The organism is Streptomyces sp. NPDC059909, assembly GCF_042730885.1.
In the GTDB taxonomy this organism is placed as follows: domain Bacteria; phylum Actinomycetota; class Actinomycetes; order Streptomycetales; family Streptomycetaceae; genus Streptomyces.
In genome coordinates this window covers 1-44,044 of record NZ_JBHWKX010000055.1, presented here as the reverse complement: position 1 = coordinate 44,044, position 44,044 = coordinate 1, and the positions used below count along the sequence as shown (strand labels likewise).

General features: G+C 72.8%; 42 protein-coding genes. 20 read left to right on the top strand and 22 right to left on the bottom strand.

Annotation, left to right across the window (positions count from 1 at the left end):
* Positions 1 to 164: 164 nt before the first annotated feature.
* From ACFV9O_RS29295 to ACFV9O_RS29280, 4 genes are all read left to right on the top strand, one after another.
* Positions 165 to 857, top strand: coding sequence for a DedA family protein (locus tag ACFV9O_RS29295; protein ID WP_385423012.1), 693 nt, complete (start codon positions 165 to 167; stop codon positions 855 to 857).
* A gap of 45 nt (positions 858 to 902) precedes the next feature.
* Positions 903 to 1,439 (top strand): gamma carbonic anhydrase family protein, encoded by a 537-nt coding sequence (locus ACFV9O_RS29290; protein ID WP_385423010.1) that lies wholly within the window; start codon positions 903 to 905, stop codon positions 1,437 to 1,439.
* A gap of 97 nt (positions 1,440 to 1,536) precedes the next feature.
* Positions 1,537 to 1,704 (top strand): hypothetical protein, encoded by a 168-nt coding sequence (locus ACFV9O_RS29285; RefSeq protein ID WP_385423008.1) that lies wholly within the window; start codon positions 1,537 to 1,539, stop codon positions 1,702 to 1,704.
* A 130-nt stretch (positions 1,705 to 1,834) separates the two neighbouring features.
* On the top strand, positions 1,835 to 2,008 hold the full coding sequence (locus tag ACFV9O_RS29280) for a CsbD family protein (RefSeq protein ID WP_385423006.1): 174 nt from the start codon (positions 1,835 to 1,837) through the stop codon (positions 2,006 to 2,008).
* 119 nt (positions 2,009 to 2,127) lie between these two features.
* Here ACFV9O_RS29280 and ACFV9O_RS29275 read toward each other — a convergent pair whose 3' ends face one another.
* Positions 2,128 to 3,354: an aromatic acid exporter family protein gene (locus tag ACFV9O_RS29275; protein ID WP_385423004.1), complete on the bottom strand. Its 1,227-nt coding sequence runs from the start codon at positions 3,352 to 3,354 to the stop codon at positions 2,128 to 2,130.
* 105 nt (positions 3,355 to 3,459) lie between these two features.
* Between ACFV9O_RS29275 and ACFV9O_RS29270 the strand changes: the two genes are divergently transcribed.
* Positions 3,460 to 4,203 (top strand): acyltransferase, encoded by a 744-nt coding sequence (locus ACFV9O_RS29270; protein WP_385423002.1) that lies wholly within the window; start codon positions 3,460 to 3,462, stop codon positions 4,201 to 4,203.
* 141 nt (positions 4,204 to 4,344) lie between these two features.
* Here ACFV9O_RS29270 and ACFV9O_RS29265 read toward each other — a convergent pair whose 3' ends face one another.
* Positions 4,345 to 5,217 carry an EamA family transporter gene (locus ACFV9O_RS29265; RefSeq protein WP_385423025.1) on the bottom strand — a complete coding sequence of 291 codons (873 nt, stop codon included), beginning with the start codon at positions 5,215 to 5,217 and terminating at the stop codon, positions 4,345 to 4,347.
* A 92-nt stretch (positions 5,218 to 5,309) separates the two neighbouring features.
* On the opposite strand from ACFV9O_RS29265, the gene ACFV9O_RS29260 reads away from it, so the two are divergent.
* Both ACFV9O_RS29260 and ACFV9O_RS29255 read left to right on the top strand, forming a co-directional pair.
* Positions 5,310 to 5,882, top strand: coding sequence for a helix-turn-helix domain-containing protein (locus ACFV9O_RS29260; RefSeq protein ID WP_385423000.1), 573 nt, complete (start codon positions 5,310 to 5,312; stop codon positions 5,880 to 5,882).
* A 44-nt stretch (positions 5,883 to 5,926) separates the two neighbouring features.
* Positions 5,927 to 6,484, top strand: coding sequence for a YbaK/EbsC family protein (locus tag ACFV9O_RS29255; protein WP_385422998.1), 558 nt, complete (start codon positions 5,927 to 5,929; stop codon positions 6,482 to 6,484).
* Positions 6,485 to 6,519: 35 nt separating this feature from the next.
* Here ACFV9O_RS29255 and ACFV9O_RS29250 read toward each other — a convergent pair whose 3' ends face one another.
* A complete protein-coding gene (locus ACFV9O_RS29250; protein WP_385422996.1) occupies positions 6,520 to 6,927 on the bottom strand; it encodes a CoA-binding protein in 408 nt (135 codons plus the stop codon).
* A 59-nt stretch (positions 6,928 to 6,986) separates the two neighbouring features.
* Between ACFV9O_RS29250 and ACFV9O_RS29245 the strand changes: the two genes are divergently transcribed.
* The 3 genes from ACFV9O_RS29245 to ACFV9O_RS29235 all read left to right on the top strand — a co-directional run bounded on the left by ACFV9O_RS29245 (position 6,987) and on the right by ACFV9O_RS29235 (position 12,580).
* A complete protein-coding gene (locus ACFV9O_RS29245; RefSeq protein WP_385422994.1) occupies positions 6,987 to 7,613 on the top strand; it encodes a YigZ family protein in 627 nt (208 codons plus the stop codon).
* Between the two features lie 696 nt (positions 7,614 to 8,309).
* Positions 8,310 to 9,476 carry an exonuclease SbcCD subunit D gene (locus ACFV9O_RS29240; protein ID WP_385422992.1) on the top strand — a complete coding sequence of 389 codons (1,167 nt, stop codon included), beginning with the start codon at positions 8,310 to 8,312 and terminating at the stop codon, positions 9,474 to 9,476.
* A complete protein-coding gene (locus ACFV9O_RS29235) occupies positions 9,473 to 12,580 on the top strand; it encodes an AAA family ATPase (RefSeq protein WP_385422990.1) in 3,108 nt (1,035 codons plus the stop codon). The genes ACFV9O_RS29240 and ACFV9O_RS29235 overlap by 4 nt, the downstream gene beginning before the upstream one ends.
* Here ACFV9O_RS29235 and ACFV9O_RS29230 read toward each other — a convergent pair.
* A complete protein-coding gene (locus ACFV9O_RS29230) occupies positions 12,570 to 13,016 on the bottom strand; it encodes an Lrp/AsnC family transcriptional regulator (RefSeq protein WP_385422988.1) in 447 nt (148 codons plus the stop codon). The two genes, ACFV9O_RS29235 and ACFV9O_RS29230, sit on opposite strands and share 11 nt — an antisense overlap.
* 94 nt (positions 13,017 to 13,110) lie before the next feature.
* Between ACFV9O_RS29230 and ACFV9O_RS29225 the strand changes: the two genes are divergently transcribed.
* Positions 13,111 to 13,593, top strand: a complete 483-nt coding sequence (locus tag ACFV9O_RS29225; protein ID WP_385422986.1) for a rhodanese-like domain-containing protein — start codon at positions 13,111 to 13,113, stop codon at positions 13,591 to 13,593.
* A 286-nt stretch (positions 13,594 to 13,879) separates the two neighbouring features.
* Here the strand turns inward: ACFV9O_RS29225 and ACFV9O_RS29220 are convergent, their stop codons facing one another.
* Complete coding sequence (locus ACFV9O_RS29220; RefSeq protein WP_385422984.1) at positions 13,880 to 15,580, bottom strand: DUF885 domain-containing protein; 1,701 nt, start codon at positions 15,578 to 15,580, stop codon at positions 13,880 to 13,882.
* Between the two features lie 82 nt (positions 15,581 to 15,662).
* Entirely contained in the window at positions 15,663 to 16,139 is a 477-nt protein-coding gene (locus tag ACFV9O_RS29215; RefSeq protein ID WP_385422982.1) for an Lrp/AsnC family transcriptional regulator, read from the bottom strand.
* 59 nt (positions 16,140 to 16,198) lie between these two features.
* Between ACFV9O_RS29215 and ACFV9O_RS29210 the strand changes: the two genes are divergently transcribed.
* On the top strand, positions 16,199 to 17,413 hold the full coding sequence (locus ACFV9O_RS29210; RefSeq protein ID WP_385422980.1) for a trans-sulfuration enzyme family protein: 1,215 nt from the start codon (positions 16,199 to 16,201) through the stop codon (positions 17,411 to 17,413).
* Here the strand turns inward: ACFV9O_RS29210 and ACFV9O_RS29205 are convergent.
* From ACFV9O_RS29205 to ACFV9O_RS29185, 5 genes are all read right to left on the bottom strand, one after another.
* Complete coding sequence (locus ACFV9O_RS29205; RefSeq protein ID WP_385422978.1) at positions 17,376 to 18,866, bottom strand: GNAT family N-acetyltransferase; 1,491 nt, start codon at positions 18,864 to 18,866, stop codon at positions 17,376 to 17,378. The two genes, ACFV9O_RS29210 and ACFV9O_RS29205, sit on opposite strands and share 38 nt — an antisense overlap.
* Before the next feature lie 76 nt (positions 18,867 to 18,942).
* Positions 18,943 to 21,720, bottom strand: coding sequence for a DUF6493 family protein (locus ACFV9O_RS29200; RefSeq protein ID WP_385422976.1), 2,778 nt, complete (start codon positions 21,718 to 21,720; stop codon positions 18,943 to 18,945).
* Positions 21,717 to 23,129 (bottom strand): SWIM zinc finger family protein, encoded by a 1,413-nt coding sequence (locus ACFV9O_RS29195; protein ID WP_385422974.1) that lies wholly within the window; start codon positions 23,127 to 23,129, stop codon positions 21,717 to 21,719. Before ACFV9O_RS29195 ends, ACFV9O_RS29200 begins: the two co-directional genes overlap by 4 nt.
* A 118-nt stretch (positions 23,130 to 23,247) precedes the next feature.
* Entirely contained in the window at positions 23,248 to 24,801 is a 1,554-nt protein-coding gene (locus tag ACFV9O_RS29190) for an alkaline phosphatase D family protein (protein ID WP_385422972.1), read from the bottom strand.
* Between the two features lie 151 nt (positions 24,802 to 24,952).
* Positions 24,953 to 25,783 (bottom strand): alpha/beta fold hydrolase, encoded by an 831-nt coding sequence (locus ACFV9O_RS29185; RefSeq protein WP_385422970.1) that lies wholly within the window; start codon positions 25,781 to 25,783, stop codon positions 24,953 to 24,955.
* Positions 25,784 to 26,072: 289 nt separating this feature from the next.
* Here ACFV9O_RS29185 and ACFV9O_RS29180 point away from each other — a divergent pair, with 289 nt between their 5' ends.
* On the top strand, positions 26,073 to 26,591 hold the full coding sequence (locus ACFV9O_RS29180) for a hypothetical protein (protein ID WP_385422968.1): 519 nt from the start codon (positions 26,073 to 26,075) through the stop codon (positions 26,589 to 26,591).
* Positions 26,592 to 26,656: 65 nt separating this feature from the next.
* Here ACFV9O_RS29180 and ACFV9O_RS29175 read toward each other — a convergent pair whose 3' ends face one another.
* Positions 26,657 to 27,313, bottom strand: coding sequence for an NADPH-dependent F420 reductase (locus ACFV9O_RS29175; protein ID WP_385422966.1), 657 nt, complete (start codon positions 27,311 to 27,313; stop codon positions 26,657 to 26,659).
* A gap of 136 nt (positions 27,314 to 27,449) precedes the next feature.
* Between ACFV9O_RS29175 and sigJ the strand changes: the two genes are divergently transcribed.
* Both sigJ and ACFV9O_RS29165 read left to right on the top strand, forming a co-directional pair.
* Positions 27,450 to 28,331 carry an RNA polymerase sigma factor SigJ gene (gene sigJ / locus ACFV9O_RS29170; RefSeq protein WP_385422964.1) on the top strand — a complete coding sequence of 294 codons (882 nt, stop codon included), beginning with the start codon at positions 27,450 to 27,452 and terminating at the stop codon, positions 28,329 to 28,331.
* A 253-nt stretch (positions 28,332 to 28,584) separates the two neighbouring features.
* The gene (locus tag ACFV9O_RS29165; RefSeq protein ID WP_385422962.1) at positions 28,585 to 29,349 is read left to right on the top strand and encodes a GntR family transcriptional regulator; all 765 of its coding nucleotides are present in this window, start codon (positions 28,585 to 28,587) and stop codon (positions 29,347 to 29,349) included.
* Between the two features lie 136 nt (positions 29,350 to 29,485).
* On the opposite strand, the gene ACFV9O_RS29160 is transcribed toward ACFV9O_RS29165, so the two are convergent.
* A complete protein-coding gene (locus tag ACFV9O_RS29160; protein ID WP_385422960.1) occupies positions 29,486 to 30,643 on the bottom strand; it encodes an ROK family transcriptional regulator in 1,158 nt (385 codons plus the stop codon).
* 175 nt (positions 30,644 to 30,818) lie between these two features.
* On the opposite strand from ACFV9O_RS29160, the gene ACFV9O_RS29155 reads away from it, so the two are divergent.
* On the top strand, positions 30,819 to 31,256 hold the full coding sequence (locus tag ACFV9O_RS29155; protein WP_385422958.1) for a hypothetical protein: 438 nt from the start codon (positions 30,819 to 30,821) through the stop codon (positions 31,254 to 31,256).
* On the opposite strand, the gene mug is transcribed toward ACFV9O_RS29155, so the two are convergent.
* From mug to ACFV9O_RS29140, 3 genes are read right to left on the bottom strand one after another with little or no spacing between them, the layout of a single operon-like run.
* Positions 31,253 to 31,810, bottom strand: coding sequence for a G/U mismatch-specific DNA glycosylase (gene mug / locus ACFV9O_RS29150; protein WP_385422956.1), 558 nt, complete (start codon positions 31,808 to 31,810; stop codon positions 31,253 to 31,255). The genes ACFV9O_RS29155 and mug overlap by 4 nt on opposite strands.
* 13 nt (positions 31,811 to 31,823) lie before the next feature.
* Positions 31,824 to 33,257 (bottom strand): adenylosuccinate lyase, encoded by a 1,434-nt coding sequence (gene purB, locus ACFV9O_RS29145; RefSeq protein ID WP_385422954.1) that lies wholly within the window; start codon positions 33,255 to 33,257, stop codon positions 31,824 to 31,826.
* A 59-nt stretch (positions 33,258 to 33,316) separates the two neighbouring features.
* Positions 33,317 to 34,126, bottom strand: coding sequence for an SGNH/GDSL hydrolase family protein (locus tag ACFV9O_RS29140; RefSeq protein WP_385422952.1), 810 nt, complete (start codon positions 34,124 to 34,126; stop codon positions 33,317 to 33,319).
* 78 nt (positions 34,127 to 34,204) lie between these two features.
* Between ACFV9O_RS29140 and ACFV9O_RS29135 the strand changes: the two genes are divergently transcribed.
* Both ACFV9O_RS29135 and ACFV9O_RS29130 read left to right on the top strand, forming a co-directional pair.
* The gene (locus ACFV9O_RS29135) at positions 34,205 to 35,260 is read left to right on the top strand and encodes a maleylpyruvate isomerase family mycothiol-dependent enzyme (protein ID WP_385422950.1); all 1,056 of its coding nucleotides are present in this window, start codon (positions 34,205 to 34,207) and stop codon (positions 35,258 to 35,260) included.
* A 142-nt stretch (positions 35,261 to 35,402) separates the two neighbouring features.
* Positions 35,403 to 35,726, top strand: a complete 324-nt coding sequence (locus ACFV9O_RS29130) for a holin (protein WP_385422948.1) — start codon at positions 35,403 to 35,405, stop codon at positions 35,724 to 35,726.
* On the opposite strand, the gene ACFV9O_RS29125 is transcribed toward ACFV9O_RS29130, so the two are convergent.
* From ACFV9O_RS29125 to ACFV9O_RS29100, 6 genes are all read right to left on the bottom strand, one after another.
* Positions 35,714 to 36,736 carry a hemolysin family protein gene (locus tag ACFV9O_RS29125; protein WP_385422946.1) on the bottom strand — a complete coding sequence of 341 codons (1,023 nt, stop codon included), beginning with the start codon at positions 36,734 to 36,736 and terminating at the stop codon, positions 35,714 to 35,716. The two genes, ACFV9O_RS29130 and ACFV9O_RS29125, sit on opposite strands and share 13 nt — an antisense overlap.
* Positions 36,733 to 38,226: a hemolysin family protein gene (locus ACFV9O_RS29120; protein WP_385422944.1), complete on the bottom strand. Its 1,494-nt coding sequence runs from the start codon at positions 38,224 to 38,226 to the stop codon at positions 36,733 to 36,735. The genes ACFV9O_RS29125 and ACFV9O_RS29120 overlap by 4 nt, the downstream gene beginning before the upstream one ends.
* Before the next feature lie 154 nt (positions 38,227 to 38,380).
* Positions 38,381 to 38,803 (bottom strand): GNAT family N-acetyltransferase, encoded by a 423-nt coding sequence (locus ACFV9O_RS29115; RefSeq protein WP_385422942.1) that lies wholly within the window; start codon positions 38,801 to 38,803, stop codon positions 38,381 to 38,383.
* 91 nt (positions 38,804 to 38,894) lie between these two features.
* Positions 38,895 to 39,779, bottom strand: a complete 885-nt coding sequence (locus ACFV9O_RS29110; RefSeq protein ID WP_385422940.1) for an LLM class F420-dependent oxidoreductase — start codon at positions 39,777 to 39,779, stop codon at positions 38,895 to 38,897.
* Between the two features lie 41 nt (positions 39,780 to 39,820).
* Complete coding sequence (locus tag ACFV9O_RS29105; RefSeq protein WP_385422938.1) at positions 39,821 to 42,385, bottom strand: ABC transporter permease; 2,565 nt, start codon at positions 42,383 to 42,385, stop codon at positions 39,821 to 39,823.
* Between the two features lie 11 nt (positions 42,386 to 42,396).
* Positions 42,397 to 43,179 (bottom strand): ABC transporter ATP-binding protein, encoded by a 783-nt coding sequence (locus ACFV9O_RS29100; RefSeq protein WP_385422935.1) that lies wholly within the window; start codon positions 43,177 to 43,179, stop codon positions 42,397 to 42,399.
* A gap of 123 nt (positions 43,180 to 43,302) precedes the next feature.
* Here ACFV9O_RS29100 and ACFV9O_RS29095 point away from each other — a divergent pair, with 123 nt between their 5' ends.
* Positions 43,303 to 43,542, top strand: a complete 240-nt coding sequence (locus ACFV9O_RS29095) for a toxin-antitoxin system HicB family antitoxin (RefSeq protein ID WP_385422933.1) — start codon at positions 43,303 to 43,305, stop codon at positions 43,540 to 43,542.
* Complete coding sequence (locus ACFV9O_RS29090; protein WP_385422931.1) at positions 43,539 to 43,910, top strand: fic family toxin-antitoxin system, toxin component; 372 nt, start codon at positions 43,539 to 43,541, stop codon at positions 43,908 to 43,910. The genes ACFV9O_RS29095 and ACFV9O_RS29090 overlap by 4 nt, the downstream gene beginning before the upstream one ends.
* Positions 43,911 to 44,044: the final 134 nt, after the last annotated feature.

The window sequence follows — 44,044 nt, the reverse complement described above, 5'->3', positions numbered from 1 at the left end:
CCCCTCCTCTTTGGGGGGGGGGGGGGGTTGGTTTTGTTCTCTCGCCCTGACGTGCTTTGCAGCCGGGGTGGTTTTCTTTGTTTTTTCTTTTCCCGTCGCACCCCGGGCAGCTGGGCTCGACGACGACCACGGGCCAGAGCCGACGACAACGGGAGGAACCGGCGTTGCACGTCCAGGAGTGGCTCGAGACCGTCCCCGCGGTGAGCATCTACGTCCTGGTGGGCGTGGTCATCGGCCTCGAGAGCCTCGGCATCCCGCTGCCGGGCGAGATCGTCCTCGTCAGTTCCGCGCTGCTCGCCTCCCAGCACGGCGACATCAACCCGTGGGTGCTCGGTGCCTGCGCCACGGCCGGTGCGATCATCGGCGACTCGATCGGCTACGCCATCGGGCGCAAGGGCGGTCGCCCGCTGCTGACCTGGCTCGGCGGGAAGTTCCCCAAGCACTTCAGCGAGGCCAACATCGCGATGGCCGAGCGGTCCTTCGAGAAGTGGGGCATGTGGGCCGTCTTCTTCGGCCGTTTCGTGGCGCTGCTGCGGATCTTCGCCGGACCGCTCGCCGGTGTCCTGCGCATGCCGTACTGGAAGTTCCTCATCGCCAACGTCTTCGGCGGCATCCTCTGGGCGGGCGGCACGACCGCCGTCATCTACACCGTCGGAGTGGTCGCCGAGGCCTGGCTCAAGCGCTTCTCCTGGCTCGGTCTCGTCCTCGCCGTGCTGATCGGCCTCACCTCGATGCTCATCCTCAAGAGCCGCGCGAAGAAGGCGGCCGCCCACACCGCGAGCACGGCCTCCGGTGCCCCCGCGGACGGCGCCGACGAGGCGTCGCCTACGGTGCACGCGGGCGCGGCGCAGAATTGACGTCGTGATGACGCGATGACGTGATGACGTGGTGAGGAGACGGCGATGGCACAGCGCGAGCGGGCACTGATCTCTGGGGTGGGAGGGAAGGAACCGCAGATCGCTCCCGATGCGTTCACCGCGCCCACGTCCGTCGTCATCGGTGACGTCACGATGGCGGCCGGGGCGAGTGTCTGGTACCACACCGTGCTGCGCGCCGACTGCGGCCCGATCGTCCTCGGCGCCGACAGCAACATCCAGGACAACTGCACCGTGCACGTCGACCCGGGCTTCCCGGTGACCGTCGGCGAGCGCGTGTCCGTCGGACACAACGCCGTGCTGCACGGCTGCACCGTCGAGGACGACGTCCTCGTGGGCATGGGCGCCACCGTCCTGAACGGCGCGCACATCGGCGCCGGCTCGCTCGTCGCCGCACAGGCCCTCGTCCCCCAGGGCATGCAGGTCCCGCCGGGCTCCCTGGTCGCGGGCGTACCCGCCAAGGTCAGGCGCGAGCTGACCGAGGAGGAGCGGGAGGGCATCAAGCTCAATGCCGCGATGTACCTGGAGCTGGTCAAGGGGCACCGGGCGGCACTCGACGACTGACCGGCCGGCCGCCGCCGCCGGCCGCTGATTGGGCTGCGGGGCACGGGGTAGTCGCCGCGGGCGAGGGATGACAGGCGCGACCTTGAAAGGCTCAGCCATGACCACCCCGAACGAACCGCCCCCTGACGGACCGGTGCCCATGGCGAGCGGCCCAGATCCCGTGCCGCGCGATCCGCAGCCGCCCGCACCGGCCCCGGAGCCCGACGACGCGCCGCCTCCGGACCCGGAGCCCGGCACCCGGCCGCTGCCCGAGCCACCCGACTGAGGAGGCCTTGTCCCGCCCGACGGAGGAGGCCTTGTCCGATCATGCACCAGGCGTCACCGATTGCGGACGCTGGGTGATGGGCGCAAGGTGGATACGCCAGTCCACCCCCCACAGTGAAGGGACCACCCTCATGGGCAAGGCAAAGGCCAAGGCGAAGCAGGCCAAGGGTCAGATGAAGGAAACCGCGGGCAAGGCCATGGGCGACAAGCGCATGCAGGCCGAGGGCCGTGGCGAGCAGCTGATGGGCAAGACCCAGGAGACCGTGGAGAGCGCCGCCGAACGGGTGAAGAAGTCCGGCCGGTAAGTCTCCCGGCCCCGCCGGTATGACCGAGGCGGCCGTACCCGTGCACATTCACGGGTACGGCCGCCTCGACGCGTCCGCGTCGTCCGCGCGTACCCCTGGCGGCGCAGCGGCGGCCGCCTTCAGTCGGCCCCGCTCCCGCCCCGCCGCACGCTTCCCCGCACCCGGCGCTTGAGGTCCTCGAACCAGCGCCTGCCCGCGGGCGCCTCGCGGGTGTGCCGGTCGAGCTCCTCGATCAGCCGCTCGGAGCGCTTCTCGACGTCCAGCTCGTCCAGGATCCGGTCCGCCTCCGCGAGGAGCGCCCCGTGCAGCTGCCAGTGCTCGGGGTCCGTGCGGACGCCGTCCAGCAGCAGCCGCGCGACCCGGTTCCGGCACTCGCGGCCGGTGGCCAGCTCCGTGGCGAGCCGTGACTCGGCCTCCTCGGCATTCGCGGAGACCTGCGTCGTGATCAGTTCGGCGAAGCTCCCGATCGCGTGGGAAAGATGGCCGAACAGTTCCTGGAGCTCGGTGGTCACGGGTGGCGGAAAGAACGTTCCGGCGGTGCGGGTCTTGGCGAGGTCCGTGAGAGTACGGCAGGAGACCCGCAGGATCACCGCACAGATCTCCAGCGCGTCGAGGCCCGTGCGCAGCACGAGCCGGGAGAGCAGCGGCTCCTTGACCCGGGGGTTGAGCCGCAGACTGTCCTCCGCCTGCCGCAGGGCCGCGTCCACCTGCACGATGTCGTGGTCGAGGCGCCGGGCCTCGTGCAGCCGGGCAGCGGCCCGCTCCACGGGGGTGTGCTCACCGAGCTGGTCCGAGATGTGCGCGAGCAGCTTCTGCATCCGCCCGGCGAGATCGGTGATCGCCGCGCTTGCGTCGCTCACCCACACGGGCGGTACGAACAGGAAATTGAACAGCAGCCCCACGACCGCGCCGATCAGCGTCTCCAGGACCCGGTCCCACGCCGTCGCGGTCACCTGGGTCACGCCCAGCACGAGCATCGCGCTGATCGCCACCTCGGGCACGTACTCGCCGACCCTCACGAAGCGGCCGATCACCAGGGACGCCAGGATCACCAGCCCGAGGCTCCACCAGCTCAGGCCCACCAGCGCGCTGAAGCCGATGGCGATGAGCACGCCCGCGACGACCGAGTTCACCCGGCGGATCCCGTTGGTGAGGGTCGAGTAGAGCGTGACCTGGACGACGAGGAGAGCGGTCAGCGGCGCGGTGAGCGGTGCGGGCTCGCTGCTGAGCTGGAGCGCGACGACGTACGAGATGACGGCGGCGGCGGTGGAGCGCACGGTCTGGACGACTGCCGGCTCCCGGTGACGCCGTACGAGGTCGCGCAGTGGTTCGGTGGCTTCGGACACCTTCTTCCCCTTCCCCGTCGCGACCGAGTGCGAAGCCCCGCCGTAGGGCGAACATCACAGCTCACCGCTCTGATCAGCGACGCCCCGGACCACTACCGTGTCCGGGTGCCGAACAACAGGAACACGTTCTCCTCGCTGACCGCCTGGCGGCGCCGTGTCGTCGCCCGGGCCGTCCACCGGGGCCGGCGCTGGCTGCAGGAGGCGGGCGCGGTCACCGCGGAGACGCCGGGAGAGCTCCGCTTCCGCAGGATCGGCACCGGCACCCGGCTCGCGTTCCCGCAGGGCACCGTGTTCGGCGAGGCGTGGATCGAGCTCGGTGACCACTGCATCATCGGCGAGCAGGTGACGCTGACCGCGGGCATGATGCCGGATCTCGACCTCGGGCCCGATCCGATCCTGACCCTCGGCAACGGCGTCGTCCTCGGGCGCGGCAGTCACGTCATCGCCGACACGACGGTGACCATCGGGTCGGACACGTACTGCGGCCCGTACGTCTACATCACCTCGACCAACCACAGCTACGACGACCCGCACCAGCCGGTCGGCAAGCAGTGGCCCCGGGCCGAGCCGGTCGAGATCGGCCCCGGCTGCTGGCTGGGCACGGGCGCGGTGATCCTGCCGGGCGCGCGCATCGGCCGCAATGTGGTGGTCGCGGCGGGTGCCGTCGTACGCGGCGAGGTGCCCGACCACGCGGTGGTGGCCGGGGCGCCGGCGAAGGTCGTACGCCGCTGGGATCCCGAGCAGGGCTGGCAGCCGCCGCTGCGGACGCCCGCGCCGGTGCCGATTCCTGAGGGCGTCACTCCGGAGGATCTGCGGGCTCTCGTGGCGATGGAGCCGGACGACAGCTGATCGGCCGCCGCCAAGCCATCCGCCGCCAAGCCGTCCGCCGACGGGTCATCCGTCGCCAGGCCGGCCGGTCGGGGCCTTGCCGGGCGTCGCCTGATCAGCTGCTTGCTGTGCGCCGCCGGCCGAGGGCCGGTGGCGCACCCGTCAGCCGCTCGCCAGCAGCACCGTGCCGACCAGCGCCAGCCCGGCCCCGGCCGCCTGTACGGCCCGCAGCCGCTCCTTGAGGACGCCCCGCGCGGCCAGCGCCGTCACCACCGGGTAGAGCGAGGCGAGGACGGCGGCGACGGTCACCGGGCCGTTCTGCGCGGCGATCGAGTACGTACCGTTCGCGGCGACGTCGGCCAGTCCGACGAACGCCAGCGCGGGCAGCGAGCGCAGGACGAGCCGCAGTCCGCCGTCCTCGGCCGACGGCAGTGCCCGGCCGCCCCGCTTCACCGAGGCGAACAGCGCGGCGCCGCCCACCGCGACATTGGTGACCCGCTGCACGAACAGCGCCAGGAAGAGCCCGGTGAGCGTGGTCGACGCCTCGGAGATCAGTGCCATCACGGACCCGAAGCCGAACGCCGCGAGCAGGGTCAGCAGGATCGCCTGCCGCTGCACGGGCGCCCCGCGCAGCTCGGGTCCGCCGGCCAGCAGCACACCGACCACGGCCACGCCGATGCCCGCGAACTGCAGCAGCCCGGGCCGGTCGCCCAGCAGCAGCCCCACCGAGACCGGCACCACGACCCCCAGCGAGCCGAGCGGCGACACCACGCCCATGGGGCCGAGGGCCAGCGCCTTGTAGAAGCTGAGCATCGCGACCGGGCCGACCACACCGGCCGCCACCGCGTACCAGAGCTGCGGGCCTGCTTCGGCGAAGCCGCCGGTCGCGACCACGACCGCGCCGAGCACGACCACCGCGATCGACTGGGACACGACGACCACGGTCAGCGCGGGCGTACGCCGCGTGAGCAGCCCGCCGCCGAAGTCGGCCAGCCCCCAAAGGAGGCTGGTGGCCAGGGCGAACAGGGCGGTCATGGTGGCCTCGCAGTACAGTTCGGTGAACGATCGGGTGCACCACACCGTAGTGCAACGTACTGAACTCTAGCATTTAAAATATTGGACGGAATGTGTCGGACCTGGACCAGCTCACGCAGTCGCTCGCCCGTAACCTCAAGCGCTGGCGCGGCGAGCGGGGCTTCACGCTCGACGCCCTCGCCGCCCGCTCCGGGGTCAGCCGTGGGATGATCATCCAGATCGAGCAGGCCCGCACGAACCCCAGCGTCGGCACGACCGTCAAGCTCGCCGACGCGCTCGGCGTCAGCATCACCACGCTCCTCGACTACGAGCAGGGGCCGCAGGTCCAGCTCGTACCGCCGGAGCAGGCCGTCCGGATGTGGTCCACCCCCGCCGGGAGCTCCACCACGCTGCTGGTCGGCACCGAGGCGCGCGGCCCGATCGAGCTGTGGGCGTGGACGCTGATGCCCGGGGACGAGAGCGCTTCCGATCCGCACCCCGACGGCACCGTCGAGCTGCTGCACGTCACCGCGGGCGAACTCACGCTCGTGATCGAGGGACAGTCCCACCAGGTCCCCGCCGGAACGTCGGCGACCTTCGAGGCGAACGTGCCGCACACCTACCGCAACAGCGGCACGGAGAGGGTCGAGATGACCATGGCCGTGGCCGTGCCGCCCGCTCGCTGAGACGCCCAATCGCGGGGCGGCCGAGGGCTGTTAGCGTGACGGGTATGCGCGCACCCATCGGAGACTTCGACAACGCACGGCCCGCCCCGGACTGCCTCGACGAGCTCACGCCGCCCGTCGCCGATGCGGTGCGCGGCTGGAGCGGAGACGTCCCCGCCGGGCAGTTGCTGTACGTCGACACCGACCCGCGGATCGCCGACACGGCGGCCTTCGTCGAGCACCACGGCGCCGACCTCCTCGACACCTCGGCGAACTGCGTCGTCGTGGCCGGCAAGCGCGGCGGCGAGTCGACCCTGGCCGCCTGTCTGGTCCTCTCGAAGACCCGCGTCGACGTCAACGGCGTCGTGCGCAAGCAACTCGGCGCCCGCAAGGCGTCGTTCGCCTCGATGGACACCGCCACGGGCGAGACCGGCATGGAGTACGGCGGCATCACGCCGATCGGACTCCCGGCCGGCTGGCCGCTGCTTGTGGACTCCGCCGTGGTCGACACGGAATGGGTGCTGATCGGCAGCGGGCGGCGGCGCGGCAAGCTCATCGTGCCCGGAAAGGTCTTCGCCGGGCTGCCGGGCGCGGTGGTCCTGGAGGGGCTCGGCGTCGCCTGAGCCGCCGGCCGGACGCCCGCGCCCGGCCTCCCTCGTCAGCCCAGACGCGGGATCTCGATCGCCGGGCAGCGGTCCATGACCATGTCGAGCCCGGCCCCGCGGGTCCTGTCGTACGCCGCTTCGTCGATCACGCCGAGCTGGAACCAGACCGCCTTCGCGCCCTTCGCGACGGCGTCGTCGGCGACGGACCCGGCCAGGCCGCTGTTGACGAACACGTCCACGACGTCCACGGGGAAGGGGATCTCCTCCAGCGTGGCGTAGCCCTGCTCGCCGTGGACCGTCTCGGCCTTCGGGTGCACGGGCACGATGCGCTTGCCGAAGCGCTGGAGGACCCTGGCGACGCCGTGGGCCACGCGGGACTCGTTGTTCGAAAGGCCGACCACGGCCCAGGTGTCACCCGACTCGGTGAGGATCTTCCGGATCGTCTCTGCGTCTGCGTACATGCCCCGCTCAACGGACGGCCCGCGCGGACCATTCCCGTCCCGCCGCATAGGGTGGCGGGATGCAGGAGCAGTACCGGACGGTCGCCCGTGAGGGCGTGCACGAGACCGAGATCAACCGATCGCGCTTCATCTGCGCGCTCGCGCCCGCCGCGACCGAGCAGGAGGCGCAGGACTTCGTCGCACGCATCCGCAAGGAGCACCCGACCGCGACCCACAACTGCTTCGCGTACGTCATCGGCGCCGACGCCGCGGTCCAGAAGGCGAGCGACGACGGCGAACCGGGCGGCACGGCCGGGGTGCCGATGCTGCAGATGCTGATGCGCCGTGAGGTCCGCTATGTCGTGGCCGTCGTCACGCGCTACTACGGCGGCGTGAAGCTCGGCGCGGGCGGACTCATCCGCGCCTACGGGGGCGCCGTCGGCGAGGCGCTCGACGCGCTCGGCACCGTCACGCGCAAGCGCTTCCGGCTGGCCACGGTGACCGTGGACCACCAGCGGGCGGGCAAGCTGGAGAACGATCTGCGCGCGACCGGGCGTTCGGTGCGGGACGTGCGGTACGGGGAGGCCGTGACCATCGAGATCGGGCTGCCGGACGCCGACGTCGAGGCCTTCCGGGCGTGGCTCGCCAACACGACCGCGGGGACGGCCGAGCTGGAACTGGGCGGAGAGGCGTACGGGGACGCCTGACGGCCGCCCGGCTATCGGCCGCCCGCGCGCTGCGGGCACATGGCGTGCCGAGCGCCGGCCGCCCCTGAAACGGATGTCGAGACTCCGCCATGGCGAGAACCCGACAGCCGCGCGTGTTGATGTTCCGTGGCGCGTCGCCTTGGATCCGACCGTCGTGTACAGACAATCGATCCCCGCGGTGGCCACCCTCCTGCTCCTTCCGGTCCTCCTGTCCGGCGCCCCGGCGAACGCCGCCACGGACGACCGGTCCGGACCCACCGTCACACGCGTCGTCACGCTCGACAGCGCTCCCGCCGCTCTGCAGGCAGCGCCGAGGGACCGGGCAGCCGCCCGCGGGCATCGAACTGACCGTCCGGCGCCACTACCGCAACGTCGTCAAGGGTCCGCGGCCGGCAACCGCACGGTCCAGACCGTCCACCGGGCCTACGCCCCGAAGTAGCAGGGGACGGCGCACGAGGCAGAAGGACCGCAGGCCGGAGCCGCGCAGTCGGTGGCGCGGCTCCGGCCTGCCCCCATGGCCCGTGGGGCGCGGGGCCCCGCCGGGGTGTGTGTCGGACCCGGGTGAAAAACTGAGGTCCGTGAGGAATCAGGTGCCGGCCGGCGATAGCGTGGTCGGTGCTTGTGGCGAGGCTCCGTGCTGGACGGGTGCTGGTTCTGGGGGCGGAGAAGGGCAAACATGCAGGTCGGAGCCGTCTTGTGAGATTTCTGCACACGTCGGACTGGCACCTTGGACGGTCGTTCCACCGGGTGAGCCTGCTCGATGCCCAGGCCGCGTTCCTCGACCACCTCGTGGAGACCGTGCGCGCGCACGACGTGGACGCGGTGCTCGTGGCAGGGGACGTGTACGACAGGGCCGTGCCGTCGCTGGCCGCCGTGGAGCTGTTCGACGACGCGCTGCACAGGCTCGCCGGGGTGGGCGTGCCGACCGTGATGATCTCCGGCAACCATGACTCGGCGCGCCGCCTCGGCGTGGGCGCCGGACTGATCGGGCGCGCGGGGATCCATCTGCGGACAGACCCGGCGGGCTGCGGCACCCCCGTGGTGCTCACCGACGCGCACGGCGACATCGCCCTGTACGGACTGCCGTATCTGGAGCCCGCCCTGGTGCGGGACGAGTTCCGGACGGCGACGGCCGGGCACGAGGCCGTGCTCGGTGCCGCGATGGAGCGGGTACGGGCCGATCTCGCGGGGCGCGCGCCGGGCACCCGGTCCGTCGTCCTCGCGCACGCTTTCGTCGTCGGCGGGGAGCCCAGCGACAGCGAGCGGGACATCACCGTCGGGGGCGTCGCCGCCGTGCCCGATGGGGTCTTCGACGGCGTCGACTACGTGGCCCTCGGGCATCTGCACGGCTGCCAGACCATCAACGAGCGCGTGCGGTACGCGGGTTCGCCCCTCGCCTACTCCTTCTCCGAGGCCGGCCACCGCAAGAGCATGTGGCTCGTCGATCTCGGACAGGACGGCGAGATCGCGGCGGAGCGGCTGGACTGCCCGGTGCCTCGCCCGCTCGCCCGTATCCAGGGACGGCTCGAGGACCTCCTCGCGGACCCCGCGCTCGAGCGCCACGAGCAGTCCTGGGTCGAGGCGACGCTCACCGACCCCGTGCGCCCGGACGAGCCGATGGCCCGGCTCACCGAACGCTTCCCGCACACCCTGAGCCTGGTCTTCGCCCCCGAGCGGCCCGACGAGGACCCGCTCGCCTCGTACGCGGAGCGCCTGCGCGACCGCGACGACCACCAGATCGCGGAGGACTTCGTGGCACACGTACGGGGCGGGGCGGGTCCCGACGAGCGCGAGCGTGCCGTGCTGCGCGGCGCCTTCGACGACGTCCGGGTGGACGCGGCGGTGCGCGAGGTGGCCGGGTGAGGCTGCACCGACTGGACATGACCGCCTTCGGGCCCTTCGGCGGGCGGCAGGACGTCGACTTCGACGCGCTCTCCGCGGCCGGGCTGTTCCTGCTGCACGGCCCGACGGGCGCCGGCAAGACGTCCGTCCTCGACGCCGTCTGCTACGCGCTGTACGGGGCGGTGCCGGGAGCGCGGCAGAGCCCCGGCGCGTCACTGCGCAGCGACCACGCCGCGGCGGGCACGTACACCGAGGTGTCCCTCGAACTCACCGTGGGCGGGCGGCGGCTGGAGATCACACGGCGTCCCGCGCAGACGCGCCCCAAGAAGAAGGGCACCGGTTTCACGACCGAGAAGGCCCAGAGCTGGCTGCGGGAGTACGACGCCGAGCGTGGCGAGTGGAAGGCGCTCAGCCGCTCCCACCAGGAGATCGGCGAGGAGATCACCCAGCTCGTCGGCATGAGCAGGGAGCAGTTCTGCCAGGTGGTGATGCTGCCGCAGGGCGACTTCGCGCGGTTCCTGCGGGCCGACGCCGAGGCGCGCGGCCGGCTGCTCGGCCGGCTCTTCGAGACCCGGCGTTTCGCCGCGGTCGAGGAGCGGCTCGCCGAGCTGCGGCGCGGCGCCGAGCAGCAGGTCCGCGAGGGCGACGAACGGCTGCTGGCCGTCGCCCACCGGACGGCCCAGGCGGCGGGCGGCGCGGCCGGCGGCCTGCCCGCCCCCGACGGCCGGCCCGGGGACCCGGGACTCGCCGGCTCCGTCCTGGAGTGGGCGGCCGTGGCCCGCGCGGGCGCGCGCGAAGTCCTCGACATCGCCGGATGCGCCCTGTCGGCGGCGGAGAGCCGGCAGGCGGCCGCCCGGCGTGCCCTGGACGACGAGCGGGAGCTGGCCGGGCTGCAGCAGCGCCACGCGGAGGCGCGCCGGCGCGCCGACGAGCTGGAAGCCCGTCGGCCCGAGCGGGACAGGACCCAGGACCTGCTGGACCGCGCCCGCAAGGCCGAACTCGTCGGCCCCGCGCTGCGGATGCGCGAGGACGCGGAGCGGGACCACCGCGCGGCCGACCACGCCTGGCAGCGGGCTCGGGCGTCGCTGCCCGCGACGCTCGTGGACGCGGGCGGGGAGCGGCTCTCCACGCTGGAGGGCGACCTCCGCCAGGAGCTCGGCGGCCTCGAAGCGGCGCGCCGTGCCGAGCGGCGGAGCGCGGAACTCGCCCGCGAGCGCGCAGGCCTGGACCGCCAGGCCCGCGCCGACGAGGAGCTCCTCCAGGACGCGGACGCCTGGCTGGCAGGCTGGGAGACCGTACGAGGCGACCTCCAGGACCGGATCGAGGCCGCCGCGGAGGCGGCCACCCGCGCCGAACACCTGTCGGGCCGACTCGACCCGGCCCGCCGCCGCGTGGCCGCCGCCCGTGAGCGCGACCGCCTCGCCGCACGCGCCGCCGACATCGAGGACACCCTCCGCACGGCCCGCGACCGCGCGAGTGCCGCCCGCGAGTCCTGGCTCGACCTCAAGGAGCGCCGGCTGCGCGGTATCGCCGCGGAGCTCGCCTCCGGCCTGCAGCCGGGCGCCCCCTGCGCCGTCTGCGGCTCGTCCGACCACCCCGCCCCGGCCGTGGCCGACGACACCCACGTCGACCGCGCCCGCGAGGACGCGGCCTACGACACGTACACCCGCGCGGACACCGCCCGCTCCGACGCGGAACGCGAACTGGCCGTCGTCCGCGAGTCGTTCACGGCGGCACGCAAGGCCGCCCGCGAACTGCCACCCGCGGCGCCCGAGGCACCCGCGGCCGACGGCGGCCGGCCGGCCGGGGCCGCCGACGGCGGCGGACCTGGCGGACAGGGCGACGCCGACCCCGAGGTCCGGGAACTGGCCGCCGACGTCGAGGAGCTGGAGCGCGAGCACCGGGAAGCGCATGCGCTTGCCGCGGGGATGCACGCCGCGCGCGAGGCGCTGGAGCGGGCGGAGCGGGAGCGCGAGGAGCGACTCGCCGCGCGGCAGGAGGCCGAGACGCGCGGGGCCGCGCTGCGGGAGCGGCGCGAGGTGCTCGACCGGGAACAGGCCGTGCTGGACGCCGAGGTGACCCGCGCGACCGGCGGCGCGGGCAGCGTGGCCGAGCGGGCCGCGCTCCTCGAGCGGCGGATCGGGCTGCTCGCCGAGGCCGCCGGAGCCGTCCGCGCCGCCGAGGACACGGCCCGGCGGCTGAAGGAGGCCGACGACCGGCTCGCCGACGCCGCCTTCCGGGCCGGATACGACACACCCGCCGAAGCCGCCGCCGCGCTGCTGGACGACGACGCGCAGCGCGAGCTCCAGCACCGCCTCGACGCCTGGCAGCGCGAGGCCGCCGCGGTCGCCGACCGGCTCGCCGAGCCGGAGACCCTGGCCGCAGCCGCGCGCCCGCCCGCGGACCCGTACGCCGCGCAGCAGGCGTACGACGACGCCGACCGCGCCCTGCGCGATGCCGCGTCCGGGCTCGCCGCCGCCCGCGACCGGTGCGCCGAGCTCGCCCGCCTCTCCCGCGACGCCGCGACCGAGGTGCGCCGCCTCGGTCCGCTCCGCGAGGAGTACGACCGGGTCGCCCGGCTCGCGGGACTCACCGCGGGCACCTCCGCCGACAACACCCGCCGGATGCGCCTGGAGTCGTACGTCCTCGCGGCCCGGCTCGAGCAGGTCGCGGCCGCCGCCACCGTCCGTCTGCACCGCATGTCGTCCGGCCGCTACACCCTGGTCCACTCCGACGCCCGTGCCGGCGGCAAGCGCTCCGGACTCGGCCTGCACGTCGTCGACGCCTGGACCGGCCGCGAGCGCGACACCGCGACGCTCTCCGGCGGAGAGACGTTCTTCGCCTCCCTTGCCCTCGCTCTCGGCCTCGCCGATGTCGTGACCGACGAGGCCGGTGGCGTGCGCCTGGACACCCTGTTCATCGACGAGGGCTTCGGAAGCCTCGACGACCAGACCCTCGACGAGGTCCTCGACGTCCTCGACTCGCTCCGCGAGCGCGACCGCAGTGTCGGCATCGTCAGCCATGTCGCCGATCTGCGCCGCCGGATCCCCGCCCAGCTGGAGGTGGTCAAGGAGCGGCACGGATCCGCCGTACGGCTGCGCGCGGGCGGAGAGGTCAGCGGCTGACGGCCCGCCGCGGGAGAGGCGACGAGTACACGACGCTCGTCGTCACCGAGCCGAGCGTGCCGATCTTCCCGGAGACCTCCTCCAGATGCCTCATCGACCGGGCGGCGACCTTGAGCACGAAGCAGTCGTCACCGGTCACATGGTGGGCCTCCAGGATCTCGGGCGTCGCGTCGAGCAGATCGTGGAACGGCTTGTAGTTGCCGTTCGGATAGCGAAGGCGGACGAACGCGAGGACCGGCAGCCCGAGGCGCTCGTGGTCCACCACGGCCGTGTACCCCGAGATCACCCCGGCCTCCTCCAGCCTGCGGACCCGCTCCGTCACCGCGCTCGGCGACATCGAAACGGCTCTGGCCAGCTCGGCGAAGCTGGCCCGGCCCTGGCTCTGCAGGGCGTCGAGGATGCGCCAGTCCGTGGCGTCCGGTGAATATCCCGTCATCCCCGAGAAATAGCAGGGGATTCCCCGGTCTATCAAGAGATGCGCCGGGGATTTCCCCTTCAGTGAGACGATCAACGGCCGTACCTTCGGAGCCATGACAACGACGCACCTCACCACGAACCCCGTGCTCCGCGTTCCTCCGGCCTCCCCGGCGGCGGCCGCCGCGTACTTCTCCGCCAGTCTGGCCTTCCACGCCGACGTGTCGGACGTGGCCGCCGCGCTCGCCGCCGAAGGCGACCCCGGATTCGTCGTGGTCGACTCACGTTCGACGGAGTCCTGGGACCAGGGCCACGTCCCCGGGGCGATCCATCTGCCCACCGCCCTGATCCCCGAGCAGGCGGCGGAGCTCCTCGACCCGTCGGTGCCGGTCGTCACCTACTGCTGGGGCCCCGGCTGCAACGGCGCCACCCGCGCCGCACTGGCCCTCGCCGAACTCGGCTACCAGGTCAAGGAGATGCTCGGCGGCTTCGAGTACTGGGTACGGGAGGGCTTCGCGTACGAGACCTGGCAGGGCGAGCAGCGGGCCACCCCGGACCCGCTGACCGCGCCGGTCACGGGCGGGGCCTGCGGCTGCTGACACCGGGACGGAGCGGTCCGGGCCCGCCGGGTCTGAGTTTTTGGCCCGTCCGGCGTTCGAGGACGGACACGCGGGCCGACCAGGCGGTACCGGTCACGTTGCCGGGGGCCGGGGGCCGGGGGCCGGGGGTCTGCCCCCCCACGCGGCGGAGCCGCACATCGACACAGCCGGGCAGGGGCGCGTAGGGGAACAGGCCCGCCACAGGCGCCCCCGCCCCCTCTCCGCGGCCGGCGCCCGGCCTTGCGGGGCCGGGCGCCGGTGGGGTCCGGCCCCGCAGCGGACCGGGTCAGAGCTTCGAGAGCTCGTCGACCAGGTCGTCGAGACCCAGCGGCCCCTGGGACAGCGCCGCCATGTGCCATGCCTTCGCGTCGAAGGCGTCGCCGTGCGCCGCCCGCGCGGCCTCGCGGCCCCGCAGCCAGGCACGCTCGCCGAGCTTGTAGCCGATCGCCTGGGCCGGCATGGAGAGGTAGCGGGTCAGCTCGCTCTCGACGAAGTCCGCCGGCCGCCCGCTGTGGCTGCCGAAGAACTCCTGCGCCAGCTCAGGCGTCCACCGCTCGCCCGGGTGGAACGGTGAGTCGCCCGGGATCTCCAGCTCCACGTGCATGCCGATGTCCACGATGACCCGGCACGCCCGCATCATCTGCGCGTCGAGATAGCCGATCCGGCGCTCCGGGTCGGGCAGGAAGCCGAGCTCGTCCATCAGCCGCTCCGCGTACAGCGCCCACCCCTCGGCGTTGGCGCTGACCCCGCCGATGGTCGCCTGGTAGCGGGACAGCTGGTCGGCGACGTGCACCCACTGGGCGATCTGGAGATGGTGACCGGGCACGCCCTCGTGGTACCAGGTGGAGACCAGGTCGTACACCGGGAAGCGCGTCTCGCCCATCGTCGGCAGCCAGGTCCGGCCCGGCCGGGAGAAGTCCTCGGACGGTCCGGTGTAGTACGGCGCGGCCGCACTGCCGGCCGGGGCGATGCGGGACTCCACCCTCCGTACCCGCTCCGCGAGTTCGAAGTGCGTACCGTCCAGTGCCTCGACCGCCTCGTCCATCAGGCCCTGCAGCCAGACCCGGACCTCCTCGACGCCCTCGATGTGCGTGCCGTGCTCATCGAGGTGGGCGAGCGCCTCCCAGGGGCCCGAGCCCGGAAGGATCTTGTCGGCCTCGGTCTTCATCTCGCCGAGCAGCCGGTGGTATTCGGCCCAGCCGTACGCGTACGCCTCGTCGAGGTCGAGTTCGGTGCCGTTGAAATAGCGCACCCAGCGCGCGTACCGCTCACGGCCCACCGTGTCGGGCGCGGACTCCACCGCGGGGGCGTAGACGTCGCGCATCCAGTCGCGCAGCCCGGTGACCGCCGCCGTGGCCGCGAGCGCCGCACTGTCCAGCTCGGCGCGCAGCTCGTCCGGGCCCGGGGCGACGAACTCATGGAACCAGCTCTGCCCCTGACCGTCGGGGCCGGCCGCTCCCGACCACTCGTCGAGCTGTCCGATGAAGGCCGCCGTGGCCCGCGGACCGGCGGGCAGCTTGCGCTCGAGCCCGAGCGCGAGCGATTCCCGGTAACCGGCCAGGGCGTCGGGGACCGCGCGCAGCCGCTCGGCGATCGTGGCCCAGTCCGTCTTCGATTCCGTCGGCATCAAGGTGAAGACATTGCGCACGGAGTGCGCGGGGGAGCGCAGGTTGCTGACCGTGCGCAGCCCCTCTTCCGCGTCGTGCACGGCCAGTTCGGCAGTGAGCCGCTCGCGCAGGAGGCGCCCGCAGCGCCGTTCGGCATCCGAACCGGCGCCGGGCTGCCGCTCCGCCTCGTCGAGGCGCTGCAGCGTCTCGCGGGCGAGATCGGCCACGGCCTCCTGGCCGGCCGGGGAGAAGTCGGGGAGGCGGCCGGCGCTCTCCGGGACCCCCAGGTAGGTACCGGTGATCGGATCGAGGTCGATGAGTGCGTCGACGTAGGCGTCGGCGACCTGGCGGGGCAGCGCGCTGCTCGGTGTCTCTGGCATGCGCTCATCCTCGCGTGAGCGAGGGGCCCTCGTCACCACCGTCGGATCCCGGTCGGCTGACAAACGAGCCTGCGTGGGGGCCTCAGGCGGCCGGTGGAAGCAGTGGGCCGCAGTCCCAGTGCTGGAAGATCAACCGGGTCTCCACCCGGGCGACTTCGGGCCGCGAGGTGAACTCGTCGAGCACCAGCCGCTGAAGATCCGCCGCGTCAGCGACGGCCACGTGCACGAGATAGTCGTCGGGGCCGGTCAGATGGAAGAGCGCACGCGACTCGGGCAGGGCCCGCACCCGCTCGACGAACGGACCGATCAGGTCCCTGCGGTGGGGGCGTACCTGAACCGAAAGGAGCGCTTCAAGCCCCCTGCCGAGTTTGGCCGGATCGATGCGGAGCTGATGGCCCAGGATCACGCCGCTGCGGCGCAGCCGGGCGACCCGGTCCAGGCAGGTCGAGGCAGCGACGCCCACCTCGGCGGCCACCTCCCGGTAGGTGGTCCGGGCGTCGTTCTGCAGAACGCGCAGTATGTGCAGATCCACCGGGTCGAGAACGACGGATTCGGCCATGGCCCGAACGTAACACGGAGCAATCGCGATACTGCCCGGTAATTGTTCAGAGTGCGGCCATGGACTACGCCGCCTCGACCGCCCCCGTCCCCGCCACCACCCCGGCCACCAGGGCGCTCGCCACCGAAGCCGTGCACGCAGGCCGCGAGGATCTCGTGGAGCTGGGCCTGCACGCCGCACCGATCGACCTGTCCACCACCTACCCCTCGCGCGACGTGGCCGCGGAGGCCGCACGCATCGACGCCTTCGCCGCGAGCGGGGGCCGGCTGGACGGGCCTCCCGTCTACGCCAGGCTCGACAATCCCACGACGGCCCGCTTCGAGACCGCACTGGCCCGGCTCGAGGGGTCGGACGACGCGGTGGCCTTCGCCAGCGGAATGGCGGCGCTGACCGCGGTGCTGCTGGTCAGGGCCTCCCTGGGGCTGCGCCACGTCGTCGCGGTCCGTCCGCTCTACGGATGCAGTGACCATCTGCTGGAGGGCGGACTGCTCGGCACCGAGGTCACCTGGACCGACCCGGCGGGCGTCGCGGACGCGATCCGGCCGGACACCGGACTGGTGATGGTCGAGACGCCGGCCAACCCGACCCTCGCAGAGACCGACATCAAGGCACTCGCCCACGCATGCGGCTCGGTGCCGCTGCTGGTGGACAGCACCTTCGCCACCCCCGTCCTGCAGCGCCCCGTGGAACTCGGCGCCCGGATCGTGCTGCACAGCGCGACCAAGTACCTGGGCGGGCACGGTGATGTGATGGGCGGGGTCGTGGCCTGCGACGACGAGTTCGCGGCCGCCCTGCGCCAGGTGCGCTTCGCCACCGGCGGGGTGCTCCACCCGATGGCCGGCTATCTGCTGCTGCGGGGCCTGGCCACGCTTCCGGTACGCGTCCGGGCGGCATCGGCGACCGCCGCCGAGCTGGCCCGGCGGCTCGCCGCCGACCCGCGCGTCGCCCGGGTCCACTACCCGGAGATCGGCGGCGCGATGGTCTCCTTCGAGGTGTACGGCGAGCCGCGCGATGTGATCGCGGGCGTCAAGCTGATCACGCCCGCCGTGAGCCTCGGCAGTGTGGACACCCTGATCCAGCACCCGGCCTCCATCAGCCACCGGATCGTGGCCGAGGGAGACCGGCGTGCCGCGGGCGTCAGCGACCGGCTGCTGCGCATGTCGGTCGGCCTCGAGGACGTGGAGGATCTCTGGGCGGATCTGTGCGAGGCGCTGAGCAGTGGGGGGCGTCCGGCCCCTACCCCTGCTCGTCGCGCCCGTGCCGGAGCGGCGTGATCCGCGGGAGCTCACGGGGCAGGCCCTGAGGGATCTCGTACGGCACCCGTGACACCACGGGTGTCGCGCCCAGCCGGGCGGTGATCACCAGGGTGCCCTCCTCGATCTGGTAGTCGAGCGGGAGGCCGAGCCCGCGCATGGCCGCGACCATGCCCGTGTTGGACGCCTGCGTCACGGCGTACACGCTCTCGCATCCCGCCTCGACGGCCATCGCGACCAGCCGGCCCAGCAGCTCGGAGCCGATGCCGCGGCGCTGCCACTCGTCCTCGACGAGGAGCGCGACCTCGGTCTCGTCGCCGTCCCACAGCAGATGGCCCAGGGCGACGAGCCGGCCGGTGGCCGTCTCGACGGCGAGCGTGCGTCCGAAGCGGGGGCTGAGCAGATGGTTCAGATACCGGTCCGCGTCGACGACCGGGCCGTGGTAGCGCAGGCTCAGGGTGCGCGCCGAGCAGCGGTCGTGCATCGCCCGGGCGGCGGCGACGTCGCTCCGGTCGGCGCGGCGCACGGTGATCTCGTTGCCCTCGGGGAGGGTCAGCACGTCCTGGCTGCGCGGAATGCGCGGGCCGAGCCGGGCGTCGAGCTCGACGAGCGCGCGGGCGCGGGCGAACTCGGTGGGCGTGAACGGCAGATAGGGCCGCTCGACCGTGATCGTGCCGCCGTTCGGATCGCGCAGCCGCATCACGGTCTCGTCCAGCACGCCCTCGACGGGGGCGGGCTCACCGGTCGACCGGCCCGCGAGGTTGACGGCGGGCAGCGAGTGGATCGTGCACCGGCCGAGCAACTGGCGTAGTGCGAGGGGCAGTTCGGCGGCATCGAGCGCGGTGCGCGTGGCGAGTCCGAGCAGCCGGGTCGGGGTGTCCACCAGGTCATGGGCGTCGGCCCGCTCGATCCAGGTGCTGCTGCCGCCCGCGGCCGAGACCTCACGGGTGATCTCCTGCGCCTGCAGCGCCGCGGGCGCCCGGAGCAGGAACTCGTCGACGGTGCCGTCCGCCAGCGGGTGCGTCTGGAGGGTGAGGATGTCCACGTCGTGCCGGGCGAGGGCCGTGCACAGCGCGGCGAGACTGCCGGGCTCGTCCCGTACCGTCGTCCGCATCCGCCACAGCGCCGTCTCTCGCGGCCCGGCCGAACCGCCGGCGGCGCCCGACGCGCCGCTGCCGGTGGCGGACGTGCCGGCGAAGCGGGCGGTCCCGGAGCCGGTGGCCCCGGGACCGCCGGTATCGGCGGTGGGGGGCGCATGGCCGTGGCGGTGTGCCCACCATGTGTGGAACGCGGCCGTGGCGATCAGCGCGATGGCGGAGGCGACGAGCAGATACGGGCCGTCGGGACCGTGGGCGATCATGTTCGCCACCGCGTCGGCGACGGCGACGGCGGTGAACAGGGCGGCCAGCTCGACAAGGTCCCGCCGCCAGTGGTGCCGGCGGCGGGCGCGCTTCGTGTTCGTCACTTCAGTCATGGAATCACTGTGACCGAGCGGTGTTGCGTGATCACGAACGCTTTGTGACTGACTGGTTAAGCATGGATCTAGCAGGTTATCGGCTGTATTTAGCAATTTGCGTCCTTGGTTGATCATGGCTCTGACGGATCGCGGTCAGAAGCCGCTTGGCCTGGGCCACCAGCCGGGAGGAGCCGCCTCGGGCGGCCAGCTCCGCGAGCCCGGCGGGCCCGGCGACGCCGGCCGGCTCCACGGCCGCACCGCACCGCTCCACGCAGTCGGCGGCCACGGCCAGTATCTCGCCCGTCCCGCGCGGGGGATCACCGGCGTTCAGCAGACCGGGCAGGACCGCGCCCAGCACCGACCACGTCGTCGCGTACGCACCGGTCGCGGCCGCCGTACGCGCCGCATCCGCAAGCCGGTTGGGCTTGACCGTGCCGAGCCGCAGCAGCTCGGCCACGTCGCGGCCCAGCCGGCCGCCGTCCAGCTCACCGCGGGCGGCGAGCACGAGCAGCGCGTCCACCGCCGCGAGCCGGTCCTCGGCATGCCGCGCCCCGAGCCCGCACGCGACGGCCAGGTGCATGGCCTCACCGGCGGGGCCGCCGCATTCGACCAGGCGCGGCAGCAGCGACGCGTTGCCCCGCTCCTCGGCGGTGGCGCACGCCGTCACCTCGGGCAGTGTCCAGGCGGCCAGTGTGTCGCGGTCCCCCGGCAGCACCGCGAACCGCTGATCCTCCAGCGCGGACCAGTGATAGCAGCGGCCCGAGCCGGAGTACGGGCGCCCGAGCCGGTGGAAGGCCTGCGGGAAGTCGCGCTGGAGCACGAGACGTTCCCTCGTCTCCAGCACGATGTGGCGCACGGCCTCGCGTGTCCGGTCCCACCAGTGCGGCCGGGCCTGGGCGTTGGGCTCGTGGACGCGACGCACCAGCGGCGCCGCATCGCCGTCCGCGGTGAGCCAGGCGGCGAGCCGCTCGCCCTCCCGCGTGCCGAGCGCCGTGGCCGCCGCCGCGGAGGCGGCCGTGCCGCTCCCGGTCCGGCGGACGCGCAGTAGGGCCTGGGCGACGTCACTCGGCGCCGGGTCCGCGCACAGCCGTTGGTACGCGCTCAGCCGCTCGACCAGCCCGCCCGCGTCCAGCGCGCCGTTCTCCCAGGTCGGCGTGGCGAGCAGGAACGGCAGTGGCCGGGTCCGGACGCGGTACGCGATCTCCCGCAGCCTGTCGGTGACCACCGCGTCCAGCGCCTGATGGACGCAGCCCGCGGTCGCACCGCCGCGGATCCGGCCGTCGCGCAGGCTGCGCACCGACACCCGGTCCAGCACGGCTGCCGCGACGATCTCCATGCCGTCGAACCGCTCGGCGGACGGCAGGTCCGAGGCGTCGCCACCCGACTCCTCGTCGAGCCACCAGCGGTCCGCCAGTGCGGGGCGCAGTGCCGCTGCCAGCGCTGCTCGGTCCCGGTGGGCGTGCCGCACCAGGCCGTCGAGCGCGCGCTCGAACTCCGCCACCGAAGCGGAGCGCGACGTGATCAGCGCGACCGTGAGTTCCACGGTCTCCTCGACGGTGCCCGGCGCGGGCGCCGTCCGCACGGGCTCGGACACCGGCGGCAGGGTCTCCTCGTACGGGGCGGAATCGTCCGCCTCCACGGCCTCGCCGAACAGCTCGGCGGCGAGGGCCCGGTGCACCGGACTCAACAGGCCCGTGAAGCCGGCCAGTTCCGACCGGAGGGTGGCATCCACACCCTGGCTCTCCCGCTCGTCCCGCTTGCCCCGCCCGCCCCGTCCGGCACGGATGTGCCGGCCCACCAGCTTCAGCGCCCGCTCCTGGATCCCGGTGTCCTCGTGCCCGAACACCTCGGCCACCACAGGCAGCAGATCGCCCGCGGCCGCCGGATCCCGCCGCAGCACCTTGCCGATCAGCACGAGCTGGGCCCGCACCAGCTTCTTCTCCGGACGGAACAGCACCGCGGCGGACATCTCCGCCAGCTGCCCCGCCGTCAGCCCACCGGACCCGGCGAGCCGGGCGAGCACCTCCTGGGCGTGACCGGCCGGCGACGAGGGCGCGTCGGCCGCCATCGCGATCCAGTCCGCCGCCCGCTCATGCTCCTCGGCCGGCGTCAGCGCGAGCCGCTTGAGCACGATCAGGAAGAACCGCAGGTCCGCGGGACGGCCCCCGCGCACCAGCCGGGCCACGCACCCGTCGACGAGCACGGACCGGTCGACCACCCCGTCCTCCGCCAGCCCGGCGAGCGCCGACGGCCAGTGGTTCGGCGCCTCCGGATCGCCGTACCAGGACAGGGCGGGGGCGGGCTCCACCGTCTCGAACAGACGCGGCACCAGCTCCCGCACATGCGGGTCGCTGCGCAGCGCGAGCGGCAGCGTGGCCCGGGAGGCGTGCGACGGCCTGGCCTCGATCAGCGACTCCGCCCAGCCGTGCACGAAGGCGTCCGTCGTCGGCACGGGGCACTTGGCGAGCCGCACCAGATCCGCGATGAACGGGTAGTCCTCCGCGGCCGTGGCGGCCCGGGCCGCGAGCCGGTGCGCGACGTCGCCCAGCCACGCCGGATCCCGGTCGGCCAGGACATCGAGCAGGTCGGTGCCCGGCAGCGGCCGCCAGTCGCGCAGCTCGCGCCCTCCGATCCAGGTTGCAGCGGCGGCCGCGCCCGTGTGGCAGCCGGCGCCCGCCACCAGCAGGGCGCGCTGCACCGCGCCCTGCTCCTGCCGGCGCTCCCAGCCCCAGCCGCGCACCTCGCGGCGCAGCTCCTTCAACCCGGCCAGCGCCGCGCGGCGTTCGGCCGCCGCCATGGGCTTCAGCAGGCCCGGAACCTCGTGGGCCCGGCCCTGCCGCACGGCTTCGAGCAGCTCCTTCGTATTGGTCATCGCGTACCTCCCGCGACCGTGGCGGTCGCGCCATCGTCGGCCGCGCCGTGCGGCGCGGCACCCCGCTTCGTGATCCGGACGGCCAACGCGTGCTTGCACGGGCCGCGCGTGCCCCGGTAGTCGGCCCACCACTGGCAGGTGCAGCTCAGCGCCCCGCCCGTGTCCCGCACCTGGTAGCGCCGTTCGCCCGATGCGACCATCGCGCGCGCCCCGTCGATCCGCACCGCACCCGCAGAGACCAGCGCGCGCGCCGCGACCAGGCGCGGATTGTGCCGCTCCGCGCGGTCCGCGTCGTACGGCAGCTCCCGGTGGAAGTACGCGGCGTCCGCGATGTCGTACCCCACCCGGCCCGCGGTGCCGAGCCGGGTGAGCGCGGCCCGGACCCGCGCGACCGTGAGGCCCGACTGCCTGGCGAGGTCGGCCTGGTCGATCCGGGGCTCCCAGGCCAGCAGCACGGACACCAGCTCCGCGTCCTCGGCGGCCTCGTCCGTGGCCAGCGCCTCCAGCACCCCGCCCTCCCCCGAGAACCCGCGGGCCGCCTCCGGCGACAGCGTGAGCGTCAGCCGCATGCCCGGAAGCGTCACCTCCCACGCGCTCGCCGTGGCGGCACCGCCGGTCACCGGCGGCCCGTACACCCGCAGCCCCGTCGCCTGGCGCAGCACCCGCTGCAACGCCGCCAGCCGCTCCGGCCCCGGCAGGCACACGGCCCCGGGGACCGGCCGGGTCGTCGGCCGCAGCGTCCTGCCCGCAGGGACGACCCACATCGCACCCCGCGAGGCGCTGCCCGACGAGCGGGGCAGCGAGCGCAGGAACCGCACCGCCTCGGCCGCGGTCAGCTCGGCCCGCAGATCGAACCCGGCGGAGACCACCTGCGCCTCCGCGAACCCGCGCAGCCAGCGGTCGGGGAGCGGCACCTTCTTCTCCACGACGGCACCGTCCAGCGTGGTCACCGCGAGCTCGTCGGGGCCGACCCGGAGATGCAGCGGATCGTCCCCGCCGAGCCGTGAAAGCGCCTCCCGCAGCGGATTGTTGACATCGACGTTCGTCGTGCCGTGGCCGGTCTCGCCGCCGTCGAGCCCCTCCTGGAGCACATCGAGGCGTGCGTACACCCCGCAGCATCCGGAGAACGACTCGAACCGGAGCCGGTCCCCGTTCCCCGTCACCACCGGATCGAGCGAGGCGCGCAGGTCGCGCTGGTAGTAGCGCGCGGCCGCCACGTCCGCCACGGCGAGCAGCCCGCGGGCCGCGCTCTGGGGCGACGTCAGAAAGCCGGAGAAGAAGCGGGGATGGGCCTCCGCGCCGGTGGGCGTCAGCCCACCGGCGGTCTCGAGACCGAGCAGCCGGCCACTCCCTGCGGACTCCAGGGCGGACGGACGGGAATAGGCGAATGCCTGTACGGATCGCGTCATGTGCAGGACGGTAGGTGCCGCCACTGACAACGGCCCCGGGCGTCCACACCCGGCCCCGCGGCCCGGGTAGGCACCCCGGGCCTGCGGGATACCCGGGCCGCCCTGGGCGCGCGAGCGGCTACTGCCCCACGCGCCCCGGCTGCAGCACCTTGCTGAAGAGCACCATTCCGCCCTCCGCCCGCAGGCGCACCGTCAACTCCCCGCTCCCGCCGTCGATGTCGACCTCGCCGAAGTACTGCGGCGACTCCATCGGCGAGACATTGGCGCGCTCGGGCGCCCGTACGAACACCCGCTCCGGCCCGAACGTCCCGTCCAGCGCGTTCGCCGGGAACCCGCCCGCCGCGAGCGGTCCGGACACGAACTCCCAGAAGGGGGCGAAGTCCTTGAACGCCGCCCGCTCCGGCGCGTAGTGCTGTGCCGAGGTGTGGTGGACGTCCGCGGTGAGCCACAGGGTGCCGGTGATCCGCCGGCGCTTGATGAACCGCAGCAGGTCAGCGATCTGCAGCTCGCGCCCGAGCGGCACACCCGGATCGCCCTGCGCGACCGCCTCGACGTTCGTGGCGCCGTCCGGGACGACGAGTCCGAGCGGCATGTCCGCCGCGAGCACCTTCCACACCGCGCGCGACCGCGACAGCTCACGCTTGAGCCAGGCCAGCTGCTCAGCGCCCAGGATGCCGGTCGTGTCATCGGCCTGCCGGCCGGGGGAGTTGGCGTTCCGGTAGGAGCGCATGTCCAGGACGAACACGTCCAGCAGGGGCCCGTAGCGCACGACGCGGTGCATCCGCCCCTCGCGGCCGCCCACGGGCAGCGTCGACACGGGGAAGTACTCGCTGAACGCCCTCAGCGCGCGCCCGGCCAGCACGTCCGCGTCCTTCTCGGTGTAGCGCGCGTCGTCGAGGAGCTGCCCGGGGTACCAGTTGTTGCGCACCTCGTGGTCGTCCCACTGCACAACCGTCGGGACCTGTGCGTTGAACCGGCGGACGTTGTCGTCGAGCAGGTTGTAGCGGAAGTTCCCGCGGTACTCGGCGAGTGTCTCGGCGACCTTCGACTTCTCCTCGACGGTGACGTTGCGCCACACCCGTCCGTCGGGCAGCGTCACGCTCGGGGCGAGCGGCCCGTCCGCGTAGACCGTGTCCCCGCTGCACAGGAAGAAGTCCGGGTCGAGCCGCCGCATCTCCTCGTAGGCACGGAAGCCGCCGATGTCGGGGTTGATGCCCCAGCCCTGCCCGGCGATGTCGCCCGACCACAGGAACCGCACGCCGGACGGCCGGCGCAGGCCGGGGGCGGTGCGGAACGTCCCGTACACGGGCTCCCCGGCGCGGCGCGGGTCGTCGGGGTCGGCGAGCGTCACCCGGTAGTGGATCTGCTCGCCCGCCGGCAGTCCGCGCAGGGCGGTCGTCCCGGTGAAGTCCGTGCCGGGGCCGAGGAGCGGGCCGTGCCATCGGTGCGTACGGCGGAACGAGTCGCTCGCCGACGTCTCCACGATCATCCGTGCGGGCCGGTCGGACCGCACCCACACGAGACCGGACGACGACGTCACATCACCGGTCTGGACGCCCCAGCCGGCGCTCGGCCTGCCGCGCAGGACCTGGGCCGGGGCCGCCGCCCCGAGCGTGAGCGCCGCCGACGCGGCGAGCGAACCGCGCAGGACGGCACGGCGGTTGTACGACATCGGAGAGCCTCCAGGGAGGGAGGGGAAGGTGTCGTGTCCCTGCCTAGTGCCCAGCGGCGGCGGGCACGCGAACCCCGCATGAACAACGGTGCGCGGGCAGCCTGGAGCTCTGACCGAGGGCCGGCGGCCGGTCGGCGCGGCGGTGTTGGATTCAGCGACTGCCGTCGAGGATGACGCGGGCGACGAGCGCGGGGTCGTCGTTCATCGGCACATGACCGCAGCCGGGCAGCCGCACCAGCCGGGCGCCGGGGATGGCGTGCTTGGCGCGGGCGCCCTGGCGGCGCAGCAGCAGCCGGTCGCGGGTGCCCCAGGCCACGGTGACGGGCAGGCCCGGCACATCGTCGGTGAAGAGGACCTGGCGGCCGGCGTCGAGGGTCCGGTGGAAGCCGGTCGCGTCGCGCAGCGCGAGCGTCTCGGCGACGACCGCCTCGGGTGAACGGCGCCCGGGCCGGGCGTAGATGGTGCTCGTCAGAGCCGCCCGCCCGGCGGCCGTCCGCGACAGCCGCCCGATCATCGGCAGGGGGAGCATCCGGGCGCCGCGCCGCATCGCGAGCAGCGTCCCGAAGGCGTACCGGCGTTCGCTCTCCGTCCAGAAACCGGCGGGGGAGAGGGCCGTGACGGACCGTACGAGCTTCTCGCGGCCCAGCTCCAGGGCGAGGAGCCCGCCGAGGGAGTTGCCGGCGACATGCGGCCGCTCGACGCCGAGCGCTTCGCAGAGCGCGCCGAGCACCGGCACGACCGTCGAGAGCCCGTACGACACGCCGTCGGGCAGCGCCGGGGACGTGCCGAAACCGGGCAGGTCGACGGCGATCACGTCGCGTTCCGGGGCAAGGAGCGGAAGGACGGGTTCCCAGGCCTGCCAGTGGTGTCCTATGCCGTGGAGCAGCAGGAGGGGCTCGCCCGTGCCGCGGCGTTCGTACGCCACGGAGAGTGTGCGGCTTCCGCCGGGGGAATCGATCGTGAACGAGACCGTCGAGGCCATGCTGCTGCTCCCTGTGCTTGCGGTGCTCCCTGGCCGTGCCCTTGTAGACGCGCTGTCAGCAACAATTACCGCTCAGTAGGGTCGAGTTCAAGGGATACCCGCCAACGCGTCCTGGCACGCGCCCTCGGGTCCGGTGGACGTTCCAGGTGCAGGGGTGCGGTGGCGATTGCAGGTGCGGAGCCAGGGGGCGCGGCCCGCGGGCGGGGCCGACCGGACGACAGATTTCGGGTCAGGGTGAACACAAGACCGACGGGGGACCCGGACGGAGCACCTGGGGCCGCTGGAACTGGTGGGGGACCGATGGGTCATCGGGGACCCGAAGCGAGAGGGCGGCTCGTGCTTCGTCCTCACCGCCGAAAGCATGGAGCACCACAAGTTCGGAGCACCGGAGCCCCACTCCGTCGTGCCCTGGTCCAGGTTCATGGAGCTGAGGGTGAAGGCCACCACGCGGGCGTGGCTGGCCACCCGCACCGGGGGCGTGCTGGACGCGTTCGGCGGCTACATGCAGATCGGCGGCCGCAGCGCCTGCTCCGTGTCGGCACTGCTGCGCCGCCCGTACGAGGACTGGTCGGTGAACTACACCCACCACAAGCGCCCCTACACACACCCCCACATCTTCCTGGTGGGCCACCTGTTCCGAAAGACGGTCAAGGCGAAGGCGGCACACCGGCTGGGTGACCCGGAGTGGCTGGGTGAGGCGGTCACCCGGCCGGCGGCGCTGCGCTTCGGGTGGTCGTATCCCGCAGTGGGCCGGAGGGCGACCGAGATCCTCGAGGAGCTGCGCCTGACGAGGCCCCCGGACCGCTGAGAGGCCGGGGACGCGGCCGGCGGGGTGGTTGGCCATGCAGCGCGGTGTGTCCGCGGTGGCGATTGCTAGTGCGCCGCCCTGCGCACCTCGAAGTTGAACTCCCCGTGCCCGAACTTCTGGAAGAGGGTGAACCACAGGGGCACGATCATCTCCACCGCACGGGCCGACTCGATCCCGCCGAGGTCGATCACCCGGTCGGCAGGCCACCCGAACTCCCCCAGCAGCGCCGTCGTCCGCTCCTTCGCGTCCTCGTCGTCCCCGGACAGAAAGACCTGGTGCGCGCCCGGCACCTTCGCGGGGTTCACCATCACCGCGCAGTTGACGGTGTTGAACGTCTTCACGACCCGGGCCCGGGGGAAGGCCCGCTGGATCTGTTCGCCCACGCTGTCCGACTCGACGGGCGACAGCCGCAGCCGGCCGTCCTCGAACGCGATCGGATTGGAGACGTCGATCAGGACCTTGCCGTCGAGCGTCCCCTCGCCCGTGGACTCCAGGGCCGCGAGGGCCACCCGTCCGCCGACCGCCGAGATCACCGCCTCGCCGAAGGCCGCCGCCTCGGCGAACGTGCCGTGGCTCGCGGCTGGGCCTGCGGCCTCCGCCCACTCCACGGCCGCGGGGTTGGCCGCGTCCCGGGAGCCCATCCGCACCTCGTATCCCAGCTTCACCAGCTCGCTGGCGAGCGTGCGCCCGACCTCGCCCGTGCCCAGCACTCCGTACCGCATCGGAACCTCCCAGGTCCTGACCGCCGTCCACCGGCGGCCGCCGCGTGCACATTCTGTGCGAGACCCCGCCCGGATGTGCTCAGCGACGCACATCGACGGCCTGGACATGAGGCGACGTGTCGGCTGGGATGGGACCGTGGCTACCGACACCGTGACCGACGTCTTCGAAGCCCACCGCTCCGTGCTGACGGGAGTGGCCTACCGCATGCTCGGCCGGTTCGCCGACGCCGAGGACGTGGTCCAGGAGGCCTGGCTGCGCTGGTCGGCGGAGGAACGGGACGACGTCCGGGAGCCCCGCGGCTATCTCGTACGGATCACCACACGGCTCGCCATCGACCGGCTGCGACAGGCGCAGTCGCGCCGTGAGGCGTACGTCGGACCCTGGCTGCCCGAGCCCATCGCGACCGACCTCGACCACACCGCGCCCGACACCGCCGAGCGCGCCGTGCTCATGGAGTCCGTCTCGCTCGCCGTCCTCGTCGTCCTCGAGTCGCTCTCACCGCTGGAACGCGCCGTGTTCGTGCTGCGGGAGGCCTTCGGCTTTCCGTACGGCGACATCGCGACGACCCTGGACCGCAGCGAGGCGGCCGTGCGGCAGCTCGCGGGCCGGGCCCGCCGCCATGTCGAGGAGCGCAAGCCCCGCTACGACGTCGATCCGGCCGAACGCCGCGACCTGACCGAGCGGTTCCTCGCCGCGGCCTCCGGCGGCGACCTCGACGCGCTGCTGAACCTCCTCGCTCCCGATGTCCGGCTGGTCAGTGACAGCGGAGGCAAGTCGAAGGCGCCGCTGCGCGTCATCCGGACCGCGGACAAGGTGGGCCGCTTCCTGCACGCCGTGGCCAAGGAGCCCCTGCCCGACTCCGAGTTCCGGCTCATCGAGGTCAACGGGGCACCCGGGCTGCTGGTGCTCGCGGGCGGACACCCGGACACCCTCCTCCAGATCGAGGTCAGGGACAGCCGCATCCAGTGCATCTACCTCGTGCGGAATCCGGACAAGCTCGGAGCCCTGGAGGCGTAGCCGCGACATCCCGTCGCTGCCGGTGGCCCCGCGTCCGGTCGGATGCGGGGCCGCTGCTTTTGCGCCCTTCTTCGCCGGAGCACGAACCTTCTGTGAACGCTCCGTGGCAGACGGTGATTCCATGGCTCGGAGCAGGAGGATTGGTCTTGACCAAGTCTGTGAGCCGCCCTATCGTCGGCAGAGTTAGTGCAGGAACCTTTAATAAACAAGGGCACGGAAAGCCGCCGGGGCCACGGTGATTGCGGAGGACAGGGTGGGGACCACGCAGCTGGAAACGGTGCCGGAGCCGAAGTACTGGCACCTCAAGACCGTGATCGGCGAGGCGCTCGACTCGGACTTCTCCGTCGGGGAGATCCTGCCCAACGAGCGCGAGCTGGCTGCCCGTTTCGGCGTCGCCCGCGCGACCCTCCGCCAGGCGCTCGAACAGCTGGAGCTCGAGGGCCGGTTGCAGCGCCGCCGCGGCGTCGGCACCACCGTCGCCCCGCCCCGCATGGGCGTCGACGTCTCCACCTCCCCGCAGGGCTGGCCGGGTGCACCCGGGGACGCGTGGCAGCCGCTCGACTGCACCGTCGCCCGCCCGCCCGCCGCCGTGGCCCGCGCGCTCGACACGGACGGCGAGGAGGACGTGCACATCGTTCGCCGGATGCTCGTCACCCACGGCCAGCCGGTCGCGGCCGAGCTGCTCTACGTCCCGTCCGGCTCGGTGCCCGACCTCTCCGCCATCGACGCCCCCTCCGGTGCCGCCCGCGCCCGCGGGGTCCTGCGCGAGCTGCAGCGACTGGTCCTCGACGGCCAGGACCGCGCCGTGGAGCTCGGCTCCGCCCGGGCCGACGATGCCAAGGAGCTGGACCGACTCCCCGGCGCGCCGGTTCTCGTCGTCACGACGCGCTACGTGAGCGGGGGCCGCACCGCCGTCATGTCCGTTGCGACGTACCGTGCCGACACCTGCCGGCTCACCTTCGGCGACTCGGGCGACCTGGAGATCCGGCACGACGCGCAGCAGCGCCGCGCCTCCTGAGCGTGCCGGCTCGCTGATACGCCGTAAGGACGGCCCGACGCACTCTGCGTCGGGCCGTTGCCGTTTCCACGGACTCAGTAGCGGTCCGCCACCGTCCGGGCGGGGTCGACGGCGGTCGGGCGCGGTCCTCGCGACGTCAGCGGCGGGCCGTGACCGTTCCCTCGACGGCGAACAGCTGCTCCTCCACATGGTCCAGGGCCAACCGCAGCGCTCCCGTCGCCACCGCGGCCTCGCCGAGCAACGAGAGCGCCACGCGGGGCGGACGGAGGCAGTAGCGGGACAGTTCGCCGCGCAGTGGGTCGAGCACGCCGTCCAGACCGGCCGCCCAGCCGCCGATGACCACCAGCTCCGGGTCCAGCGCCAGGACCAGCGCCGCCACGTCGTGCACCAGCCGCTGGATGAACCGGTCGACGGCGGCCCGCGCCTGCTCGTCCCCCTGCCGGGCATGCGCGAACACCTCGGCGACCGCCCGTTCGTCCAGGGGGTGCAGCGGTTCGCCGGTCGTCGAGAGCAGCGTCTCGGGCGTGACCTCGCGGCCCAGCAGATGCAGCGCGCCGATCTCCCCGGCCGCGCCGCCGTAACCCCGGTGCAGCCGCCCGCCGATCAGCGAGCCCGCGCCCGGGCTCAACCCCGCCAGGACGAAGACGATGTCGTCCGAGTCCGTCGCGGCACCCTTCCAATGCTCCGCGACGGCCGCGGCGTTGGCGTCGTTCTCCACCAGTACCGGGCAGCGGAACGAGCGCCTCAACCGTTCGCCGAGCGCCAGCCCCGTCCAGCCGGGCAGCGCCGTGCACAGCCGCACGGTCCCGTCGGCCTCCACGATCCCCGGCGTACCGACCCCGACCGCGCGCAGCGAACTCCGGGCGACACCCGTCCTGCGCAGCACATCGGCGACGACCGCACGCACCCGCTCGAGCCGTTCCTCGGCCGACGCCGTTTCCGGCACCTCCCGCGAACCGGCGCCGATGATCCGCCCGTCGAGCCCCGACAGCAGCGCCGCGATGCGGTGCGGGCCGATCTCCACACCCAGCAGATGCCCGGCCTCCGCCCGGAACCGGAACCTCCGCGCCGGCCGCCCCTGCCGCCGTGCCTCGCCCTCCTCGGGCGCGGCCTCCAGGACCAGCCCGGCCTCGATCAGCCCCTCGATCACACCCTCGACGGTCGGCCGGGACAGCCCGGTGATCCGTGTGAGGTCGGTGAGCGTGGGGGAGTCGGCGCCCCGCAGCGCATGGAGTACCACCGCGGAGTTGATCCGCCGCAGCAGCGACGGGTCCCCGCCGGTCAGCCGGCCCACCGTGTGTCCTTCCACCTTGTGCGCGTGTCTGCCGGATCGTACTCAATGGCGACGGGCCACGGCGAGCGTCCGCCGGGGGCCGTTCGCACCGCACCGCGGGGAACCGCCCCACCGGGCTCCGGGCTGTCCACCTGACGGTCCGCCAAATGTCAGTGAGGGCAGGTTTACTGACCCCATGACCATCGCACGGCATCTGGCGACCATCGATCTGCTGCGGGCCCGCCCCTTTCCCGCGCGGCCCGGCAGATCGGACGTGGGCGACAGCGGTCCCGGCTACCACACGGCCGAGCTGAGCACGAGCGAGGACTTCTGGGAAGACCGGTCGCACATGGAGATCGTCGGCGAGCAGTACGAAGCGGAGCGTGAGGCGCTCGCCGCGCTGCTGAGCCGGCGCTGGGGCCCGCCCCAGGTCTTCAGCCTGAACTCGGTGTTCACCCGGTCCTTCGAGGAAGCGGAGGAGATACCGGATCCCTGGGACACGCTGAGCGCCTCGGTGCCCGACGTACATCTGTGGCGGGTGGAGGACCGGTGGGTCCTGCTCGGCGTGTCCAAGTGGGACGCCGAGCTCCCTTACCAGCTGCTGGTGGTCGTCACCGCGATCGATCCGCCCTAGAGGGTGTCCGCCGTGCCGGCCGCGGCGCGCAGCCGGGCGAATTCGTCCGCCATGGTCTGCGCCGTCCAGTGGGCGTTGAGACCGCTGGGGTTGGGCAGCGCCCAGATGCGGGTCTCGCCGATCGTCCGCTCCTGCGGGCCTATCCGCGCCGTACGGTCGCCGAAGGCCGTGCGGTACGCGGTGACTCCGGCGACCGCCAGCCAGCGGGGGCGCAGCCGCTCGACCTTTCCGGTGAGGAGGCGGCCGCCCTCGCGGAACTCCTCGGCGCTGAGCTCGTCGGCCCGCGCGGTCGCCCGGGCCGCCACGTTGGTGATGCCGAGGCCGTACGTCAGCAGCTCGTCCTGCTCGGACGGCTTCAACCGGCGCGGGGTGAAGCCCGAGAGGTGCAGCACCGGCCAGAAGCGGTTCCCCGGGCGGGCGAAGTGGTGGCCCGTCGCGGCCGACATCAGGCCGGGATTGATGCCGCAGAACAGGACGGACAGGCCGTCCGCGATCACATCGGGAACGAGGCGGTCGCGGGCGGCCTCCAGCTCGGCGGGGGTGAACCGGGTCACGACGGGACCCGGTTCAGAGGATCGACCCCGGCGCGTACGTGGCGGCGTCCGGGTGCTGCTTGGCGATCTCCTCGATGCGGGAGACCACCGAGGCGACCTGGTCGCCCGCCGCGCCGGTGAAGGACAGCTTGTCCGCCATCAGGGCGTCGAGCTGCGCGCGGTCCAGCGGGATGCGGTCGTCGGCGGAGAGCTTGTCGAGCAGCTCGTTGCGCTCGGCCCCCTGCTCGCGCATCGCCAGCGCCGAGGCGACGGCGTGCTCCTTGATGGCCTCGTGGGCGACCTCGCGGCCGACGCCGGCGCGCACCGCACCCATCAGGACCTTGGTCGTGGCCAGGAAGGGGAGGTAGCGGTCGAGTTCACGGGCGACGACCGCCGGGAACGCGCCGAACTCGTCCAGCACCGTCAGGAACGTCTCCAGCAGCCCGTCGAACGCGAAGAACGCGTCGGGGAGCGCGACGCGTCGCACCACCGAGCAGGACACGTCGCCCTCGTTCCACTGGTCGCCCGCCAGCTCGCCCGTCATCGAGGCGTAGCCGCGCAGGATGACCATCAGGCCGTTCACGCGCTCGCAGGAGCGGGTGTTCATCTTGTGCGGCATTGCCGACGAGCCGACCTGACCGGGCTTGAAGCCCTCGGTGACCAGCTCGTGCCCGGCCATCAGCCGGATCGTCTTCGCCATCGAGGACGGGGCGGCGGCGAGCTGCACCAGCGTCGTCACGACGTCGTAGTCCAGGGACCGCGGGTAGACCTGGCCGACGGAGGTGAAGGCGTGGGCGAAGCCCAGGTGGCCCGCGATGCGCTGCTCCAGCTCGGCGAGCTTCGACGCGTCCCCGCCGAGCAGGTCGAGCATGTCCTGCGCGGTGCCGACCGGGCCCTTGATGCCGCGCAGCGGGTAGCGGCCGAGGAGCTCCTCCAGCCGCCCGTACGCGACCAGCAGTTCGTCCGCGGCCGTCGCGAAGCGCTTGCCCAGCGTCGTGGCCTGGGCCGCGACATTGTGCGAGCGGCCGGCCATGACCAGCTCCGCGTACTGCCCGGACAGCTTGCCGAGGCGCGCGAGCACCGCGACCGTGCGGTCGCGCATCAGTTCCAGCGACAGGCGGATCTGGAGCTGCTCGACGTTCTCGGTCAGGTCGCGGGAGGTCATGCCCTTGTGCACGTGCTCATGGCCGGCGAGGGCGTTGAACTCCTCGATGCGTGCCTTCACATCGTGCCGGGTGACCTTCTCGCGCTCCGCGATGGAGGCGAGGTCGACCTGGTCGAGGACGCGCTCGTAGTCGGCGAGGGCGGCGTCCGGCACCTCGATCCCGAGGTCCTTCTGCGCGCGCAGGACGGCCAGCCAGAGCTGACGCTCCAGCTTCACCTTCTGCTCGGGGGACCAGAGGACGGCGAGCTCCGCGGAGGCGTAGCGGCCGGCCAGGACGTTGGGGATGCGAGGCTTTGCAGTCACGTGAACGGATTCTACTGGCGGTTTGCGCAGGCCAGCGCCCCGCCCCGATTTGTGGCTTGCTACGAGAGCACGCCGTCGTCATCGGGGAGGAGCCGGTCCCCGGCCTCGTACGGCAGCAGCTCCGGCCGTTTCGACGGCCGGCCGTCCCCGGACGACCGCCCGGTCAGCCGCCGGCCGATCCATGGCACCAGATGCTGCCGGGCGAAGCGCACGTCCGCCGTCCGCCGGGCCGCCCACCCGAGCGGCACCGCCGGAGGCAGCGGCGCCCGCCAGTCGTCCTCGGCCGCCAGACCGAGCGTCTGCCACACCGCCTCGGCGACCCGGCGGTGCCCCTCGGCGGTCAGATGCAGCCGGTCCACGTCCCACAGCCGCTGATCGCCGAGGACGGGCGCCCCGTACAGGTCCACCACCAGCGCGCCGTGTCGCGCCGCGAGCATGTCGATGTGGTCGAACAGCTCCTCCATGCGCGGCCGGAAACGCTCCATGACCGGGCCGTTGCGGCCGGGGCTCCGCATCAGTACCAGCCGCTCGCACGACGGCGCGAGCCGCTCGACGGCCTCCTCCAGCAGCCCCCGCACCCGGCCCATGTCGCACTTGGGGCGCAAGGTGTCGTTGAGCCCGCCGACGAGCGTCACCACATCCGCCTTCATCGCGGCCGCGCGCTCCACCTGCTCGTCGACGATCTGCCCGATGAGCTTGCCGCGCACGGCGAGGTTCGCGTACCGGAAGCCGGGCGTGCGGGCGGCCAGCCGCGCCGCGAGGAGATCGGCCCAGCCCCGGTACGAGCCGTCGGGAAGCAGGTCCGACATGCCCTCGGTGAACGAGTCGCCAACTGCGACAAAACTGGTGTATGAGGCATTCATCTCCATGGCGGAGCGATCCTACCGCGCGGTATGGTCCGTCGGTTCCGGCCCCTGAGAGCCGGTCCCACGCGGAGGGGGAGACCCGTGAGCGATGCGCTGCTGAACGCCCTGGCCGAGGCTCTGGCGGACGTGGTGACCGTCGTCGAGACCTGCGACGACGACGTCCTCGACCCGGACACCGCCGTCAAATGGCTGGAGACCACCGCCTACGTGCTCGACCGGCTGCCACCCTCGGACCGGCTCGCCCTCGGCAGGCTCTTCCGCGCGGCCGCCCTCCGGCAGCCGGAGCCCTGGCGCGACGATCTGCTGCGGCTGCCGGAAGGGTTCGGGCTGGACGAGGACCAGCACGAGCTCTACTGCGCCGCGATCGACGACCATGTGCGCCGCTTCGCCGAGACGGTACGGGACGCCGACCCGGCGACGCCCGTGCCGACCTGCCCCGGCTGGGACATCGCCGAGCTCGTCAAGCACCACGGCACGACCCACCGCTGGATCGGCCATGTGGTCGGCATCCGCGCCACCGAGCGGGTCTGGTCCCGTGACGTCCCGCTCGGCCTGCCCGACGACCCGGCGGCGTACCCCGAATGGCTCGCCCGCTCGGCCGCGGACACGCTGGCAACGCTTCGCGCCACCGACCCCGACGCCCCGATGTGGTCCCACGGCGCCGACCAGCACGTGCGGTTCTTCCCCCGAAGGCTGCTGTTCGAGGCCGTGATCCATCTCGCCGACGTCGAACTCGCGCTCGGCCGCACCCCGCGCATCGGGCCCGCCACGGCCGCCGACGGCATCGAGGAGTTCCTGGAGAACCTGCCGTACTTCTCCTGGATCGCCGAGCCCGTCGCCGCGCTCACCGCTCCCCACCAGGACGGCTCCGCGCCCGGATCCGGCGTCCGCGTCCGTGAGGGCGCCTCCCTGCGTCTGAAGGCCACCGACACCGGCGCCACCTGGACGATCAGCCTTCAGGACCAGGGCGCCGGCTGGACCACCACCGCACGCGGTGAGGCCACCGCCACCGTCGAAGCGGCGAGCGGGGACCTGCTGCTGCTCGTCTACGGCCGCTACGCGCCCGCCGACACGCGTTTCACGCACAGCGGCGACCGGCGCGTGCTCGACGCCTGGCTGTCGGCCACGGCCTTGTAGCCGACAGGGCGCGGTCGGCTCGTCGGGGCCGACCCGCCGTTGGCTGGTCGGCTGTTGGCGCCACGTCGCTGACGCCATGTCGTGGCCGGTTCGTCGACGAGACAGTGTCTGCCGGACACCTCCGGCTGGGTATGTCCCGTACATGACGAGCTCAAGCCTGCTCAGCGCGGACTTCTGGAAGGCCACCGCCGAACGCGCCGTCCGCACCTTCGCCCAGTCGCTCGCCGCGGTGCTCGTGGCCGGCGCGACGAGCCTCTTCGACGTCGACTGGCCCGCCGCCCTGGCGACGGCGGGCCTGGCGACGCTACTCGCCGTTCTCACGGCGATCGGCGCCTCCGGGGTCGGCGGGCGCGGCCCCGGCATCACCGAGACCACGACCCGTACGCGTATGGACCGCCGGAGGCGTCCGGGGCGTCCGGGGCGTCCGGAGCAGCCGGAGGGGACGCCGACGGCTCAGGGGCGCTGACCCGGCGTGCCGACCAGCTCCCGGAGCACGTCCTCCATCGTGACCAGACCGGAGAGCTTGCCGTCGTCGTCCAGTACCGCGGCGAGATGCGTCCGGCTGCGGCGCATCGCGGTCAGCACGTCGTCGAGCGGCGTCGAAGCGCGGACCCGCGCGATGGGCCGCAACGCCGTGACCGGGAACGGACGGTCTCGCGGGTACTCGTCCAGGGCGTCCTTCACATGCAGGTAGCCCAGGATCGTGCGCTTGCTGTCGACGAGGGGGAAGCGGGAGAACCCCGACTCCGCGGAGAGTCGCTCCAGCTGCTCGGGCGTGGTCCCCACCTGCGCGTACACCACCCGCTCCACCGGCATCACCACATCGGCCACCGGCCTGCGCCCGAGCTCCAGCGCGTCGCGCAGCCGCTCGGCCGCCCTGTCGTCCAGCAGCCCGGCCCTTCCGGAGTCCCTGACCAACCGCGCGAGTTCGTCGTCGGAGAAGGTCGCCGAAACCTCGCCCCTGGTCTCCACCCGCAACAGCTTCAGCAGCCCGTTCGCGAAGGCGTTGACCGCGAAGATCACCGGCCGGAGGGCCCGGGCCAGGTTCACCAGGGGAGGACCGAGCAGCAGCGCGGTCCGCGTGGGCTCGGCGAGCGCGATGTTCTTCGGCACCATCTCGCCCAGCAGCATGTGCAGATACGTCGCCACGGTCAGCGCGATCACGAACGAGATCGGGTGGATCAGCCCGTGCGGCACACCGACGGCGTCGAAGACCGGCTCCAGCAGGTGGGCGATGGCGGGCTCGGCGACCACGCCGAGCACCAGGGTGCACAGGGTGATGCCGAGCTGCGCCGCGGCGAGCAGCGCCGAGACGTGCTCCAGGCCCCAGACGACGGCCCGGGCCCGCCGGTCCCCGGCCTCCGCCGCCGGCTCGATCTGGCTGCGGCGCACGGAGATCATGGCGAACTCCGCGCCGACGAAGAAGGCATTGACGACCAGCGTCAGAAAACCGATCAAAAGCTGGATCACGGTCATCGCGCGGACCTCCCCCTGCCGAATCCGTCGGAGCTGCTGGGCCCGTCGGGCCCGTCGGGCCCGTCCGAGCCGTCCGAGTTCTTCGGACTCCTCGATCTCCTCGAGCCCCCCAAGCGCCTCCGGCCCGTCGAGCCCTCCCCGCCCTCGGTGCCCTCCGCGCCCTCCGGGCCGTCCGCGTCCTCGGCCACGAGCGGCGCGTGCAGCAGCACCCGCGCCGCGCGCCGGCCGGACGCGTCGACGACGTCGAGCCGCCAGCCGGACAGTTCGATGGTGTCGCCGACGGCGGGAATGCGGCCGAGGGCGGTGGCGACGAGCCCGGCGAGCGTCTCGTACGGCCCCTCCGGCACCCGCAGCCCGATCGCCTCCAGCTGATCGTCGCGGGCGGCACCGTCGGCCGACCACAGCGCCCGTCCGTCCGCGTCCTCGCCGGCCTTCACGAGGTCAGGCGTCTCATGGGGATCGTGCTCGTCGCGGACCTCGCCCACGACCTCCTCGACGATGTCCTCCAGGGTGACGACCCCGGCCGTACCGCCGTACTCGTCGATCACGACCGCCATCGTCCGCTTGCCGGACAGCCGGTCCAGCAGCCGGTCCACGGTGAGCGTCTCGGGCACCAGCAGCGGCTCGCGCAGCAGCTCCGCCACGGGATGGCGGGGCCGCCGCTCGGCCGGAACGGCCAGGACGTCCTTGATGTGCGCGATGCCGACCACGCTGTCGAGGCTGCCCCGGTAGACGGGGAAGCGCGACAGTCCGGTGGCCCGCGTGGCGTTGGCGACGTCCTCCGCCGTCGCCTGGATGTCGAGGGCTGTGACCTGGACCCGCGGCGTCATCACGTTCTCCGCCGTCAGCTCCGCCAGGCTGAGCGTGCGGACGAACAGCTCGGCGGTGTCCGCTTCCAGCGCGCCTTCCTTGGCGGAGTGCCTGGCCAGTGCGACCAGCTCCTGAGGCGAGCGCGCGGACGCCAGCTCCTCGGTCGGCTCGAGGCCGAGGCGTCGCACCATGCGGTTGGCCGTGTTGTTCAGATGACCGATGAGGGGGCGGAACGCCGCGGAGAACACCCGCTGCGGCGTGGCGACGACCTTCGCGATCGCCAGCGGCGACGAGATCGCCCAGTTCTTGGGCACGAGCTCGCCGACGACCATCAGCGCGATCGTCGACAGGCCCGTCCCGATGACGAGCGCCAGCGACGAGGCGACGGACGGGGACACACCGAGCGCCTCCAGCGGTTCGCTGATCAGCTTGGCGATGGAGGGCTCGGCGAGCATGCCGACGACCAGATTGGTGACGGTGATGCCGAGCTGTGCGCCGGAGAGCTGGAAGGTGAGTCCGCGCACGGCCTTCAGGGCGCTCGCGGCCCCGCGCTCGCCGCGCTCCACCGCCCGCTCGAGGTCGGCGCGCTCGACGGTCGTGAGCGAGAACTCCGCCGCGACGAATGCCCCGCAGGCGAAGCAGAGCAGCACCGCCACCAAGAGGAGGAGCACTTCGGTCATCGGTTCACCTCCGTCCCATGGTCGGCCAGGGGGAGGAGGATCGCGCGATGTCTGCTACTGGGAGGCTCGCCCATGGGCGGACGCTCACACCTTTCGTTCATCGGTTCTGAGACACCCATGGTAAAGGACGGGCAAAGCGACCTTGTCGTACGCGTCAGGTGAACGGCTTCACCCAGCGGCTCCACTCCGGCTGCGGCGCATATCCGGCCGACCGCCACGCGTGGTGCGCCGTCTCGTTCCGGTCCAGCACCATCGCGTCCCCGCGACGACCGCCCAGGCGTACGAAACGGTCCTCCGCGGCCGCGAGCAGCGCCCCTCCCACCCCGCGCCGCCGGTGCTCCGGATGCACCGCGAGCCGGTACAGATGACAGCGCCAGCCGTCGAAGCCCGCGATCACCGTGCCCGCCAGCTCCCCGTCGCGCTCGGCGAGGATCAGCGCCTCGGGGTCGCGCGCGACGAGCCGCTCGACCCCTGCCCGGTCGTCGCTGATGCTGGTGCCCTCCGCCGCCACCTTCCAGAACGCGAGCACGGCGTCGAGGTCGGCCGTCGTCGCGGCCCGTATCCGAAGATCAGTCATGGCGGCCATCCCACCACCGCCCCCGCGAACCGTCGACGGGATTCCACGATGCGGTACGGCCCGCCCCCGTCGCCCGGCCCGGTCGCCCCGCTCAGTCTCCCCGGAGCTCCTCGATCACCTGGCCGAACGCCTCCATCCAGGGATCGAGCACGGTGAGGTACGAGAAGCCGTAGCGCTCGCGCTGCTCCCTCATCTGGTCCGCGATCTGCTTCACGGTGCCGATGGCGAGCAGCGGCAGTTCCAGCACCTGCTCCTCGGTGAGATGGAGATGCGGGACCAGCGGCAGCAACTCCTGGGCGGCGGCCCGGCGGTCGTCGGTGATTGTCGGGGCCTGTACGAGCAGGTTGAGCTCGGCGGGCGTCTCACGGCCGGCCGCGAACGAGTGGTACGCAGCCACCCGCTCGTCCAGTTCCTCGGCGGTGAGCGCCACCATCGCGCCGTCCGACTCGCGCGCCCCGGTGAACGCGACGATGTCCGCGTGCTCGGCCGCCAGCCGCAGCACCCGGTCGCCTTTCGCGCCGATCAGCAGCGGAGGCCGGGGACGCTGCACCGCCCGCGGCACGTGCCCCTCGTCCGCGAGCAGCCGGCCGACCTCCTCGACCGTGCGGGCCAGGTGGCCGACCCTGCCGCCCGGCGGGAGGAACTCCAGGCCCGCGCGGTCGTGTTCCGCCTTCACATAGCCCGTGCCCAGCCCGATCTCCAGACGTCCGCCGGTCAGGGCGTCGGCGGTCGCGATCTCCCGGGCGAGCAGATGGGGGTTCCAGAACGCCGCGTTGAGGACGAACGTGCCCAGCCGCGGCCGCTCGGTCGCCTCGGCGGCGGCGATCAGGGCCGGAAACGGCGCCACCATGCCCAGATGATCGGGCACCAGGATGACGTCGTAGCCGAGCTCATCCGCCCGCCTGCACCGCTTGCGCCACTCCTCGCCCTCTGCGGGCGTCACCATGTTCACCCCGAACCGGAACGGCCTGACCATCAGGCTCCTCCTCAGAAGCTCGGCAAGCTCGGCAAGCTCGGCTACTCGTGCGCGATGGCGGCCAGCACGTTCATCCGCGACGCCCGCAGTGCCGGAAGCACCGCGGCCGCCAGACCCACCACCACGGACCCGACCACGACCGCCACGACCGTCCCCCAGGGCACGGCGAACTCGGTCATGCCCTCGAGCTCCAGCACCTGCTGCACCGCCACCCCCCACACCATGCCCAGCGCGAGCCCGAGTACCGCACCGAAGACCGCGATCACGACCGATTCCAGCCGGATCATGCGGCGCAGCTGAATCCGCGAGAGACCGATCGCCCGCAGCAGCCCGATCTCCCGGGTCCGCTCGACCACCGAGAGCGCCAGCGTGTTCACGACGCCCAGCACCGCGATGACGATCGCCAGCCCCAGCAGCGCGTACACGAGATAGAGGAGCACCGAGATCTGCTGCCGCACCAGGTCCTTGTAGTCGGCCTGATCCCTCACCTGCACCTGCGGATACGGATCCAGGGCCTGCTCCAGCGCCACGCGCAGCTCGCCCGGATCGACGCCATCGGCCGCGTTGACGTACACCGCGCTCTCCTGGCCGCCCGGCACATGCCGGTCCACGGTGGCGAGCCCCATGAACAGTCCGCCCTGCATCCCGGGCCCCGTGGCCTGGTCCATGTCCGTCAGTGCGCCGACCGTCAGCCGGGCCTGCCGTCCGCCGGGGAACTCCACCGGCAGCACCGACCCGGTCCGCACCCCGTGCTCCTCGGCGAAGCCCCGGTCCATGCCCATGGCGTCCGGCGCCAGCGCGGCGCTCGTGCCGCCGCTCGCATACGTGACGTTGGCGGCCTCGTCGAGCCCGGGGTCGTACCCCGCGGCCGTGGACTCCACCCGCAAGCCGTCCGGAAGCGTCAGCGCCAGCGGCGTGAAACGCTGCCGTACGACCGTGCCCGCGCCCTCCACGTCCCGCACCTTCTCGGTGACCTCCCTTGGGAACGGCTGGAAGTTGGTGTTCTGCACCACGAAGTCCGCGCCCAGCGTGCGGTCGATCTGCCGGTCGAAGGACCTGGTCATCGAGGCGCTCGCCACCGAGAGACCGGTCACCAGTGCCAGACCGATCATCAGCGCGGCGGCCGTCGCCCCCGTACGCCGCGGATTGCGCAGCGCGTTGCGCTGGCTCATCCGGCCGACCGGGCCGAACAACCGGGGGAACGCCCCGCCCAGCAGCCTGATCACCGGCCGCACCAGCAGCGGACCGGCCACCACGGCGGCGATCAGCGTCAGCGCCACACCCAGACCGAGGAGCGGGGACGCCGTCGCCGTCCGTCCGCTCGCCGCGCACCCCGCGAGCGCGGCGAAGCCGGCCGTCCCCACGACCGCACCGGCAATCGCCCGGATCCTCAGGGGCCGTCCCACATCCGCGACTTCGGCGTCCGCGAGGGCCGCCATGGGCGACACCCTGGCCGCGCGGCGGGCCGGGAGGTACGCGGCGACGAAGGTGACGCCGAGACCGACGACGTACGCCGCGACGGGCGTCGCCGTCCCGATCACCATCTCGGCGGCCTTGAGGTTCATCCCGAACAGGCCCATCAGCTCGATCAGCCCCGCCGCGAGCCCGATCCCTGCGGCCAGCCCCAGCGTCGCCCCGACGAGCCCCAGCAGCAGCGCCTCGGTGAGCACCGAGCGGCGTACCTGCCGCCGGTCCGCGCCCAGGGCACGCAGCAGTCCCAACTCGCGCGTCCGCTGGGCGATCAGCATCGAGAAGGTGTTGACGATCAGGAAGATCCCGACGAGGACCGCCACGCCGGCGAAGCCGAGCATCACGTACTTGATCACATCGAGGAATCCGCCCAGCTGCTCGGCGGCCGACTCGGCCTGCTCGTCCGCCGTCCGCAGTTCGTACGCGTCGCCGAGCGCGGCCCCGATCCGCTGCTTCAGCTCGGCGTCGGACACCCCTTCGGCCGCGTCCACCGAGATCGAGGTGGCCGCGTCAGGCCGGCCCAGCAGTTTCCGCTGAGCCGTCGCCGTGTCCAGGTAGACCAGCGCCGCACCCGGGTTGGTGGTGGTGAACGTCGCGATGCCGACGACCTCGACGTCGAAGGAGCCCGGCTGGGTCACGACGGTGAGTGTGTCCCCGATGCGTACGTCCTTCTTGTCGGCGGTGTCCTTGTCGACGACCGCCTCGGCGGGACCCTCCGGCACGTGCCCGGACGTGAGCCGCACCGGACTGCGGTCCGTGACGTACCAGTTGGCGGCGATGGTGGGGGCCCCGGTGGTCGGGCCCACGGGCTCCTTGCGGTCGTCGACGACCGTGACGTTCTCGACGGCCGCGTCGACATGGGCGCCGGCGACACCGTCGATGCCGCGGACCCGTTGGGCGAGCGATGCCGGCACCGTACGGACCACGCCGGAGGGTACGTACTCGTCGAGTCCCTCCTTCGGAGAGACCGTCACATCCGCCGAGGTCGAGGCGAACAGCCGGTCGAAGGTGCGGGCCACGGTGTCCGAGAAGATCAGTGAGCCGCCGACGAACGCGACGGACAGGATGACCGCGAGGCCCGACAGCAGCAGCCGGCCCTTGTGGGCGAGGAAGCTCCGCAGCGTCGCTCTCAGCACGGCACCCGTCCTCAGTTCTTCCGCAGGGCGTCGAAACGCTTGAGGCGTTCCAGCACCGCCTCGGCCGTGGGCTCGTGCATCACGTCCACGATCCGTCCGTCGGCGAGGAAGAGCACCAGATCCGCGTGGGCGGCCGAGCCCGGATCGTGGGTCACCATCACCACCGTCTGGTCCAGCCGGTCCACGGCCTCCCTGAGGAAGCCGAGCACCTCGGCACCGGACCGCGAGTCGAGGTTGCCGGTCGGCTCGTCGGCGAAGATCAGCTCGGGACGGGAGGCGAGGGCCCGGGCGCAGGCGACGCGCTGCTGCTGGCCGCCGGACAGCTGGGCGGGCCGGTGCTCCAGCCGGTCACGGAGCCCCAGGGTGTCGATGACCCGGTCCACCCACTCCCGGTCGGGCCTCCGTCCGGCGATGTCCATCGGCAGTGTGATGTTCTCGGCGGCGGTGAGCGTCGGCAGCAGATTGAAGGCCTGGAACACGAAGCCGATGCGGTCCCGCCGCAGCCGCGTCAGTTCACGCTCCCTGAGCCCGGTGATCTCGGTGTCGCCGAGCCAGATCCGTCCTGCCGACACCGTGTCGAGACCGGCGAGACAGTGCATCAGCGTGGACTTGCCCGAGCCGGAAGGGCCCATCACGGCAGTGAAGCGCCCGCGGGCGATGTCCACGTCCACCGCGTCGAGCGCGACGACGGCGGTCTCGCCGGTGCCGTACGCCTTGGTGAGGCCTCGGGCCCGCGCGGCGAGCGGCACGTCCGTGGCCGGTTCATGGGCAGGTGCTGTGGCAGGAGTGGACAATGCTGCCTCCCGGATCGTGGGCGTCTGCGGCTCCCGAACTCCGTGCTCCGTGCTGCGTACCCCCGAGCCTAAGGCCATGCCCAGAGGTTGTCGGCGCTAGCACCGCCGCGCTAGCTTGAAGAGGTGGCGAAGACTCAGCTGAACGTACGGGTGGACGAGAGCACCGCCGAGACCGCGCGCCGGCGGGCACAGCAGCGGGGGGTGAGCGTGAACCGGTACATCGAGGAGCTCGTCCAGCAGGACGCGGGCGAGGTGGGGCGCACGTTCGTCGACGCCGCGGCGGACTTCATGAAGCAGTACGCATCCGTGTTCGCGGACGAGTTCGGGGCGTCGGACGCGGTGCGGAGCAAGGGCGGGCGGTGAACCTCTCGATCGACCTGGCCTGGCTCCTCATGGTCGCCGAGCACAAGACGCCCGGCGATCCGCAGGTCACCGACTGGGGTGCGCTCGTCGCCGCCGTCAGCCGGCACGAGGCGGAGATATTCGGCACGCCCGTCTACAGCGATCCGCACACGCGCGCCGCGTCCCTGCTGCAGTTGCTGCTTCACGTCCCCGCGCTGGAGCACTCCAACGCGATGTTCGCGTCGGCCGTCGCCTACGGCTATCTCGTCGCCTCGGGCGTGAAGGTCGTGACCTCGCCCGAGCAGGTCAGGGACCTCGCGCGGCTCGTCAAGGAGGGCAAGGCCGACGTCCGGGCGATCGCCGACGAGCTCCGCCACTGGAGCCTCTGACCCGGATTCGCGGAAGCCGCCCGTCCGGCCGTGCACGGTGACTAGGCCCGTCTTTCGCAGGTGGGGAAACGAGTGTCCAGCCAGCGTGGGCGGGTTGGGTCGACGTCGAGTAGGTCGAGGAGTTGGGCTTGGAT

Excerpts from the sequence above, each read along its gene's own strand:
- ACFV9O_RS29155 (WP_385422958.1), top strand. The coding sequence starts at position 30,819 with ATGACCATCGCACGGCATCTGGCGACCATCGATCTGCTGCGGGCCCGC.
- ACFV9O_RS29130 (WP_385422948.1), top strand. The coding sequence starts at position 35,403 with ATGACGAGCTCAAGCCTGCTCAGCGCGGACTTCTGGAAGGCCACCGCC.
- ACFV9O_RS29115 (WP_385422942.1), bottom strand. The coding sequence starts at position 38,803 with ATGACTGATCTTCGGATACGGGCCGCGACGACGGCCGACCTCGACGCC.
- ACFV9O_RS29285 (WP_385423008.1), top strand. The coding sequence starts at position 1,537 with ATGACCACCCCGAACGAACCGCCCCCTGACGGACCGGTGCCCATGGCG.
- ACFV9O_RS29280 (WP_385423006.1), top strand. The coding sequence starts at position 1,835 with ATGGGCAAGGCAAAGGCCAAGGCGAAGCAGGCCAAGGGTCAGATGAAG.
- ACFV9O_RS29200 (WP_385422976.1), bottom strand. The coding sequence starts at position 21,720 with ATGACCAATACGAAGGAGCTGCTCGAAGCCGTGCGGCAGGGCCGGGCC.
- ACFV9O_RS29210 (WP_385422980.1), top strand. The coding sequence starts at position 16,199 with ATGGACTACGCCGCCTCGACCGCCCCCGTCCCCGCCACCACCCCGGCC.
- ACFV9O_RS29195 (WP_385422974.1), bottom strand. The coding sequence starts at position 23,129 with ATGACGCGATCCGTACAGGCATTCGCCTATTCCCGTCCGTCCGCCCTG.
- ACFV9O_RS29245 (WP_385422994.1), top strand. The coding sequence starts at position 6,987 with ATGCAGGAGCAGTACCGGACGGTCGCCCGTGAGGGCGTGCACGAGACC.
- ACFV9O_RS29225 (WP_385422986.1), top strand. The coding sequence starts at position 13,111 with ATGACAACGACGCACCTCACCACGAACCCCGTGCTCCGCGTTCCTCCG.
- ACFV9O_RS29230 (WP_385422988.1), bottom strand. The coding sequence starts at position 13,016 with ATGACGGGATATTCACCGGACGCCACGGACTGGCGCATCCTCGACGCC.
- ACFV9O_RS29185 (WP_385422970.1), bottom strand. The coding sequence starts at position 25,783 with ATGGCCTCGACGGTCTCGTTCACGATCGATTCCCCCGGCGGAAGCCGC.
- ACFV9O_RS29215 (WP_385422982.1), bottom strand. The coding sequence starts at position 16,139 with ATGGCCGAATCCGTCGTTCTCGACCCGGTGGATCTGCACATACTGCGC.
- ACFV9O_RS29290 (WP_385423010.1), top strand. The coding sequence starts at position 903 with ATGGCACAGCGCGAGCGGGCACTGATCTCTGGGGTGGGAGGGAAGGAA.
- ACFV9O_RS29220 (WP_385422984.1), bottom strand. The coding sequence starts at position 15,580 with ATGCCAGAGACACCGAGCAGCGCGCTGCCCCGCCAGGTCGCCGACGCC.
- ACFV9O_RS29125 (WP_385422946.1), bottom strand. The coding sequence starts at position 36,736 with ATGACCGTGATCCAGCTTTTGATCGGTTTTCTGACGCTGGTCGTCAAT.
- ACFV9O_RS29255 (WP_385422998.1), top strand. The coding sequence starts at position 5,927 with ATGCGCGCACCCATCGGAGACTTCGACAACGCACGGCCCGCCCCGGAC.
- ACFV9O_RS29140 (WP_385422952.1), bottom strand. The coding sequence starts at position 34,126 with ATGGAGATGAATGCCTCATACACCAGTTTTGTCGCAGTTGGCGACTCG.
- ACFV9O_RS29265 (WP_385423025.1), bottom strand. The coding sequence starts at position 5,217 with ATGACCGCCCTGTTCGCCCTGGCCACCAGCCTCCTTTGGGGGCTGGCC.
- ACFV9O_RS29175 (WP_385422966.1), bottom strand. The coding sequence starts at position 27,313 with ATGCGGTACGGAGTGCTGGGCACGGGCGAGGTCGGGCGCACGCTCGCC.
- ACFV9O_RS29190 (WP_385422972.1), bottom strand. The coding sequence starts at position 24,801 with ATGTCGTACAACCGCCGTGCCGTCCTGCGCGGTTCGCTCGCCGCGTCG.
- ACFV9O_RS29250 (WP_385422996.1), bottom strand. The coding sequence starts at position 6,927 with ATGTACGCAGACGCAGAGACGATCCGGAAGATCCTCACCGAGTCGGGT.
- ACFV9O_RS29205 (WP_385422978.1), bottom strand. The coding sequence starts at position 18,866 with ATGACTGAAGTGACGAACACGAAGCGCGCCCGCCGCCGGCACCACTGG.
- ACFV9O_RS29120 (WP_385422944.1), bottom strand. The coding sequence starts at position 38,226 with ATGACCGAAGTGCTCCTCCTCTTGGTGGCGGTGCTGCTCTGCTTCGCC.
- ACFV9O_RS29110 (WP_385422940.1), bottom strand. The coding sequence starts at position 39,779 with ATGGTCAGGCCGTTCCGGTTCGGGGTGAACATGGTGACGCCCGCAGAG.